The sequence below is a fragment of the Methanogenium cariaci JCM 10550 genome (genome assembly GCF_001315945.1).
Taxonomy (GTDB): domain Archaea; phylum Halobacteriota; class Methanomicrobia; order Methanomicrobiales; family Methanomicrobiaceae; genus Methanogenium; species Methanogenium cariaci.
Map to the genome: position 1 here is coordinate 1 of NZ_BBBG01000015.1, position 51,539 is coordinate 51,539.

75 protein-coding genes, 2 tRNA genes and 8 pseudogenes (1 of these 85 running past the window's edge) are annotated in these 51,539 nt (G+C 52.8%); 49 read left to right on the plus strand and 36 right to left on the minus strand.

What is annotated here, in order from left to right:
- Positions 1 to 358: 358 nt before the first annotated feature.
- Positions 359 to 931 carry a Yip1 family protein gene (locus JCM10550_RS11520; protein WP_062399314.1) on the minus strand — a complete coding sequence of 191 codons (573 nt, stop codon included), beginning with the start codon at positions 929 to 931 and terminating at the stop codon, positions 359 to 361.
- 113 nt (positions 932 to 1,044) lie between these two features.
- Here JCM10550_RS11520 and JCM10550_RS11525 point away from each other — a divergent pair, with 113 nt between their 5' ends.
- Positions 1,045 to 1,686 carry an NAD(P)H-dependent oxidoreductase gene (locus tag JCM10550_RS11525; protein ID WP_062399316.1) on the plus strand — a complete coding sequence of 214 codons (642 nt, stop codon included), beginning with the start codon at positions 1,045 to 1,047 and terminating at the stop codon, positions 1,684 to 1,686.
- Between the two features lie 37 nt (positions 1,687 to 1,723).
- Here the strand turns inward: JCM10550_RS11525 and JCM10550_RS11530 are convergent, their stop codons facing one another.
- From JCM10550_RS11530 to JCM10550_RS11545, 4 genes and pseudogenes are all read right to left on the minus strand, one after another.
- Positions 1,724 to 1,996 (minus strand): hypothetical protein, encoded by a 273-nt coding sequence (locus JCM10550_RS11530; protein ID WP_062399318.1) that lies wholly within the window; start codon positions 1,994 to 1,996, stop codon positions 1,724 to 1,726.
- Positions 1,962 to 2,582: an MFS transporter gene (locus JCM10550_RS11535; protein ID WP_083475477.1), complete on the minus strand. Its 621-nt coding sequence runs from the start codon at positions 2,580 to 2,582 to the stop codon at positions 1,962 to 1,964. The genes JCM10550_RS11530 and JCM10550_RS11535 overlap by 35 nt, the downstream gene beginning before the upstream one ends.
- A gap of 151 nt (positions 2,583 to 2,733) precedes the next feature.
- Positions 2,734 to 3,282, minus strand: a pseudogene (locus tag JCM10550_RS25130) (MFS transporter); the annotation flags it as partial.
- Positions 3,283 to 3,386: 104 nt separating this feature from the next.
- Entirely contained in the window at positions 3,387 to 3,839 is a 453-nt protein-coding gene (locus tag JCM10550_RS11545) for a GNAT family N-acetyltransferase (RefSeq protein ID WP_245619111.1), read from the minus strand.
- A 2-nt stretch (positions 3,840 to 3,841) separates the two neighbouring features.
- Here JCM10550_RS11545 and JCM10550_RS23140 point away from each other — a divergent pair, with 2 nt between their 5' ends.
- Positions 3,842 to 4,063, plus strand: coding sequence for a hypothetical protein (locus JCM10550_RS23140; protein WP_245619112.1), 222 nt, complete (start codon positions 3,842 to 3,844; stop codon positions 4,061 to 4,063).
- Positions 4,064 to 4,121: 58 nt separating this feature from the next.
- Positions 4,122 to 5,012: a hypothetical protein gene (locus JCM10550_RS11550; protein WP_062399324.1), complete on the plus strand. Its 891-nt coding sequence runs from the start codon at positions 4,122 to 4,124 to the stop codon at positions 5,010 to 5,012.
- 138 nt (positions 5,013 to 5,150) lie between these two features.
- Here JCM10550_RS11550 and JCM10550_RS11555 read toward each other — a convergent pair whose 3' ends face one another.
- Together JCM10550_RS11555 and JCM10550_RS11560 are read right to left on the minus strand one after the other, a co-directional pair.
- Positions 5,151 to 5,576: a hypothetical protein gene (locus JCM10550_RS11555; protein ID WP_062399326.1), complete on the minus strand. Its 426-nt coding sequence runs from the start codon at positions 5,574 to 5,576 to the stop codon at positions 5,151 to 5,153.
- Positions 5,567 to 6,148, minus strand: coding sequence for a bile acid:sodium symporter family protein (locus JCM10550_RS11560; RefSeq protein ID WP_062399327.1), 582 nt, complete (start codon positions 6,146 to 6,148; stop codon positions 5,567 to 5,569). Before JCM10550_RS11560 ends, JCM10550_RS11555 begins: the two co-directional genes overlap by 10 nt.
- 148 nt (positions 6,149 to 6,296) lie before the next feature.
- On the opposite strand from JCM10550_RS11560, the gene JCM10550_RS18920 reads away from it, so the two are divergent.
- The 4 genes from JCM10550_RS18920 (at position 6,297) to JCM10550_RS11580 (ending at position 8,037) form a co-directional block, all read left to right on the plus strand.
- The gene (locus JCM10550_RS18920) at positions 6,297 to 6,815 is read left to right on the plus strand and encodes a hypothetical protein (protein ID WP_157200208.1); all 519 of its coding nucleotides are present in this window, start codon (positions 6,297 to 6,299) and stop codon (positions 6,813 to 6,815) included.
- The gene (locus JCM10550_RS11570; RefSeq protein ID WP_157200209.1) at positions 6,779 to 6,952 is read left to right on the plus strand and encodes a hypothetical protein; all 174 of its coding nucleotides are present in this window, start codon (positions 6,779 to 6,781) and stop codon (positions 6,950 to 6,952) included. The genes JCM10550_RS18920 and JCM10550_RS11570 overlap by 37 nt, the downstream gene beginning before the upstream one ends.
- A gap of 208 nt (positions 6,953 to 7,160) precedes the next feature.
- Positions 7,161 to 7,634: a DMT family transporter gene (locus JCM10550_RS11575; protein WP_062399332.1), complete on the plus strand. Its 474-nt coding sequence runs from the start codon at positions 7,161 to 7,163 to the stop codon at positions 7,632 to 7,634.
- Between the two features lie 70 nt (positions 7,635 to 7,704).
- Positions 7,705 to 8,037: an EamA family transporter gene (locus tag JCM10550_RS11580; RefSeq protein ID WP_062399334.1), complete on the plus strand. Its 333-nt coding sequence runs from the start codon at positions 7,705 to 7,707 to the stop codon at positions 8,035 to 8,037.
- 178 nt (positions 8,038 to 8,215) lie between these two features.
- Here the strand turns inward: JCM10550_RS11580 and JCM10550_RS11585 are convergent.
- A tRNA-Ile gene (locus JCM10550_RS11585) sits at positions 8,216 to 8,287 on the minus strand.
- Positions 8,288 to 8,423: 136 nt separating this feature from the next.
- Positions 8,424 to 9,371, minus strand: coding sequence for a phosphate uptake regulator PhoU (locus tag JCM10550_RS11590; protein WP_245619114.1), 948 nt, complete (start codon positions 9,369 to 9,371; stop codon positions 8,424 to 8,426).
- A gap of 235 nt (positions 9,372 to 9,606) precedes the next feature.
- Between JCM10550_RS11590 and JCM10550_RS25135 the strand changes: the two genes are divergently transcribed.
- From JCM10550_RS25135 to JCM10550_RS11670, 16 genes and pseudogenes are all read left to right on the plus strand, one after another.
- Entirely contained in the window at positions 9,607 to 10,131 is a 525-nt protein-coding gene (locus JCM10550_RS25135) for a substrate-binding domain-containing protein (RefSeq protein ID WP_281175380.1), read from the plus strand.
- Complete coding sequence (locus JCM10550_RS25140; protein WP_281175381.1) at positions 10,068 to 10,466, plus strand: substrate-binding domain-containing protein; 399 nt, start codon at positions 10,068 to 10,070, stop codon at positions 10,464 to 10,466. The genes JCM10550_RS25135 and JCM10550_RS25140 overlap by 64 nt, the downstream gene beginning before the upstream one ends.
- A gap of 139 nt (positions 10,467 to 10,605) precedes the next feature.
- Positions 10,606 to 12,484: pseudogene (gene pstA, locus JCM10550_RS11600) on the plus strand (phosphate ABC transporter permease PstA).
- A gap of 2 nt (positions 12,485 to 12,486) precedes the next feature.
- Positions 12,487 to 13,254: pseudogene (pstB, locus tag JCM10550_RS11605) on the plus strand (phosphate ABC transporter ATP-binding protein PstB).
- Position 13,255: 1 nt separating this feature from the next.
- The gene (locus tag JCM10550_RS11610; protein WP_062399336.1) at positions 13,256 to 13,918 is read left to right on the plus strand and encodes a phosphate uptake regulator PhoU; all 663 of its coding nucleotides are present in this window, start codon (positions 13,256 to 13,258) and stop codon (positions 13,916 to 13,918) included.
- A gap of 178 nt (positions 13,919 to 14,096) precedes the next feature.
- Positions 14,097 to 14,837, plus strand: coding sequence for a hypothetical protein (locus tag JCM10550_RS11620; RefSeq protein WP_062399340.1), 741 nt, complete (start codon positions 14,097 to 14,099; stop codon positions 14,835 to 14,837).
- Positions 14,838 to 15,376: 539 nt separating this feature from the next.
- The gene (locus JCM10550_RS11630) at positions 15,377 to 15,592 is read left to right on the plus strand and encodes a hypothetical protein (protein WP_062399344.1); all 216 of its coding nucleotides are present in this window, start codon (positions 15,377 to 15,379) and stop codon (positions 15,590 to 15,592) included.
- Positions 15,589 to 16,377 (plus strand): PAS domain S-box protein, encoded by a 789-nt coding sequence (locus tag JCM10550_RS11635; RefSeq protein ID WP_281175382.1) that lies wholly within the window; start codon positions 15,589 to 15,591, stop codon positions 16,375 to 16,377. Before JCM10550_RS11630 ends, JCM10550_RS11635 begins: the two co-directional genes overlap by 4 nt.
- Positions 16,378 to 16,468: 91 nt before the next feature.
- Positions 16,469 to 16,684 (plus strand): hypothetical protein, encoded by a 216-nt coding sequence (locus JCM10550_RS11640; protein ID WP_062399348.1) that lies wholly within the window; start codon positions 16,469 to 16,471, stop codon positions 16,682 to 16,684.
- Positions 16,685 to 16,716: 32 nt separating this feature from the next.
- Complete coding sequence (locus tag JCM10550_RS11645) at positions 16,717 to 16,962, plus strand: PAS domain-containing protein (RefSeq protein WP_062399351.1); 246 nt, start codon at positions 16,717 to 16,719, stop codon at positions 16,960 to 16,962.
- Between the two features lie 53 nt (positions 16,963 to 17,015).
- Positions 17,016 to 17,765, plus strand: coding sequence for a PAS domain-containing protein (locus JCM10550_RS11650; RefSeq protein ID WP_062399353.1), 750 nt, complete (start codon positions 17,016 to 17,018; stop codon positions 17,763 to 17,765).
- Complete coding sequence (locus JCM10550_RS18925) at positions 17,716 to 18,075, plus strand: hypothetical protein (RefSeq protein ID WP_157200211.1); 360 nt, start codon at positions 17,716 to 17,718, stop codon at positions 18,073 to 18,075. The genes JCM10550_RS11650 and JCM10550_RS18925 overlap by 50 nt, the downstream gene beginning before the upstream one ends.
- Entirely contained in the window at positions 18,039 to 19,856 is a 1,818-nt protein-coding gene (locus tag JCM10550_RS11655) for a PAS domain S-box protein (RefSeq protein ID WP_245619115.1), read from the plus strand. The genes JCM10550_RS18925 and JCM10550_RS11655 overlap by 37 nt, the downstream gene beginning before the upstream one ends.
- The gene (locus tag JCM10550_RS11660; RefSeq protein WP_172673879.1) at positions 19,787 to 20,233 is read left to right on the plus strand and encodes a sensor histidine kinase; all 447 of its coding nucleotides are present in this window, start codon (positions 19,787 to 19,789) and stop codon (positions 20,231 to 20,233) included. The genes JCM10550_RS11655 and JCM10550_RS11660 overlap by 70 nt, the downstream gene beginning before the upstream one ends.
- On the plus strand, positions 20,223 to 20,420 hold the full coding sequence (locus tag JCM10550_RS11665) for an ATP-binding protein (protein WP_062399359.1): 198 nt from the start codon (positions 20,223 to 20,225) through the stop codon (positions 20,418 to 20,420). Before JCM10550_RS11660 ends, JCM10550_RS11665 begins: the two co-directional genes overlap by 11 nt.
- A 176-nt stretch (positions 20,421 to 20,596) precedes the next feature.
- Entirely contained in the window at positions 20,597 to 20,905 is a 309-nt protein-coding gene (locus tag JCM10550_RS11670; RefSeq protein ID WP_245619117.1) for a pyridoxamine 5'-phosphate oxidase family protein, read from the plus strand.
- A 125-nt stretch (positions 20,906 to 21,030) separates the two neighbouring features.
- Here the strand turns inward: JCM10550_RS11670 and JCM10550_RS11675 are convergent, their stop codons facing one another.
- Positions 21,031 to 21,249 (minus strand): hypothetical protein, encoded by a 219-nt coding sequence (locus JCM10550_RS11675; RefSeq protein WP_062399361.1) that lies wholly within the window; start codon positions 21,247 to 21,249, stop codon positions 21,031 to 21,033.
- 180 nt (positions 21,250 to 21,429) lie between these two features.
- Here JCM10550_RS11675 and JCM10550_RS11680 point away from each other — a divergent pair, with 180 nt between their 5' ends.
- Positions 21,430 to 21,957: a TetR/AcrR family transcriptional regulator gene (locus tag JCM10550_RS11680; protein WP_157200212.1), complete on the plus strand. Its 528-nt coding sequence runs from the start codon at positions 21,430 to 21,432 to the stop codon at positions 21,955 to 21,957.
- Between the two features lie 145 nt (positions 21,958 to 22,102).
- On the opposite strand, the gene JCM10550_RS11685 is transcribed toward JCM10550_RS11680, so the two are convergent.
- Complete coding sequence (locus JCM10550_RS11685) at positions 22,103 to 22,630, minus strand: hypothetical protein (RefSeq protein ID WP_218185197.1); 528 nt, start codon at positions 22,628 to 22,630, stop codon at positions 22,103 to 22,105.
- Positions 22,572 to 22,901 carry a hypothetical protein gene (locus JCM10550_RS11690; RefSeq protein WP_157200213.1) on the minus strand — a complete coding sequence of 110 codons (330 nt, stop codon included), beginning with the start codon at positions 22,899 to 22,901 and terminating at the stop codon, positions 22,572 to 22,574. The genes JCM10550_RS11685 and JCM10550_RS11690 overlap by 59 nt, the downstream gene beginning before the upstream one ends.
- Positions 22,902 to 23,198: 297 nt before the next feature.
- Here JCM10550_RS11690 and wtpA point away from each other — a divergent pair, with 297 nt between their 5' ends.
- Genes wtpA through JCM10550_RS23160 form a run of 7 tightly spaced genes read left to right on the plus strand, consistent with a single transcriptional unit; the run spans position 23,199 to position 26,217 of the window.
- Positions 23,199 to 23,909 (plus strand): tungstate ABC transporter substrate-binding protein WtpA, encoded by a 711-nt coding sequence (gene wtpA / locus JCM10550_RS25145; RefSeq protein WP_062399369.1) that lies wholly within the window; start codon positions 23,199 to 23,201, stop codon positions 23,907 to 23,909.
- The gene (locus tag JCM10550_RS25150) at positions 23,900 to 24,280 is read left to right on the plus strand and encodes a substrate-binding domain-containing protein (protein WP_062399370.1); all 381 of its coding nucleotides are present in this window, start codon (positions 23,900 to 23,902) and stop codon (positions 24,278 to 24,280) included. The genes wtpA and JCM10550_RS25150 overlap by 10 nt, the downstream gene beginning before the upstream one ends.
- Positions 24,281 to 24,319: 39 nt before the next feature.
- On the plus strand, positions 24,320 to 24,613 hold the full coding sequence (locus JCM10550_RS23145; protein ID WP_245619119.1) for a hypothetical protein: 294 nt from the start codon (positions 24,320 to 24,322) through the stop codon (positions 24,611 to 24,613).
- Positions 24,597 to 25,139, plus strand: a complete 543-nt coding sequence (locus JCM10550_RS11705) for an ABC transporter permease (RefSeq protein ID WP_245619121.1) — start codon at positions 24,597 to 24,599, stop codon at positions 25,137 to 25,139. Before JCM10550_RS23145 ends, JCM10550_RS11705 begins: the two co-directional genes overlap by 17 nt.
- Complete coding sequence (locus JCM10550_RS23150) at positions 25,126 to 25,566, plus strand: ATP-binding cassette domain-containing protein (RefSeq protein WP_062399372.1); 441 nt, start codon at positions 25,126 to 25,128, stop codon at positions 25,564 to 25,566. The genes JCM10550_RS11705 and JCM10550_RS23150 overlap by 14 nt, the downstream gene beginning before the upstream one ends.
- A complete protein-coding gene (locus JCM10550_RS23155) occupies positions 25,542 to 25,829 on the plus strand; it encodes a hypothetical protein (RefSeq protein WP_245619123.1) in 288 nt (95 codons plus the stop codon). Before JCM10550_RS23150 ends, JCM10550_RS23155 begins: the two co-directional genes overlap by 25 nt.
- Complete coding sequence (locus JCM10550_RS23160; protein ID WP_062399376.1) at positions 25,816 to 26,217, plus strand: hypothetical protein; 402 nt, start codon at positions 25,816 to 25,818, stop codon at positions 26,215 to 26,217. Before JCM10550_RS23155 ends, JCM10550_RS23160 begins: the two co-directional genes overlap by 14 nt.
- 173 nt (positions 26,218 to 26,390) lie before the next feature.
- Here the strand turns inward: JCM10550_RS23160 and JCM10550_RS11725 are convergent, their stop codons facing one another.
- From JCM10550_RS11725 to JCM10550_RS11740, 4 genes and pseudogenes are all read right to left on the minus strand, one after another.
- Positions 26,391 to 26,813, minus strand: a complete 423-nt coding sequence (locus JCM10550_RS11725; protein ID WP_083475484.1) for a putative zinc-binding protein — start codon at positions 26,811 to 26,813, stop codon at positions 26,391 to 26,393.
- A gap of 8 nt (positions 26,814 to 26,821) precedes the next feature.
- Positions 26,822 to 27,058 carry a thioredoxin family protein gene (locus JCM10550_RS11730; protein ID WP_062399378.1) on the minus strand — a complete coding sequence of 79 codons (237 nt, stop codon included), beginning with the start codon at positions 27,056 to 27,058 and terminating at the stop codon, positions 26,822 to 26,824.
- Positions 27,059 to 27,064: 6 nt separating this feature from the next.
- Positions 27,065 to 27,325, minus strand: a complete 261-nt coding sequence (locus JCM10550_RS11735; RefSeq protein ID WP_062399380.1) for a hypothetical protein — start codon at positions 27,323 to 27,325, stop codon at positions 27,065 to 27,067.
- A gap of 21 nt (positions 27,326 to 27,346) precedes the next feature.
- Positions 27,347 to 28,422: pseudogene (locus JCM10550_RS11740) on the minus strand (permease).
- A 155-nt stretch (positions 28,423 to 28,577) separates the two neighbouring features.
- Between JCM10550_RS11740 and JCM10550_RS11745 the strand changes: the two are divergent.
- Complete coding sequence (locus JCM10550_RS11745; protein WP_157200214.1) at positions 28,578 to 28,850, plus strand: ArsR family transcriptional regulator; 273 nt, start codon at positions 28,578 to 28,580, stop codon at positions 28,848 to 28,850.
- 335 nt (positions 28,851 to 29,185) lie between these two features.
- Here the strand turns inward: JCM10550_RS11745 and JCM10550_RS11750 are convergent, their stop codons facing one another.
- On the minus strand, positions 29,186 to 29,752 hold the full coding sequence (locus tag JCM10550_RS11750) for a trimeric intracellular cation channel family protein (RefSeq protein WP_062399382.1): 567 nt from the start codon (positions 29,750 to 29,752) through the stop codon (positions 29,186 to 29,188).
- Positions 29,753 to 29,876: 124 nt separating this feature from the next.
- Here JCM10550_RS11750 and JCM10550_RS11755 point away from each other — a divergent pair, with 124 nt between their 5' ends.
- The 3 genes from JCM10550_RS11755 (at position 29,877) to JCM10550_RS11765 (ending at position 31,633) form a co-directional block, all read left to right on the plus strand.
- Complete coding sequence (locus tag JCM10550_RS11755) at positions 29,877 to 30,563, plus strand: SIMPL domain-containing protein (RefSeq protein WP_172673880.1); 687 nt, start codon at positions 29,877 to 29,879, stop codon at positions 30,561 to 30,563.
- A gap of 247 nt (positions 30,564 to 30,810) precedes the next feature.
- Positions 30,811 to 31,179 (plus strand): hypothetical protein, encoded by a 369-nt coding sequence (locus JCM10550_RS11760; protein WP_062399386.1) that lies wholly within the window; start codon positions 30,811 to 30,813, stop codon positions 31,177 to 31,179.
- Between the two features lie 7 nt (positions 31,180 to 31,186).
- Entirely contained in the window at positions 31,187 to 31,633 is a 447-nt protein-coding gene (locus JCM10550_RS11765; protein ID WP_062399388.1) for a hypothetical protein, read from the plus strand.
- A gap of 134 nt (positions 31,634 to 31,767) precedes the next feature.
- On the opposite strand, the gene JCM10550_RS11770 is transcribed toward JCM10550_RS11765, so the two are convergent.
- Complete coding sequence (locus tag JCM10550_RS11770; protein ID WP_157200215.1) at positions 31,768 to 32,127, minus strand: hypothetical protein; 360 nt, start codon at positions 32,125 to 32,127, stop codon at positions 31,768 to 31,770.
- A 41-nt stretch (positions 32,128 to 32,168) separates the two neighbouring features.
- Between JCM10550_RS11770 and JCM10550_RS18930 the strand changes: the two genes are divergently transcribed.
- Entirely contained in the window at positions 32,169 to 32,387 is a 219-nt protein-coding gene (locus tag JCM10550_RS18930; RefSeq protein ID WP_157200216.1) for a hypothetical protein, read from the plus strand.
- Here the strand turns inward: JCM10550_RS18930 and JCM10550_RS11775 are convergent.
- The 3 genes from JCM10550_RS11775 to JCM10550_RS11785 are packed head-to-tail and all read right to left on the minus strand — an operon-like array spanning position 32,371 to position 35,158.
- Complete coding sequence (locus JCM10550_RS11775) at positions 32,371 to 33,132, minus strand: hypothetical protein (RefSeq protein ID WP_062399392.1); 762 nt, start codon at positions 33,130 to 33,132, stop codon at positions 32,371 to 32,373. The two genes, JCM10550_RS18930 and JCM10550_RS11775, sit on opposite strands and share 17 nt — an antisense overlap.
- Positions 33,129 to 34,040: a hypothetical protein gene (locus JCM10550_RS11780; RefSeq protein WP_062399394.1), complete on the minus strand. Its 912-nt coding sequence runs from the start codon at positions 34,038 to 34,040 to the stop codon at positions 33,129 to 33,131. Before JCM10550_RS11780 ends, JCM10550_RS11775 begins: the two co-directional genes overlap by 4 nt.
- Complete coding sequence (locus JCM10550_RS11785; protein ID WP_157200217.1) at positions 34,037 to 35,158, minus strand: hypothetical protein; 1,122 nt, start codon at positions 35,156 to 35,158, stop codon at positions 34,037 to 34,039. Before JCM10550_RS11785 ends, JCM10550_RS11780 begins: the two co-directional genes overlap by 4 nt.
- 1,185 nt (positions 35,159 to 36,343) lie before the next feature.
- Between JCM10550_RS11785 and JCM10550_RS11800 the strand changes: the two are divergent.
- The 5 genes and pseudogenes from JCM10550_RS11800 (at position 36,344) to JCM10550_RS11815 (ending at position 38,368) form a co-directional block, all read left to right on the plus strand.
- Positions 36,344 to 36,798: pseudogene (locus tag JCM10550_RS11800) on the plus strand (hypothetical protein).
- A gap of 28 nt (positions 36,799 to 36,826) precedes the next feature.
- Positions 36,827 to 37,423 (plus strand): hypothetical protein, encoded by a 597-nt coding sequence (locus JCM10550_RS11805; RefSeq protein WP_157200219.1) that lies wholly within the window; start codon positions 36,827 to 36,829, stop codon positions 37,421 to 37,423.
- A gap of 142 nt (positions 37,424 to 37,565) precedes the next feature.
- Positions 37,566 to 37,766: a hypothetical protein gene (locus JCM10550_RS11810; protein WP_157200220.1), complete on the plus strand. Its 201-nt coding sequence runs from the start codon at positions 37,566 to 37,568 to the stop codon at positions 37,764 to 37,766.
- Positions 37,747 to 37,899: a hypothetical protein gene (locus JCM10550_RS18940; protein WP_157200221.1), complete on the plus strand. Its 153-nt coding sequence runs from the start codon at positions 37,747 to 37,749 to the stop codon at positions 37,897 to 37,899. The genes JCM10550_RS11810 and JCM10550_RS18940 overlap by 20 nt, the downstream gene beginning before the upstream one ends.
- Positions 37,900 to 38,002: 103 nt before the next feature.
- Positions 38,003 to 38,368, plus strand: a complete 366-nt coding sequence (locus JCM10550_RS11815; RefSeq protein ID WP_218185198.1) for a DUF1673 domain-containing protein — start codon at positions 38,003 to 38,005, stop codon at positions 38,366 to 38,368.
- Between the two features lie 607 nt (positions 38,369 to 38,975).
- On the opposite strand, the gene JCM10550_RS11820 is transcribed toward JCM10550_RS11815, so the two are convergent.
- From JCM10550_RS11820 to JCM10550_RS11840, 4 genes are all read right to left on the minus strand, one after another.
- The gene (locus JCM10550_RS11820; protein ID WP_157200223.1) at positions 38,976 to 39,500 is read right to left on the minus strand and encodes a hypothetical protein; all 525 of its coding nucleotides are present in this window, start codon (positions 39,498 to 39,500) and stop codon (positions 38,976 to 38,978) included.
- Positions 39,501 to 39,514: 14 nt separating this feature from the next.
- Positions 39,515 to 40,579, minus strand: coding sequence for a DUF2298 domain-containing protein (locus JCM10550_RS11825; protein WP_245619138.1), 1,065 nt, complete (start codon positions 40,577 to 40,579; stop codon positions 39,515 to 39,517).
- The gene (locus JCM10550_RS11830; RefSeq protein WP_083475482.1) at positions 40,576 to 41,139 is read right to left on the minus strand and encodes a DUF2298 domain-containing protein; all 564 of its coding nucleotides are present in this window, start codon (positions 41,137 to 41,139) and stop codon (positions 40,576 to 40,578) included. The genes JCM10550_RS11825 and JCM10550_RS11830 overlap by 4 nt, the downstream gene beginning before the upstream one ends.
- 168 nt (positions 41,140 to 41,307) lie before the next feature.
- A complete protein-coding gene (locus JCM10550_RS11840; protein WP_062399416.1) occupies positions 41,308 to 41,505 on the minus strand; it encodes a hypothetical protein in 198 nt (65 codons plus the stop codon).
- A 166-nt stretch (positions 41,506 to 41,671) separates the two neighbouring features.
- On the opposite strand from JCM10550_RS11840, the gene JCM10550_RS19755 reads away from it, so the two are divergent.
- Positions 41,672 to 41,989 carry a hypothetical protein gene (locus tag JCM10550_RS19755; RefSeq protein ID WP_218185199.1) on the plus strand — a complete coding sequence of 106 codons (318 nt, stop codon included), beginning with the start codon at positions 41,672 to 41,674 and terminating at the stop codon, positions 41,987 to 41,989.
- On the opposite strand, the gene JCM10550_RS11845 is transcribed toward JCM10550_RS19755, so the two are convergent.
- From JCM10550_RS11845 to JCM10550_RS11875, 7 genes are all read right to left on the minus strand, one after another.
- Complete coding sequence (locus tag JCM10550_RS11845; protein WP_062399418.1) at positions 41,978 to 42,568, minus strand: TIM barrel protein; 591 nt, start codon at positions 42,566 to 42,568, stop codon at positions 41,978 to 41,980. The genes JCM10550_RS19755 and JCM10550_RS11845 overlap by 12 nt on opposite strands.
- Entirely contained in the window at positions 42,565 to 42,750 is a 186-nt protein-coding gene (locus JCM10550_RS19760) for a hypothetical protein (RefSeq protein ID WP_062399420.1), read from the minus strand. The genes JCM10550_RS11845 and JCM10550_RS19760 overlap by 4 nt, the downstream gene beginning before the upstream one ends.
- A 98-nt stretch (positions 42,751 to 42,848) precedes the next feature.
- Positions 42,849 to 43,700, minus strand: a complete 852-nt coding sequence (locus JCM10550_RS18950; protein WP_245619125.1) for a hypothetical protein — start codon at positions 43,698 to 43,700, stop codon at positions 42,849 to 42,851.
- 328 nt (positions 43,701 to 44,028) lie between these two features.
- Positions 44,029 to 44,556: a hypothetical protein gene (locus JCM10550_RS11865; protein WP_172673877.1), complete on the minus strand. Its 528-nt coding sequence runs from the start codon at positions 44,554 to 44,556 to the stop codon at positions 44,029 to 44,031.
- Positions 44,519 to 45,148, minus strand: coding sequence for a right-handed parallel beta-helix repeat-containing protein (locus tag JCM10550_RS11870; protein ID WP_062399428.1), 630 nt, complete (start codon positions 45,146 to 45,148; stop codon positions 44,519 to 44,521). Before JCM10550_RS11870 ends, JCM10550_RS11865 begins: the two co-directional genes overlap by 38 nt.
- The gene (locus tag JCM10550_RS19765) at positions 45,049 to 45,300 is read right to left on the minus strand and encodes a hypothetical protein (protein ID WP_172673884.1); all 252 of its coding nucleotides are present in this window, start codon (positions 45,298 to 45,300) and stop codon (positions 45,049 to 45,051) included. Before JCM10550_RS19765 ends, JCM10550_RS11870 begins: the two co-directional genes overlap by 100 nt.
- Positions 45,297 to 45,674 carry a hypothetical protein gene (locus JCM10550_RS11875; protein ID WP_157200229.1) on the minus strand — a complete coding sequence of 126 codons (378 nt, stop codon included), beginning with the start codon at positions 45,672 to 45,674 and terminating at the stop codon, positions 45,297 to 45,299. The genes JCM10550_RS19765 and JCM10550_RS11875 overlap by 4 nt, the downstream gene beginning before the upstream one ends.
- A gap of 566 nt (positions 45,675 to 46,240) precedes the next feature.
- Between JCM10550_RS11875 and JCM10550_RS11885 the strand changes: the two genes are divergently transcribed.
- Positions 46,241 to 47,482: a PAS domain S-box protein gene (locus tag JCM10550_RS11885; RefSeq protein ID WP_062399433.1), complete on the plus strand. Its 1,242-nt coding sequence runs from the start codon at positions 46,241 to 46,243 to the stop codon at positions 47,480 to 47,482.
- A gap of 17 nt (positions 47,483 to 47,499) precedes the next feature.
- On the opposite strand, the gene JCM10550_RS11890 is transcribed toward JCM10550_RS11885, so the two are convergent.
- From JCM10550_RS11890 to JCM10550_RS20080, 4 genes and pseudogenes are all read right to left on the minus strand, one after another.
- A complete protein-coding gene (locus tag JCM10550_RS11890) occupies positions 47,500 to 47,760 on the minus strand; it encodes a hypothetical protein (RefSeq protein WP_062399435.1) in 261 nt (86 codons plus the stop codon).
- Positions 47,761 to 48,208: 448 nt separating this feature from the next.
- A tRNA-Asn gene (locus JCM10550_RS11895) sits at positions 48,209 to 48,282 on the minus strand.
- 47 nt (positions 48,283 to 48,329) lie between these two features.
- Positions 48,330 to 48,595, minus strand: a pseudogene (locus tag JCM10550_RS11900) (hypothetical protein).
- Complete coding sequence (locus JCM10550_RS20080; protein WP_175020536.1) at positions 48,559 to 48,750, minus strand: hypothetical protein; 192 nt, start codon at positions 48,748 to 48,750, stop codon at positions 48,559 to 48,561. The pseudogene JCM10550_RS11900 and the gene JCM10550_RS20080 overlap by 37 nt, the downstream one beginning before the upstream one ends.
- A 56-nt stretch (positions 48,751 to 48,806) precedes the next feature.
- Between JCM10550_RS20080 and JCM10550_RS23165 the strand changes: the two genes are divergently transcribed.
- From JCM10550_RS23165 to JCM10550_RS11925, 6 genes and pseudogenes are all read left to right on the plus strand, one after another.
- On the plus strand, positions 48,807 to 49,517 hold the full coding sequence (locus tag JCM10550_RS23165) for a hypothetical protein (protein ID WP_062399437.1): 711 nt from the start codon (positions 48,807 to 48,809) through the stop codon (positions 49,515 to 49,517).
- 16 nt (positions 49,518 to 49,533) lie between these two features.
- On the plus strand, positions 49,534 to 49,704 hold the full coding sequence (locus JCM10550_RS23170) for a hypothetical protein (RefSeq protein ID WP_245619127.1): 171 nt from the start codon (positions 49,534 to 49,536) through the stop codon (positions 49,702 to 49,704).
- On the plus strand, positions 49,701 to 49,985 hold the full coding sequence (locus tag JCM10550_RS23175) for a M24 family metallopeptidase (protein ID WP_062399440.1): 285 nt from the start codon (positions 49,701 to 49,703) through the stop codon (positions 49,983 to 49,985). The genes JCM10550_RS23170 and JCM10550_RS23175 overlap by 4 nt, the downstream gene beginning before the upstream one ends.
- Entirely contained in the window at positions 49,925 to 50,110 is a 186-nt protein-coding gene (locus JCM10550_RS25155; protein ID WP_281175383.1) for a Xaa-Pro peptidase family protein, read from the plus strand. Before JCM10550_RS23175 ends, JCM10550_RS25155 begins: the two co-directional genes overlap by 61 nt.
- A pseudogene (gene map / locus JCM10550_RS11920) lies at positions 50,107 to 50,999 on the plus strand (type II methionyl aminopeptidase). Before JCM10550_RS25155 ends, map begins: the two are co-directional and overlap by 4 nt.
- Positions 51,000 to 51,041: 42 nt before the next feature.
- Positions 51,042 to 51,539 (plus strand): annotated as a pseudogene (locus tag JCM10550_RS11925) (ATP-binding protein); it runs 791 nt beyond the window's last position.

The window sequence follows — 51,539 nt, forward strand, 5'->3', positions numbered from 1 at the left end:
CCCCCCCCTAATCCAACCAAAAGTGGGAACAAAACAATGAGTAAATTGAGGGTTTTTTTGTAACAGAGGTAGTAGTATAGATATATGTACAGATAGTACAGGCATTTCCCGCCCATCGGGGGGGGTATCATTCCACGATCCGGTTTCCTGTGTGGATGGCAGGGGGGGGCATGGGTGATACTGCGGAAAGTGGAAATGGAATGCTCAAACACCTGAATGTCGGCAGATTTTCAGTTTAGGTGGCGGAAACTGCCTGAAAAAAATGAGGGCCAAGTGGAATGAACCGGAAAGGAGTGGGAATGTGGAAACAAAACCGACGGGAACGGTTCGCCCCTCCCCCCCTGGCAGACCGGGGGGGTTACATCGCGTTGACCATTATTGTGCCGAATACCATCGCGATGATGAACAGATAGTAGAGTGCCACAAAGACTGCAACCGGGATGAATGTGGCCAGAACGGCATGCAGTTTTGATATGCCGTGGAATTCGTGGAGGGCAAAGACCTGTATGGCCATTCCCCAGTAGGGGGGGGTGATGAACGCCCCGATAATGGTCCAGCCGATGAGGAGTGTCGGAACCATGGAGTAGCATGCCGCCCGGACCGTCTCCGGGTAGCCGCCGGTGCCTTTGAAGAGGAGGACGAAGAGATGGGTGATGGCAGCTCCGATGAACAGGGAGATGATCCCTCCTACCAGAGAGGAGAGAAAGACTGCCGGGACGATGAAGAGCAGGGCAGCAGCGGGTATCTCCAACGCGGGCCCGAAGACCACAAGACCGGCGGCAATGACGATGGTTATGAGAAGTGAAAAGGCAAAGAGCAGCGTCAGGTAGAGGACAAAGGCATCTTTGAATGATTCGTCCCGGTACTCGCCAAATCCCTGGTCAAAGGAAAAAAGACAGGTCCGGATGCGGTCACTGAACGACAGAGTCATGCCCTATCGTTGCATTGAATACGACAATACTTTTTGGTTGGTATCGTTCCGTGCGAAACCTTCATCACCTTGGATTTCGTTAATGGAGCATATCAAACGTTGAGGTGTTGTGAATGAATGTTCTCATAATCTATGCCCATCCCTATCCTGCCTCACTGAATGCGGCGCTCAAGGACCGGGCCGTCTCCGTTCTGCAGGATATGGATCATACCGTGAAGGTCTCTGACCTCTATGCAATGAAGTTCAAGGCGGTTCTTGATCAGGATGACTTTCCCCGACCCTGTAACCGGGAATACTTCTCGATTCCCGGAGAACAGGTCGCGGGAGTGCGAAATGGCATACTGGTTCCAGACATCCAGACCGAGATGAAGAAGGTCGAGTGGGCCGATCTCCTCATCTTCCAGTTTCCCATCTGGTGGAGCTCAATGCCTGCGATTCTGAAGGGCTGGATTGACCGGGTCTTTGCACAGGGGTTTGTGGTAAATCTGGCGGAAGGGAGAGTCTACCGTGATGGTCTTTTGTCCGGTAAGAAGGCCCTGATCTCAACAACAGCCGGTTCTCCGCCGGAATACTATAGTGAAGGAGGGCCGCATGGCGACATCAATCACCACCTGATGAGTCTCTGGCACAATACCTTTGAGTTCTGTGGGATGGAGGTGGTGCCGACGTTTTATGTGTTTAATGCAAGTGTGATGGATGATCTGCAGTTCAATGCCGAACTGGAACGCTACGAGGAGTATCTGCGTCTGCTGTGATGGTCTGGCCGCGTTGAACACGGGGGGGGAATCCGGTTCATTTCTCTTTTTTCTCTTCTTTTCTGCGGGGGGGTTTTGGGCTGCCGGGCAGGGCAAGGGCTGCCAGAAGTCCGATCACCAAAAGAATCGCCATGGCGTCAAAACAACGGTACATCCCGGCAGAGATCGCCTGATCTGCGATACGGGTTGCCGTCTCCTGCGTCTCTTCCGGTAGCATACTGATATCTGTTGTCTGCATCTTCTCCACCCAGGTCTGCAGGATGGTTGCGAGTTCTTCATCTGTGGCATCCCCCGAGTTCGGGATACTCATGTGCAATGCCGGAGAGCAGGCCGGAGAAGATGAAAATCAGGAGAATGGCACCGATGAATGCGGTGCCCAGAGACGTGCCGAGCTGACGGAGGGTGTTGAGCACACCGGCCGCGTCAGTGGAATGCTTTTCGTCCACGGCAGAGAGGGTGAGGTTGGTGATCTGGGAGAGGATGACACCAATCCCGATGCCAAAGAGCATGCTGCCGGGATGATGTCCGGTATCGTGGTTGAAAGCGAGAAGACATCCCGCATCGCCGCCGCACCCCCCCCGATGGCCAGCAAAAGTCCGCTTACCAGCAGCCATTTTTGGGACACAAACGCCGAAAGACGTGCCCCCCCCGATGGAGAAGAGAAAGATCATCACCGACATGGGCAGAAGGGCGAGGCCGGTCTCAAAGGCGCTTGCACCGGTTACTGACTGGAGAAACACCGGGATGATGAAGAGAAAGCCTGCGATGACGATGTTCTGTATGGTTCCGATGCCGTTTCCCAGCGTAAATGTCCGGTTTTTGAATACATTCACATCGACGAGCGGATTTTTTCCGGTCTGCAACCGGTGTTTCTGCCAGAACCAGAAGACGGCCATCAAAAGCAGGCCTGTTCCGATAATAAGGGAGATGGAGCCCCCATGCCTCTACGTTCTTCATCAAAAGAATGCCCATCACGATGGCACCGAGGCCGAAGAAGGAGAGCGTGGTGCCGATGACGTCGAGTTCTCTCCATTTTAGGGTCGGGGGGGAGGATTCGCTGAGGAGATAGGAGAAGATGAGGACGATGACCACGACCAGAAGTTCCAGTCGGAAGGCCCAGCGCCAGCTGTAGTAGGTGGTCAGGTATCCGCCGATGATCGGCCCGAATGCGGCACCGGCGGCCCCGATGCCGCCCCCCCACATGCCAAAGGCGAAGGCCCGATCCCGGCCTGCATAGGTGGAGGTCAGAAAGGTGGTGGTGGCGGGCATCATGAGGATGGCGCCGATGCCCTCCAGAATGGACCAGCCGATAAGGAGCATCATCGCGTTTGTGCTCATCGAGGCGGTGAAGGTTCCCACACCGTAGATGGCCACACCTGCAAGAAATGCCTTTTTTCTCCCGACAACGTCCTGCAGTTTTCCACCGATGAGCATGAAGGATGCCATGACGAGGGCATAGATGGCAATGATTGCTGGATGGTCGGGACATCGGTGTTCAGGTCGCTCACCAGTGCGGTGATCGAGACGTTCATGATGGTCGTGTCGATGACCATGATGAAGACTGCCAGGCAGATGATGGTGAGTACGCCCCCCCATCTGGATCCCCCCCTCCCGAATTGCATTGGTTCTGCTCCTGCGGAGTAATGCCCGTTGTTTCATTTATAGGTGTTGCCGGAAATGGCGGAGAAGTATCCCGTCACTCAAGAAAACAGCCGGTCGAGAGTGGCAAGCAGATCCTCTTCAATCTCTCCCGTGAGCAGGCCGAAGAGGAGACGGTCATGATACTCTCCCCCCCGGACATGCCAGTATTTCCGCTGCCGCCCTTCGGAAACAAACCCACTATTTTCCAGCACCCGCACCGAGCCTGTGTTTCCGGCTGCTGTGTCGGCGTTCAGCCGATAGGCGCCTGCGATGCGGGTAGCAAACCAGACGAGAAAGGTGCCCGCTTCAGACCCGACGCCTTTGTTCCAGAAGGGCTCGTCGATCTGGTAGCCGACAAGGTATGCTCCGGGAGAGAACTCCTCTGCGATGAGCGCACTGGCCGATGAAGACTCCCGTCTTCCGATCCCGGATGGTGAATACAAAGTGGCAGGGCATTCTCTCTTCAGCGAGGGCCAGGGTGTTTTCGTCCACAAAAGGGAGAAAATAGGCATGGGTGACTTCCGGGGTGTTCGGGCCAAAGAAGAGCCAGCGGCAGACACTCTCCTTTGCCAGCATCTCTGATATGGGTATGAGGTCTTCGAGCGTGACGTATGAGAAACTGAGGCCGGGAGAAGTCCAGGTGGTCTGCATCGGGGTAGTGGTGTATGCAGGAATGGGGGGGGAAAAGGGTTTGGTGGTTTATTGTGTTTATTCGAGAGGCATGAATCTTAAGTAAAATTCAACTAGAAAATTTAATAATATATCTGATATAGGTATTGTTCAGATGATGAAATATGATTGATTTTAATCCATTGGTGGATTCAATTACAATAGTTGTCTGGGTTTTTCTCATTATTATTCCGACTGCAAAGATTTATGAGGAATTTAGGAGCGTTCCGATTGCGGGAGTATTTTCAATATTCTGGGTTTCCTTAATTACATTTATGCCCCCCCATTCTCCATTTGCCTTTATTGTTGATGGGGCTGTTAATGGAATTACTTCGAGTCTGGTCTGGGCTGTTGATGGTATTGTTAACGTCCTGATTTCGAATCAGGTCTGGATTGCAGTTGTTGCAGTAGTAATTTTAGTAGTAATGGGAGTGGCCTTTAATTCTCGTGGCATTGCACCATCCATCTCTCACTATGAAACCTCTGATAGAAGAGTGAAACAGTCTGTTCCGAATGTCCTTTCTTGTAATTTGAATAATACTGAAAATGGACCACTTCTTTCAGATAAAATCAACAATGATTCGGATCAATTTAATGAAATCGTAGAAAAAATCCTTCAGTTTAGATATAATCAAAACAGGAGACGAAAATTTAGTGATAATCATGAATTGGAAGAGGATTATCACAATCAGTTGCATCAATGGCTCAAAAGTGTCTATCCAAATGCGATAAATGATACCAATCAGAGGGGCTCTTCACGACCGGATATTGTTATCGATGATATTTGCATTGAAATCAAGGGTCCAACCCGAAAAAATGACGTTCGTGATATCGGTCAAAAACTTTTTAGATATCGTAACCATTACGATCCCAGGATAATTGTTGTGTTTTTTTATCCTGAAATCAATCTGGAATCACAATACTTCTGTGAATTTATCACAGGTGTCAACCGTGACCTGCCGGAGGTTGTGATTATTGCGGAGAATCCTGATGGAGTTTTAGAAATTGTTTGTTAAGGTTAAATCAAAATATTTATATTCTACTGTTTCTTTTTTTAACATATGTTTGGAAAGGGGGGGCCAAAAACTGTTAAAGGTATGATACGGAAGTCTGAAACTGGTGATGGGAGGAAAAAAACGTATCTTGAAAAGCTTTCAGGTGGGGAAATTGATATTCTTACTGGCAAACCAGTTAAGAAAAGAAAATAATTTATTATGTAATCTCATCCCCCCCCGGCCAGCTCTTTTCGTTTCTGTTTCTCTTCCCGTCTCACCTTCTGCCCCCCCCACTTCACGGCGATCAGACCGGATACCAGCGTCTGGACGATTGCATAAACGATGATGATAAGAAACGCCTCCCCCGTGACCCGTCAGGGCACTTGCGCCCACCAAGAGGGAGACGCCGAGGTTTCTGTTGGCCGAACTGGTGGCCAGCACCTGCCGGTTGTGTTTCTCCGGGCCGCCCAGAAGATACCCGGCAAGCATCGAGAATGCCACCAGAATGAAGACCGCTGCCGTCGCGCCGATGCCGACACTGAAGAACGAATCGATGAACCTGACCTCCCCCCCGGTCAGCTGCACCCAGATAAAAAGAATGCCGAAGATGACGATCGTGAGATCGGAGAAGAGATATGCCCACCTCCGGATCCGTCGGCACCTGCCGGAAAACGGGAATTGATCGCAAGTCCCGCGACCATGGGCAGGAATATGAGGATGACAAGGGTGGTCATCACCGAGAAAAAGTCAATCTGCTCGGTGATGGTACCCGGCAGGATGAGTGTCAGTGTAACGGGAGTAGTGAATATCGCGAGCACACTCAGGTAGAACATGATGCGGATGGCAAGTGATATGTCGCCCTTCGAGAACTCCGCGAGTTTCGGGCCGATGGTCGAACCCGGTGCACAGGCGACGATCAGAAGGCCTGCCGCAACATCCATATCCATCGGGAGCAGCCGTACCACGACGATGCCTGCCAGAGGAATGAGAATGAGATTGATGACAAACGCAAGCCCTATCAGCCGGTGATGCCGAAGGGGGGGTGCTTCAATCCTGCGGGCGGTAAGGCCAAGCCCCCCCATGGAAAACATCGTTGCCACTAAAAAGAGATAGATGGAAAGTTCAAGCGGCAGGGTGAGACCTATGGCCGGAAGCATGTGCACAGAGATGGTCTGTCATTCATATAATCCCTGTTGTTAACCCGCCTGTCTGCAGGATCCAGGGAATCGGACTGTATCTGAAAAAAACCGGAAAAAACTCCCCTGACGAAATGCATTTATAGCCATTGGTGGTGATAAGAGTGCCATGGAAACGCAGTACGGTATGTACCTGGCATACTTCTTTCAGACCCTTATCGGCCTGAACTGCATCTATGCCTTCGTAACCGGAAACCTCGCGGGGGGGTTCTTCTCGGCCCTGATCATGTTTCTGGCGACCCTGGTGCCCTTCATCATTGCCCACCGGATGAACATCCATTTCCCGTGGTTTGTCTTCTTTCTGATCGCCCTTGCCCTCTGGTTTCATACGGCCGGGTATATTCAGGGCTACTATGAGATGTTCTACCCCCCCTACTATGACAAAATAGCTCATCTCGTCTCCGGCACTACCGTTGCTCTGCTCGGCTTTTTAGGCGTCATCTTCCTTGACCGCTACTGGAATATGAACCTCACCGCCCCCCCTTCATTATCGGGTTTACCATCATGTTCGGGGGGGTGGCCCTTGGTGCGTTCTGGGAGATATATGAATTTCTGGTGGACAATATCTTCGGCGGATCCCTTGCCGGCCCAATGCAGAACGGTCTGGAAGACACCATGCTTGACATGATGTTTGTCCTCGCCGGTTCCATCATCGTCGCCATTATAGGTGTCTTCTACTTCCGCCACCACCGGAAAGAGGACATCGTCGGGTCGCTGAACGGGGACAACGCACTCCGGTCACTGACCAATACCGGAGAAAAGTAACCTTCGGTGGTGAATGCCCTGATTTTCTCTCTTTTTTTATTGATCTCAGATATTTCGCCGCCGTTGCCTGTTGTGTTGAGGCAGTCATGGGGGGGATAGTGGGCGTCCGGGGGGGTGCACCAATCTCTCAACAGGTAAACCCCGTCTTCATCCATCCGGCAGTTTTCAAAAGACGTATCTGTCTGATCCCCAAACCTTTGTGGGTTCTATGGATCAGAGGACGCTTGCGTATGTTGCCGCCATCTTGTTTGCCTCATTTATCGGACTGAGTTTTCTCTTCGTCAAGGAGTCCCTGGATGCTGCTGCACCGTTCACAATGCTTGCCTTCCGGTTTACCCTTTCCTTTCTGGTGATGTTGGCTTTAGTCGCCGCCAGTGTCATCAGAGTGCGTCTCCCCCAGAGTGGATTCAGGGATCTCATGATCCTCCTTATTGCCCAACCTGTTCTCTTTTTCTCTCTCCAGGCCTTTGGTCTCCTCTATATTTCTTCATCGGAGGCTGGGATCATCGAGGCCATCACGCCGGTCTGTGTAGGTATACTTGGCATCGTGATTCTGAGTGAGCGTGTCAATGCAAAGCAGTTCCTCTGCTTTTTCGTGTCAATTGCAGGAATTGTCTGCCTTTTCCTGATGGAGGGGGGGCCGGTATTTCCGGGGGGGTCAGTACTCCGGGCCTGGTCCTGACGGTTCTCTCGGTCTTTGCTACCTCCCTCTATATCGTGATGGGCCGCCGTGTCTCACGCACCATTGACCCGTGAGCCTCACCTTTCTCATGATGCTCTTCGGGTGCCTGGTCTTTTGCACTCTCGCGGTGGGGGGGTGCGAAGGCCTGGATGTTGATGGCACGCTCGTTCTGCTTGGAAACACAGATTTTCTCATCGAGACCCTGTACCTCGCCCTCTTCACTTCGATTGCGACCTCATTTCTTGCGATGTACAGTCTGAAAGAACTGGAGGCGGCGCGGGTAGGGATCATCCAGACTCTCTCGGTCGTGGTCGCAGTTGCCGCCGGGGGGGTGCTCGTCCTGCAGGAGACGTTCCTCATCTATCATGCTGTAGCGACTGTCCTGATTGTTGCGGGGGGGTGATACTTGCAAACTACGTTGCCGACCCGCCAACGGCGTAAGTACATTCCATCCACCGGTGCCGGTAGCCCCCCCTCCTCTTCGTATGGGTGAGCGGACATCGTGTGTAATATATCAATGAAGAGAGGAGCTGAAGAGATCTCGTGTGATCGGAGGTTTAGGAGATATCAAAAAACAGAAATGGGCCTGATGCGATTCGAACGCATGACCGTCCGGTTATGAGCCGGACGCTCCACCACTAAGCTACAGGCCCTCAGTGAAATGTGCATATTCTCTATGTCATGCATGGCTAAAAATGTATTGAGATGTCGGCCCCCCCTTCCGGCACCCTGTGGAAATAATGAACGAGGTCCTCGTTGGTATATCCGGGTATCCGGTTTTGCCAGGCGCTATGCGTCTGATCCTACGATCTTGTTGATCGTGTGCTCACAGATATCCGTGGAATAGTCTCCCATCCTCCGGAGGGAGTCGGTGATGTATACAAAGTGCATCGCATCCGCCGCCTCGAACGAGAGGGCCATGTGGTTTATCTCCCGGCAGTGTTCCTCCAGATCTTTCGTATGGCCGATGGTGGTGTTTGCCTGTTCCAGATCGCCGGAATGGAACGCCTCAATTGCGGCCCGGAAGATGGCCATCGCGTCACGTTCTGCCTGTTGGATGGATTCCCCCCCGATGACGTTGTCAAGGGGGGGATAATCCGCGAGTTCGATGGCATTTCGGGCAATCTTTGTGGCGTGGTCTGCAATACGCTCAATGATCTTTGCGATCTGGATATACCCGGAGGCCGTCGCAGCCGGAATGTCCATCCGCCGGGAGAGGTTCACGTCAGAGAAGATGAGATTCGCCTGACGGGCCACCAGCCACTGGAGGCGGTCCACATCGCCGTCGCGTTCAATGACCGAGGTGGCAAGGGAAGAATCCCGGTCCCGCAGGGCGGTGACTGCATCCCCACTCATCTTGGTCGCAATGACTGCCATCCTGCGCAGGGAGTTTTCCATCGGCATCTCCGTCGGGTTGAGCAGATCCTTCACCGTGATATCGGTATCCGTCTCCTCCACAATCTCCTGCCCGATGGACATCGTGGTGAAATTCCGCACCTGTTCGATGATATCCGCAGGCAGACGGTATCGGGAACGAACCACGATCTCGGTGTAGCCGGATATGTAGGCTCCTACCAGTTCCCGGAGCAGGAGCGTGTGATCCGTTCCTGCATCCACCGGAAAAACCTTTTTTCTCTGCATCTGCACGCCGGTGGTATTCGGGGTCACCAGTAGAGTGCCGTCACTCTGGATGATCAGGCCCACCGGGTCATTCTTCTGAATGTTGGTCGCATCCACCCATTTTTCGGGAGGGAGACGATCATTGAGGAACCGCCACTCCGCTGGACCTTACGGATCTCCATGTCAGCCATTCTGTCAGTATTTGCCCGCATATGGTATATGGTATTTCCGCCAACTGATATGTTCAGTATGTTTTGTATATTTGGGTAAGTACTCAAATATGCTGAGTATGTTGAATGTCGGTCATGAATATATATTGGTCTCTGCCTTTCTGATATGGAGAAAACCCATCATGAATCTGCGTTCAAAATCCTCTATTACATCTGCACTGGCAGTCATTCTGCTTGTCACCGCGTTTGTCTGCGGATGTACTGACTCCGGTCCTGCCCCGGCCGGGACAAAGACCATCTCGGTGACCGGTTCAACTACGGTCCTTCCGCTTGCACAGATTGCCGCTGAAGCCTACATGGACACACACCCGGACGCTGACATACAGGTATCCGGCGGCGGGTCTTCCGTGGGCGTGAAGGCGGTCGGTGAAGGCACCGCAGAGATTGGCATGGCCTCCCGTGACCTGAAATCATCAGAATCTGAGACCTACCCTGATCTGGTGGAGCACGTCGTTGCAAAGGACGCCATTGCCATCATCGTCCATCCGTCCAACAGCGTCACCGACCTCAGCATTCAGCAGATCAAATCCATCTACCTCGTGAGACCACCAGCTGGAATGCCGTCGGCGGCCCGGATGAGACCATCGTCGTTGTCGGCCGGGACAGTGCCTCCGGTACCCGTGAATATTTCCACGATGCGGTCATGAACAAGGAAGACTTCACCACAAAGCAGCTTGAGAAGAACTCGAACGGTGCGGTCCGGCAGACCGTATTCCAGACTCCGGGTGCCATCGGCTATGTGGGACTTGGCTACGTGGACGGGGGGGCCGTGAAGGCAGTGCCCGTCAACACCGGCAGTGCAACGGTTGACGCAAGTGTTGCAACCGTCCTCTCCGGTGAATACCCGATTGCCCGTGGTCTGAACATGTTCACCGTGGGGGGGCAGCCCGAAGGTCTTGCCGCAGCATACCTCTCTTTCATCATGAGCCTGACGGACAGGCACTGGTTGCTGAAGAAGGATTTGTTCCGATTGCCTGAATAGACCTGCACCATTCTTCCCTCTTTTTGTGTATATTATGGAACAGAAACAACCGGCTATCGCTGCTCCTCCGGTATCCGCAGAACTCTCTGCGGGTCGGAATGCATACCTGAAAGAACGGATCATCCGGTCCGTCTGGTTCATGGCAGCCGCCTTCGGCGCACTCAGTGTATTCTTCATTCTTGCCTTTCTGGTCAAAGACGGCCTGCCTATCTTTGCCACGGTCACTCCGGGGGGGGAGTTTCTCTTCGGTGCAGTCTGGAACCCGACCGGTGCGCTACCGGCATATGGCACGCTCCCGTTGTGGGTCGGCACCATCCTTGTGACCATCGGTGCGATGGTCATCGCAGCCCCCCCCTGGGTATTGCCTGTGCGATTGTCATTGCAGAACTTGCCTCACCCCCCCGTGTGAAGGCAATTGTCAAACCTGCAATTGAACTGTTGGCAGGTATTCCATCTGTTGTATACGGATTTTTTGGTTTGATCGTGCTCACCGATCTGATCCGGGTGAATTTCTCTATTCCTACCGGTGAAACCTGGCTTGCAGGCTCTGTCCTGTTGGGCATCATGCCCTTCCCACGATCATCAGTGTCTCGGAAGATGCCATATCAGCGGTGCCAAAGGAATACCGGGAGGGATCCCTCGGCCTTGGTGCCACCCGGTGGCAGACGATCTCACAGGTCGTTGTTCCCGCCGCTCTCTCCGGCATCACCGCAGCACTCATCCTTGGTATCGGAAGGGCGGTCGGCGAGACGATGGCGGTTTTGATGGTCACCGGCAATGCCCCCCCCATCATCCCGGATCCGTTGTATGATGTCCTCTCTCCCATACGGACCCTGACCGGCACGCTGGGCATTGAGATGGGAGAGACGGCCATCGGCAGCACCCACTACCATGCCCTCTTTGGGGTTGCCCTGCTTCTGCTTCTCATCACGCTTGTTGTCAATCTCTCGGCCATGCAGGTTCTCCGTCGCATCCGTGCACAACAGACCGGCACCGGCAACGGGCCCGGCAGGCTTGCAGCACTCTTCTCCCGCTACCGGCGGGAGATCAGCATATCTGTCGCGGCAGTCCTTCTCCTTGGAGTGGCCGTGGCTATCTCCCCCCCTCCGGCGGCCGGTGTGTTCGCTCTTGTCGGTGCCTTCTGGTGGTATATTTCGTCCCGCATTCAGCCACGGCACCAGCAGACAATGGCCTTTTCCCTGCTCTATGTGGCCCTCGCCGTGGTGCTTGCGGCACTTGCCGTCATCCTCGGCTATATTGTCATCAACGGCCTGCCCGCCATCAGTTGGGAATTTTTGACCACGGCCCCCGCGGGCGCTCGGACGGGAAGGGGGGGGCATATTCCCGGCGATTGTCGGCACCCTGTACCTGGTCGCCGGAGCGATTGCGATTGCGTTGCCGGTGGGGGGGGTCGGTGCGGCCATCTATCTCGTCGAGTACACCCGCGAGAATGTCGTCACCAGAATCATCCGGTCGGGTGTGGACCTCTTAAACGGCACCCCCGTCCATCGTATTCGGCCTCTTCGGCTTCTCTTTCCTCGTCATATACCTCAACTTCGGCGTCAGCCTCGTTGCCGGGCAGATCACACTTGCCCTGATGGTCCTCCCGACCATCATCCGGACGACCGAAGAGGCGCTCCGGGGGGGAGTACCCGCCTCCCTCCGGGAAGGCAGCCTTGCTCTGGGTGCCACCCCCATGGCAGACCATATCACGGGTGGTGCTCCCCCCCGCGATGCCGGGTATCATCACCGGTGCAATCCTTTCTATCGGGCGTGCCGCAGGTGAAACGGCTCCCATCATGTTCACCGCAGTGGTCTTCTCATCCCGGTTCCTGCCGTCATCTCTCTCGGACCCGGTCATGGCCCTGCCATATCATCTCTACATCCTCGCGACCAACGTCCCCGGTGCAGAGACCAACCAGTACGGGACCGCACTGGTGCTCGTCGCACTGGTGGCCGCCATCTACCTTGTGGCAATCGCCGTCAGAACACACTATCAGAGACGTATCCGGTGGTAACAATGGACACTTCAGCAGTAATTGAAACACAGCACGTAAACCTCTGCTACGGGGGGGACACTCCGGCATTGAAAGATGTCTCGGTCAGTTTCCCCGAACAGACGATCACCGCCCTCATCGGCCCTTCCGGATGTGGGAAATCAACCCTCCTGCGGTGCTTTAACCGTATGAATGACCTCATCCCGTCCTGCCGAATCGAAGGCGGGATCATGTATCACGGAACGGATATCTGCGCCCCTTCCGTCGACCCGGTACAGCTCCGAAAAAAGATTGGTATGGTATTCCAGCGGCCCAACCCGTTCCCCAAGTCAATCTATGACAACATCACCTACGGCCCGCGAATGCATGGCATTCGTGACTGGAGAACCCTTGAGGAAATTGTCGAGGAGAGCCTGAAGCAGGCCGCCCTCTGGGACGAGGTCAAAGACCGCCTCAATGCCTCTGCGATGGGTCTTTCCGGGGGGGACAACAGCAGCGTCTCTGCATCGCCCGCACGCTTGCCGTGAACCCGGACGTCATCTTAATGGACGAACCCTGTTCCGCCCTCGACCCGATTGCGACCGCAAAAATTGAAACGCTGATGGAGGAGCTCAAGAGCCAGTATACCGTGATCATCGTGACCCATTCCATGCAGCAGGCGGCACGGGTGAGTGACTATACCGGATTTATGTACATGGGGGGAACTCATCGAGTTTGGAAAGACCACCAAAATTTTTGAGAACCCGGACTGCGAACTGACGAATAATTATATCACCGGGAGGTTTGGATAAGATGACATTTGAAACATTTCATGAGGAACTGGATGCCATTCAGGTACGTCTCCTGACCCTGGCAGAGCATTCCGTGGGGATGCTCACCGACGGCATGCAATGCCTGAACTCAACGGATGAGGAACTGGCCAATGATGTCATGGACCGTAAAATCCGTCTTTCAGCACTGCATGAGGAGATTGAAGATCGCATTATGCATATCTTTGTGCTCTACCACCCGGTGGCAGCAGACCTCCGGCGGGTCGTCTGTTACACGGTGATGAATTATTCCCTGTACCGGGTGGGGGGGAGGGCAGGGAAGGGTCTTGCAAAGAACGTACTGACGGTGAAGAACGGGACGCAGCATGTGCCGATGGACAATCTCATGGTGATGGCTGACATGGTGGTTGCAATGCTTGCGGATGTCATCACCGCCTTTGAGACGTCATCGGTGATCGATCCGGTCTCCCTGGGACGGCGTGACGATCGGGTGGATGCGATGCAGAGCGGCATCCTCCGGGAATGTCTTACCTATATGATGGAAGATCCCCCCCGCATGATACCCGGCGGCATCGAGTGCATCACCGCCTCACGCCATCTGGAACGCTGTGGGGGGGATCATGCCTGCATTATGGCAGAGAAAATTACTTTCATGGTGGAAGGCACGCGTGTGGAGATCCGGTAGGGATGGGGGGGGTAACCTGCGCAAAACAGCAGAATCGACTGACGGGGAATGGACCCCCCCCGTCTGCTCTTCCTCCTGTCTCTTCTCTCCGCTCTTTTTTGGGTTTGATTTATTACCGCCCTGAATCAGAACAGGAAGGAGTGAAGGAACCCGCTACCCGGGTTGGTGAACACATATTATGAAGGATAAAAACTGGTTGATCAGCATTGCCGTCACCCTCATCATCGCCTCGGCCCTGCTCTACTTCTTGCATTACCTGCTGTTTCATGACCTGCATCACATTGGTGTCTTCGGTCTGCATGAACTGGCATTTCTCCCCGTTGAGGTGTTGATTGTCACCTTGGTCATACACCGTCTGCTTGAGGAACGGGAACGAAAGCAGAGACTGGAGAAGATGAATATGGTTATCGGCACGTTTTTTTCACGGGTGGGGACGACACTCATCACCTGTTTTGCGAGCCATGACCCGAACCTCGAATCCATCCGGTCCGAACTGGTGATGACCGATGCATGGAATGAAGAGAACTTCAGCGCCGTGGCGGTCCGGATGAAATCATATCAGTTCGATATCGATACCTGCACCCTTGACCTCGAACGCCTCCGCGGATTCCTTCTGGACCGCGAGGACTTCCTTGTCCGGATGCTGGAAAATCCAGTACTGCTGGAGCATGAGGACTTCACCGAACTGCTGCGGGCCACCTTCCATCTCACCGAAGAGCTCAGCCGCCGTGGTCCTATTATTGAATGTCCGGCCTCAGATATATCCCATCTCGGCGGGGATGTCAAACGGGTCTACGGGCTCCTGATCCATGAGTGGATTGCATACATGCACTACCTGAAGAGAGACTACCCCTATCTCTTTTCTCTTGCGATGCGGACCAATCCCTTTGACCCGGAGTCATCCGTGATGGTCACCTGACCATTCTCTGTTCTCTCGCTTTTTTCGTATTGCTCTCCTGTTAGATCCGGGTGTTTGGATAATCCTGCAATTACATATGCTGTCAATCCCTTTTCTTTCTGTGCAGATACCTGCCGGTCTTTGGCCTGTATATCAATGATGAACGGATGCCGGAATGGCATGCCCTGGTACGTAAAATCCCGATATGTTCTCTAATATTAAATAAATGTTCAATATGCCGTTTTTTGCCGATCCAAAGGGATAATATATCCCTGATATAAAATACCAATTATCGGCTGTTTGTACCTACCCTCCGGCCCTCTGTGCATACTGGGTGCCTGATGTGTGATCTTATGGGACAGCCGGAGGAATTTCATGGCGTTCGCCCGATTACAAATCCCGAAAGACTCTCCCTCCCGGAATATCCTTATTATTGCCGGTTCACTGGTAGTCGGATTCATCATCACAGTGGCACTTTCCGCAGGGCATGAATCAGATCTCCCCCCCATATGTTATGCGTCCTTATTATCGGCTATTCGTATTGCTATCCACGCCGGGGGATGTGGTTTGCGGCGTTTGTATCTGCACTGTATCTGGTATCGTATGCGATTGTTATTTCCCCCCCGGTTCCGGCAGGTATGTTTGTGGCATTCAAGCATGTACTGGTATTCCTGTTGATTGGGGTGGCTGTATCTGCCCTCTCTGCTCGTCTCAAAAACACCGAGAATACCTATCGCAACCTCTTTGAAAATCTTTCAACGCCGCATTCACGATAGAACTAAACCCTGACGCTACTCCCGGACGGTTTATGGATGTCAATGACCGGATGTGTGCGGCGGTCGGGTATACCCGGGATGAACTGCTCTCAATGACCCCCCCTGCTGACATCGTGCCTGAAGACTATATGCAGGAACTGCACGCGAGGCTCAAAAAGCAGAATATGGATGCATATGGGGAGTTTGAGTTATTGAATATCACAAAAGACGGCAGGGAGATGCCGGTGGAGGTGAAGGTACATCTCTTAGAGATTGAGTCCGGGCCGATTATTCTTGCAACCGCAACTGATGTGACCGAGAGATCTCACCGGGACAGGATACTGAAGGCCCAGCGTGATGTGGCCGTCTCCCTGAATCATGCCGGAGACAGTGAAGAGGCGGTCCGGATGGTTATTGGGTTTGCCCTGGAGATCAGTAGCCTTGATGCAGGGGCATTTTATGTTGCCGGAGAGGATGACACCTCATTTTCCCTTCTCTACAGCGCCGGTTTTTCCGACGGATTCCTGAGTAAAAATGAAACAATACGAATTGCATCCGATGGGATTACGGCAATGCCGGAATGGAAGCCTGTCTACGGGTCTGCACAAGAGCTTGTCCGTGCAGGCATGATCCGCAGTTCGGGAAAAATCCGAAGATGTTCGGGATTTTGCCTGTGCGGGGGGGCAACGATGCGCTACTGGGCATCTTTCTGCTTTCATCCTATGGAACTTCCGATATCCCCGATACCGAACGCCGTCTTATCGAAGCACTGGTCGCACAGGCGGGTGCGGCCATCGACCGACTGAATGCGGTTCGTGCCCTGCGCCGGAGCAGACAGGACCTCCGTTCACTCGTGGATTCCCTGGACGCATATCAGGCACTTGCCGGGCCGGATGGATGATTATAACGGCAAACCATTCGTTTGCCGCTGCATCCGGGATGGATACTGATGATCTCTCCGGAAAGAATATCATTGAGGTCTCCGGAAGAACGGATGAATTTAAGATGTTTTTGTGCGACAGGTTTGCCACAGTACTGAAGAGCGGTTTGCCCGTGCGTTTTGAGGATCGGGGGGGGATGATCACTTCTATGACACCATTCTGTATCCGGTAAAGAGCTCGGGAGGCAGTGTCCGGGCGGTCGGGATGCTTTCCACTGACATATCCCCCCCTCTAAAAGAGGCGGAGATGGCATTGCTGGAGGCGGAACGAAGATACCGGCTGGTGATTGAGGCACTGAACCTCGGTGTCTTTGACCTTTATCTTCCGGAGCGGTTCATGACCGTTTCAGCAGAATGGTACACGATGCTGGGGTATGAGGGTGACCTGCCGGATGATCCCTATGCCTTCTGGATCGCACATCTTCATCCCGATGAGAGGAGGATGTACTGAAGAAGACCGGTGAATGCCTTGAATCCGGTGAGGAATACTTCAGTGATTACCGGATGCGGGCGGCCGACGGGACCTGGCGGTGGATCCGGAGCCGGGGGGGAAAGGTGATCAGCTGGCAGCCGGATGGCAGGAGCGGCCGGTTTATTGGCACCCATTCTGATATCACTCTCCAGAAACGTGCCGAGACGGAGTTCCGGAGAACCGCCCGTCTTCTCCGGGATGCCCAGAAGGTCGCCCGCCTTGGTTACTATGAATTTGATCGGAAAAATGATCTCCTCCTCCCGGATGCCGGCATCTACGAGATTCTGAATATTTACGATGAGGAACCTGTCTACACATTTCATGAATTCTGTGGGTTTATTCACCCGGATGAACGTGAGCAGGTGGAGGCGGAATTCGCGGCTGCTGTACAGGAAAACTATGCATACAACAATATCTTTCGGGTTATTGCGCGTGGGGGGGGTTCTGAAGTCTGGGTTAAGGCATGGGTCGAGCCGGGGATTGATAACGAAGGGGGGGATATCTCACCGATATTTGGCACGATACAGGACATTACCGATGTGCGGCAGACGGAGGAGGAACTTCTTCAGACTCAGATTGCTGTTGAAACCTTCCGTGATGAGGTACTCTACATCGACCCGGACGGAAAGGTTCTCTACGCCAACCAGCAGGCAGTAAATGCCCATGGAACGGAAGGGACACTCACGGGGCTCACGATAGGTGATATCGATCCGGCATATCCCCCCCGGAGAAGTGGCAGCGCCACTGGGCATATCTCAGGGAAAAAAATACCACATCCATGAATCCCTGCACCGAAAACGTGATGGTTCTGTTTACCCCCCCGTTGAAGTCGTGGAAAACTATGTGAAGGTGGGTTCACGTGCTTTCTCCTGTGTTTCCTGTCGTGACATTACCGACCGGAGGGCCGTGGAGGATGCCCTCCGCGAGAGTGAACAGCGTCTATCCCTTGCGGTTGCGGGGGGGCGGATCTGGGCATATGGGACTGGGATATGGTATCTGATCACATGGTATGTGATGCACGGTTTGCAGAAATTCTGGGAACCGGGCCGGAGGAGATGGAGGTCGGAACCTTCAGTGAACTGGTGGCACTGATCCATCCGCATGATCATGCTGTATTACGACAGGTACTGGAGGATTACGTTGCCCACAAGAGAGCACCGCTCTTCTGTGAGTGCAGGCTCCGCCACAGAGACACTACCTGGAGATGGGTGAGGGGACGCGGTGTCATTGTTTCAGAGGATCCCTCCGGAAGTGGCCAGCGGATGATTGGTACCATTATGGATATCAATGAACAGCGTGAGGCGATGGAGGCTCTGGCAGAGCGTGAGGAGCAGCTGCGGGAGACACAGGATATCGCCCAGGTGGGCGGATGGACCTATGATATCACTGAAGATCGCTATGCCTTTGACTGTGATAACCTGCATACCGTTGGGTTTGAGGGGGGGATGGTCGTACCGACTACATCAGAAGAATTCCTTCGTGATTTTGTATATCAGGAAGATATCGCAATGGTGGAAGAGGCATATACCCGCCACCTGGAGGAATATGTGCCATTTGATATCGTCCTCCGTGTTCAGCTGCTGGGAGGGAGAATACGCTATCTTCACAGCCGGTGCCAGACAATCTTTGATAACCAGGGTGTGCCCCGGAAGAGCGTGGGGGGGATTGTCCTGGATGTCACCGAAATCAAGGAGGCAGAGAACGAACTGCTTGAACGCGAGTGGAAAGTGAATGAGGCACAGCGTATTGCCCGTATCCGCTACTGGGAATGCGACAGTCAGTGCATGGCTGCTACACGGACTGAAAATATGTGCACACCCCTCTGCTGGTTCACCTTTCTTGAACAGGACGGCCTGCAGATCGATCCGGATGAGTGCGACCGGCTGGCTGCAAAGTTCCATGAGTCTGTAGACCGTCAGAGTGAATTTTCCGAAGAGTTCCAGGCTGTTCTGGAAGAAAGTGGTGAGACTCTGCACCTCTACTGCCGGGGCAGCCATTACTATCGGACCGACGGCAGTCATCTGCGTTCCCTCGGAACGATCATCGATATCACCGAGCGGGTCTGCACCATGAATGCCCTGCGGGAAAGTGAGACTAAGTTCCGGCTGGTGGCAGAGAATCCCAGCATTGGCACCTATATCATCCAGGACGGAGTGTTTGTCTATGTCAATGATACCAGTTCCCGGTTCTTTGGATATTCGATTAAAGAGATGATCGGGATGGAGGCAGTGAAGGTCATCGCACCTGATATACGCCGTGAGATGTTTCTGAAATTCAGGGAATGCACTACGGGTGAACGTGATGAGATTCATCTTGAGATGCAGGGGGGGATCACCCAAAAAGGAGTTATCTTCCCGGTTGAGATATTCGGTTCATCCGGTGAATATGGCGGGCGACCAGCTCTCATCGGCACTGTCATTAACATCACGAAGCGCAAGGCGTATGAAGAGATGCTCACCATCACCCGACTGACGGTGGATCAGGCGACAATTGGCATCGGCTGGATCAGCCGCACCGGGGGGGACGTGATCTATATCAATGCCCAGGCGGTGGAGATGCTGCGCATCCCGGAGGAGACCATCCTCGGGATGAATATCATGGAGATACGTCCGTCTTTAACTCCCACCCGATGGCAGGAGTTCTGGGATGATATCCGTGTCAGTCAAAATCACCAGTTTGAGATTGTACAGGGACGGGGGGGGATGATACCTTTTTCCCGGCAGATGTTATGGTCGATTATGTGCATCTCGGTGATATGGAGTTTGCCTGCATATTTGTCACTGACATCTCCCGGCGCAGGGAGGTGGAGGGTGCCCTCCAGCAGTCGCTTGCAGATAAGACGATGCTCCTGCAGGAAGTGCATCACCGGGTAAAAAACAACCTCGCTCTCATATCGTCAATGATCCAGATGCAGATGCGAACCCTTGACGATGAACAGGCCGTTGCATCGCTGACGGAGACGGCAAACCGCATTATCTCCATGGCGATGGTCCATGAGAGTATCTATCGTTCACGGCATATTGCCACCATCGATGCTCACGATCACCTGACGGCACTGGTGAACGAGATCATACCGAACTTCTCTGTCGGAAAAACAATCGAGGTGGATGTCGATGCGTATGGCTGCACCCTTGACCTGAATTCCGGGATTCTCTATTCCCTCATTGTTAATGAACTCATCACCAATTCTATCAAATATGCGTTTGAAGGACGGGATGCGGGGGAAAATATCCATTTCAATGGAATGTAATGATGAAAAGAAGGTGCTCTCCGTCACTGATAACGGGGTGGGAATACCGGAGGATGTGGATCCCTTCCGGCGGCCGTCTCTGGGAATGAATATTGTCTATAGTGTCGTCACCGCCCAGATGGGGGGGACGATTGAACTGGTCCGTGGTGAAGGTACGACCTGGGTGATGACGTTTCCGGTACCATGAGGGTAGCGGTCTGAAGATCATTCCCGCATCTTTTTTCTTTTCCAGTTACCAATATTCAGTCGGAGTTATACGATGGTACAACTAAGTGATGACCTGATTGAAGCGTTCAACGCATTAAGAGTAATCCCCCCCTTGCAACAGCAGATAAAGACGGTGTCCCCCCCAATGTAGCACCCATGGGTGCAAAGGCACTTGCGGACTCGGAGACGATTCTTGTGATGGACAACTTCATGCAGAAGACGGTCGCAAACATCCGGGAAAACCCGAAGGCTGCGATTTATGTCTGGGGGGGAGAGGGTGTGAAGGGCTGTTTCCAGGTTCACGGGGATGTCACGTATGTGAATGAGGGAGAGCAGTTTGAGGCATTCCGCAAAGAGACCCTCGCCCGAATGCCAAATGTACCGGCAAAGGGGATGCTGGTCATTAAAATAACCGATGTCTACACCTGCGCTGCAGGACCGGGTGCCGGCGATAAGATCGTCTGAAACCGGTTGAAAATCAGAATAAATCCTATTTTTTGCAGCACGGTACGCATTTGTATGAATGGTGCCCGGTTCCCGTCAGGACCGGCGGGGGGGATGAGGGAAGGTGAAAGAAATGTTGTTGTGTATCAGGTGCCTGCATGAATGCGGTGCAGAATTTCGATGAGCATCTTCACGTCATGGGGGGGCGGTTCATATCCGGCTTCATCCCAGAGTGCTGCTGTTTCCAGGGACTGATCGGATGTATTCAGGAGGGTGTCTGCGTTATCACCTGCATATTCGCGGATGATCTCTGTTGTCAGACGAACTGCGGTTATCTCATCCGGTTCGTCAGAGAGGGGGGGCATTTCGATGCACGGGCTGTTGTGCGGAACCGTTCGGGGGGGTCGGTGATCCGGTATCCGGTGGGGGGGTGTCTGCCATCCATAACTGACGTTTGTGTCATTATACTGACATTAGTGTCACCAGTATTTATTCATTACTGACAGGTGTGTCATTTATTGGGTGAGACCGCATATCTGTTCACTATGCCACGTGTTGCACCCGGATACAAAGAGGACGTACGGCGCCGTATTATGGAGGCAGCCCTGGAAGAAGTCAATGAACATGGTCTGCAGGCCCTCCGAATGGAGGATGTGGCGGCGCGGGTTGGTATCTCCCGTGCTACGCTCTATAACTATTTCAGTGACAAGGAAACCCTTCTCAAAGAACTTCTCCATGAAATGCAAGCGGAAGGGAAGGCCGTTCTTGAAGATATCTGTCTGGAGAAATCCTTTAAAGACAGTCTTTCCGTAATTTTTGAACTGATGGTGCTCTCGGTAAAAAAGATGCCGGGGGGGTTGAAGCCGAACTCTTCAGCATCGCCTCCCGGACACCGGAGATTCAGCAGTCAATGCATACGGCATATGATGATGCCCGTGCGCAGCTCTCTGAACGTATTAAAGAAGGACAGGACACCGGAGAGATCACTTCCCGCGGTGATCCTCTCCGCCTCGCAGATATTGTCATGTATGCTTTCGGGGGGGGCTGAAGCAGGCGACCATCTTAGGATCTGATACGGCTGTCCTGAAAGAACGCTGGAGTGCCATGACAGACATGATCTTTTTTGGTGAAGAACCGAAGGGCGACTGAAACAGACGGACATTTTTTTGCTCGCTGATACCCCGGTGATCATTTCCCCCCCACGGGAATATCCTGTCTTTAGTCCATACTGCCACTCGTAAACCCGTCCAGGTCGAGGGTCACGTGCCGGAACCCCAGCGTATGAAGCGCCCTGCTGATGGCATCACGGCGTGCAAAGATCTCTTCTGAGGATTCAGGATCTGTCTCAATGCGTGCCACATCCCCGTGGACACGCACCCGTACCTGCTGTGCCCCGGCAGCGAAGATGACCTCCTCGGCCCGTGCGATACGGACAAGGAGCTGCGGGTCCAGACACTCATCATAGGGAATTCGTGTTGCAAGGCAGGATGCGGAGGGCTTTGCGTATTCCGGTATCGAATGCATCCGTGCGATGGCCCGGATGTCATCCTTGGTGATGCCCGCCTCGACAAAGGGGGGGTGGGTGATGCCTGCTGCACGGCCGGTCTCGTAGCCGGGCCGGTATCCGGTGATGTCATCAGCGTTTGTCCCGTCTGCAATGGATACCAGGCCGTGTTCATCTGCCACCTCACGGAGAATCCGGGCACTCTGTTGTTTGCAGATGGCACACCGGTTCTTCGGGTTCATCCTGAATGCCGGGTTCTCCAGTATATGTGACTCCCGGACAAAGAGCCGGAGGTTTTCCCGTGCGGCAATGCTGCGTGCAGTGTTTTCTTCGCATGGGGGGGAGGAGAGGGCCTGTTATCAGGCAGCAGGCGGAGTCATCGCCCAGCACATCACGTGCAACAACGGCAAGGACGATACTGTCAATGCCGCCGGAGTATGATACCAGCAGTGATTTTTTGTTTCTGATTACTGTTCGCAAGTGAGTGTAGCGTTCCGGTATTTGTTCTGGCATAATCTTATCCGCCCTCCGTGGATCTATCCGGATGATTTGATCCTTTTTGCTTTTTTTCCGGTAAAACCTGCCGCAGTATATTTTCTGGTGATCTGGCAGATGTTGTTCTGAACCGGATACATCCGTGAGGAATTATCTCCCATTTTCTCCTTTAAAATCTCATTTTGCCGAATTAAATCAACATTTTATGAACAAATCAATGTATCGGACTGATTAAGTATAATTGATTGATAAATCTTCGTTTTTTTCGCTTTTGAGTATAAAGACTTAAACAATTCGGGAAATAATATTTCTCTGATGAAAAAGAACCTGGTACTTCTTATGGCAGTCGCGGTGGTATGCGCGACTGTGTTCATCTGTGGCTGTACAGGGAGTGGTGAAACTCCTGTCGCCAATCAGACACCGGAACAAACCCCCCCTGAACAGACCGCAGCAGCGGAAGAAAAAATCACTCTGACAGTCTATCAGGCTGGCAGCCTTACCAGCCCAATGGAGGCAATGGAAAAAGCATTCGAGGCAGAACACCAGAATGTGGATGTCCAGCTCCACCCGGCAGGCAGCACCAAACTGGCAAAGGAAATCACCGAGCTGGACGCAGTTGCTGACGTGTATGCATCCGCGGACTACTCTTTGATTCCCAACATGATGATCCCTGACTATGCATCATGGTATGTGACCTTTGCAAAGAACCGCATGGTACTCTGCTACACCAACAAGAGTAACTTTGCTGATGAAGTCACCGCAGACAACTGGTATGAGATCCTCGCTCGTGACGGTGTGACCTGGGGCTTTTCCGACCCGAACCTTGACCCCCCCTGTGGCTACCGGTCCCTTATGGTTATCATGCTCGCTGAGTTCAACTACAATGACGCTATGATCTTTGACAACCTTGTGGGCGAATACTCACAGATCTACCCGACCGTTGCAGACGGTGTTGTCACCATTCATGCAAACGAGACTGCACCTGTTCACCCGATCACCATTGCCCCCCCAAGAGTGTGGAGTTAATTGCAGGCCTTGAGTCCGGAAACCTTGACTATGCATGGGAATACCGCAGTGTGGCAGAACAGAATGCCGACTCCGGTGTGCGCTATATCGAACTGCCTGAGGCTATCGATCTCTCATCCATCGCTTACAAGGATATCTATGCAAAGGTGCAGGTTGAATCCCTGGGCGGCATGAAGAAAGGCAAACCGATTGTCTACGGTGTCACCGTTCCAAAGACCGCAGACAACCCTGAAACAGGTGCTGAGTTTGTCGCAATGCTTGTCGGTCCAACCGGCCAGCAGATCATGGCAGATGCAGGTCAGCCACCAATCAATCCTCCGGTCGGGTTTGTTGACATCCCCCCGCAGCACTGGAGAGCCTGGTTGAGATGAACGCCTAATTTCTCTCCTTTTTTTAACCGGAGCAGATGAATGAAGAAACTATCGAAGGTTCCCGATTCCTGTCTGCTGTCGTTTGCCCTGATAGGCAGTATGATTGTTATTCTGACCGTTCTCGCCCTGCTCACGATTACCCTGAAACAGGTCACCGATCTTCCCTACTTCATCTCTGTTGCAACAGAATCAAAGGTCGTGGATGCCATCCTGCTGACAATGGTGGCGGGTCTGAACGCGGTCGTTTTGCTCCTGATCTTCGGTATCCCTCTCGCCTATATTCTGGCACGCACGGAGTTCAGGGGGGAAGGGTCTGGTGGAGAGCATCGTTGATATCCCCCCCGTGATGCTGCCGCATACCATTGCAGGTATCATGGTCTATATTCTCTTTATGCGCCGCGGTATCATCGGTGAACCCTTCTCCCAGATAGGCATCATATTTGAGGGTGCATATCCGGGTATCGTTGCGGCGATGTTCTTTGTCTCCTCTCCGTATTTTGTAAACGCGGTGCGTGACGGGTTTGAGAAGGTTCCGGTACATCTGGAGAATGCGGCCCGGACTCTGGGGGCATCGCGGTTTCAGGCATTCCGTCTGGTTGTTTTGCCGCTTTCCCTGCGGCATATCTTCAATGGCAGCATCCTCGCGTGGGGGGGACGTGGTATCGGTGAATTTGCGGCGATCATCATGATCGCGTATTATCCGATGGTCATATCGACCCTGATCTATTACAAGTTCACAACCGCAGGTCTCAGGGAGAGTACCGCCGTGGCGTTTGCCATGATTCTGGTCTGTCTGGTGGTCTTTGCCATCCTGCGAAGTCTGATGAAGAGAGTGGGGAAATACGATGATAGAGTTTGAAAATGTCTCGGTGACGCTGGGTGAGTTCCGGCTGAATGAACTGAGTATCCGGATAGAGAAAGGTGATTATTACTTTATAATCGGTCCGTCGGGTGCAGGAAAGACCATTATCCTTGAGGCAATCGCAGGCCTTCACCACCCGGATTCCGGGAGGGTGCTTATTGATGGAGAGGATGTAAGTGGGATTCCGCCGGAAAAACGAAAGATTGCGCTGGTCTATCAGGACTACTCGCTCTTCCCCCCCACATGTCAGTCTTCAATAATGTCGCATTCGGCTGAAGCTGCAGAAACTGCCGAAAGCGGATATCGTGAAACGGGTGGATGCGGTTCTTGGCCGGTTTGGCATTGCCCATCTCCGGGACCGTGCTCCCTATACGATGAGCGGGGGGGGAACAGCAGCGGGTGGCGCTCGCCCGTGCTCTGGTGACAGAACCGGATATCCTGCTGCTTGATGAACCGCTCTCCGCGATGGACCAGGTGAACCGGGACCGATTTGTTGCTGATCTGCGTGCCATCCACAAGGAAAACAATCTTACGATTGTGCATGTCACCCATTCCCGTGAGGAGGCGCTCTCGCTTGCCACTCGTGTGGCGGTCATCATTGATGGCAGCCTTGAGCAGGAGGGTGAGCGTGACGAGGTCTTCCGCAAACCACCGAACCGGAAGGTCGGCAGGTTTGTGGGGCATTGAAAATGTCTTTGAAGGAACGGTGACAGGCAGCGAGGGTTCGGTGGTCACGGTTGAAGGATGCAGCATCCGGACGGGTGATGCGATGCCTGAGGGCTGCCGGGTCTGCGTCTTTATCCGTGCCGCCGATGTCTCCGTGCGGCGTGCCGGTATGGTCGCGGATGCAGAATACAACTGTTTCCCTGCAACAATTACGGAACTGATTCCCCGTGAATCGTATTATCTGCTGGAGATTTCATGCGGCATCCGCCTGCACGCTCTTGCCACCGAACAGGAGATCAAAGAGAAGGGCCTTGCACTGGGTCAGGTAGTCTCAGTCTCGTTTTGTCCGGCAGCGGTGCATGTTACGCGGGAGGAGGAACACATTCCTTCTTTATCTCCATCTTTCTGAAAAATCGTTCGTGCCGGTCAGATTTGACCGGCGAAATATTCTTTTTGTGAAACGGGTATTTTCTCTTTCTGACTCTGAGGTTTCCTGAATCAGGGGGCTGGTGTCTTTTATCGAGGAATGTACTGCGATGTGAGAGAGTAATGTATCGCCTGATTGATAAGAAAAAAAATTGATTACTCTGTCCGTCCCTTACCTTCCCAGACGGCGGAGACCACGGTTTCAATGTTATCTTCGGTGTATTCTCGTGACCCTTTCTTCTCAATGCCCAGTTCAGTGACCACAATTGTCTGTGTGACATGGATTCCCAGTGACTCGGCAATCTTCCCGCCACACCGGACGGGACATCCGTCAAGGATGATTACCTCGTCTGCATTCTCTGCAGCTGATACGATTCCTTTTGCGCCGGTAGCAAGAAGGGCAATGCATGATGTCCCGCCGTAGCCTTCTTCTGTGAGCTGTATCGCAGCACAGTTGGTGAGCTGTCCGGTGTTTGCCACACCCGCACAGGGGGGGAAGATGAGGCGATTTACCGTTCCTTCTGCTGACTCTGCATCACTGCATGAGCACCCGCAGGAGCAGACCGGTTTTTCTGTCATATATTCACTCACTCCTTAAGATAGCCGGAAATTTCCTTCACATCTGCCACACGACCGGAGACCTTCAGTTCACCGTCAATGATGAGTCCCGGTGTGAGCATCACGCCCTTGTCCATGATCGCGTTGATATCCTCAACTTTGACGATCTCTGCTTCTGTTCCGGTCTCTTTCACTGCTTTTTCCACATTTTTCAGGAGGCGTTTGCATTTCATGCATCCGGTTCCCAGCACTTCAATTGTTACCATTTTTCTTCATCTCCGTTTGATATCCTTCTTATATTCTTCAAATACTGCATCTGCATAGGCTTCTTCGGCAGGTTTCGGCACATAGTTGTAGATTTTTACCTGCCTAAGAAGTTCGCTGCGGATTTTTGTGTCCTGTGACAGATCTGCATCTGCCACATCTTCAATGACCTGTTCCAGCATAGAGAGGCCGACAACGGTGTCTCCGACAGATATCTGCCGGATTCTTCGCATCGCTTCAGCCGCACAGCATGGTATATCTTTGTTCATTTTTTCACTGGTTTTCTCCTTCTATCCTAAAATTGTTCCATAAATGAGACCCGCTGCTGTTGAGAATGCTATCACCAGTGCAACATAGGCTGCCGTCTTCTTTGCACCCATAATCCGGGTGAGCACAAGAATGGAGGGCAGACTGATCGTCGGGCCTGCGAGCAGCAGGGCAAGCGCCGGGCCGCCTGCCATCAACCTTGAGTGTAGCCGAATGTCCCGCCGATGATCGGCACCTCAAGCAGGGTCGGCATGTAGAGTATCGCTCCTATGACTGCGCCCAAAAAGACCGAGCCGATGGAATTGGTTCCGAAGAAGGGCTGGAAGGTCTCAGGAGGCAGGAAGAATGCGATCACTCCGACAACGAATGTTCCCCCAACAAGAATCGGGAAGATCTTCTTTACCAGATCCCAGACTTCATATCCCCATTCGGTCACTTCATCGCGTTCATAGAAGTAGATGAGGAGAACAGCAATCACGAGTGTAAGGAGGTATACGACTGCAAGGCGCAGCACAATGTCCAGCGGTGAAGCACCGATGACGAGGACAAGGACCAGCATCACAAAGAATGCGGGGGGGTTCACCCAGCGCGGGCGCTCTTCTCCCCCGGTCGCCATCCCCCCCACCATCTGTGCTGCGGCAGCTCTGGCCTCTTTGTCGTGGTTGCGGAAGAGGGTTGCCATAATGAGACCGATGGCAATGGCCATCACAATGGCAAAGACCGCACGCGCAATGCCAATATCCACTCCCAGCACGGTTGCGGTGTAGATGATGGCAAGAATGTTGATCGCGGGGCCGGCATAGAGAAAGGCGATTGCAGGCCCGATACCGCTGCCTTTCTTCATGATACCTGCAAACATCGGGAGAATCGTACAGGAACAGACGGCAAGTACAATGCCTGATATCGATGCGATACCGTATGATACCGATTTCTTTGCATCTGGACTGAAATACTTCAGTATGGCGTCCTTTTTAACAAATGCGGCAATTGCACCTGCAATGAAGAATGCCGGTACCAGGCAGGTTACCGTGTGTGCGGCAAGATACTCGATGACGGCGTCCAGTCCGGAGATGAGTGCTCCGGTGATAATGTCTGTCATGGTTGGTCACTACTTGTTCAAATTTTGTTGAACTAATCTGGGCGATGATAATATATAAAAGTAATTCAAAAATTCTTGAACAATGGGTGGGGGGGCGGATGTGGCGGGGGGGTACTGCGCATACATTTACTGGCTGACATACTGAGGTAATAATAATGAAATTTTCATGCTGTAGTGAAATGCCCGCTGAGGCGCTGGAGACAATTGCCGGACAGGGAGGGTTGGAGGGCCTCCTTGCAGCCCTGCCGGACGATGCGACGATTGCACGGCTACGGACATTTCACCATGCCTGTGCGGATATATACCGGATAAAAATCCTTGAAATGCTCACGGTTCAGCCCCTCTGTGCCTGTATCATCCGGGAAGGACTGGGAATAACCAAGTCAAAACTCTCCTATCACCTGAAGATTCTCCAGGAGGCGGGATGATCACCGGTACTGCGAAAGGAACGTGGATTGTCTATGGACTGACTGAATACGGTGAATTCTGTTCTTCCCTGAATGCGAAGGTTGCTGAAGATCCAGCGAATGGTGATCGGGATGAATGAGTCGGAGTTTCGTGATATTGACGTCGTCTGCCGTGCAGCTGAAAACGAGCTGCGCCGCTGAAGTCCGCCCTCTGCAGGTGGGACGCCGGACGACAGCTTGGGATTATGTCTTCTCTCTTTTTTCCGTTCGATGTTATTCCGCCCGTTTTCCGGGTCGCATCCGCAGCCACCTGGGGAACTGAAGCCCGGTCTCAATGGCAATGCCCCCCCGGAATATCACGATGAAGCAGATGGCAACGACCGGCCAGTGGACCGCATACCGGGGGGGACGAGGTCAAGCAGGAGCACATAGAGGATTCCTCCAATGAGTACCGGGGTGACAAAGAGCTCTTCTGACGCAATCACCAGGGGTGACCTGCCGGTGAGGAGGTCCCGGATAATACCTCCCATGCAGGCCGTGACAAACCCCATAATGACCGCCACTTCCCCCCCCGTGTGGCCGAGTGCCAGTGTCTTGTCGATGGCAGCGACCGAGAAGAAGGCAACACCGATGGTATCCGCATAGAGAAGTGCTTTCCCCAGCCTCTCCCGGAAGAGTGGTGCAAAGAGGAATGCCACCAGCGATGCAAGAATGGCAAGCCAGACGATGGCAAAGTCCCCCCCGACCCAGAATACCGGTATGTTCAGAATGATATCGCGTACCGTCCCTCCGCCGATGGCCGTCACCACACCGAGTACGAGAACGGTGAAGATGTTTGCATCCTGCCGGGCACCTGCAATGACACCGGAGATGGCAAAGGCGGCGACACCGATAACAATAAGGACGACGGTTGGATCGATCATTCTGCTACGAGATAGGATGTATGGGATAATAAGACGTGTGCGGTCAGCCGTATGTGCGAATTATTTCGAAGTCAAAGGCAGCGTTATATCTGAATCCTGCCTATTAGTTGATATGAAAATGAAGATGAAATGGTTTGGCCTCTGCCTGCTGATGGTATGCTGCCTCGTAGTCCCGGTGGCCGCCGCGGACAGCAGTGACATACCGGCAATTACGGTCTCGGGCACCGGGTCTGTTACCACCGCCCCCCCGGATGAGGTAATCATCTCTGTTGGCGTTGAGACGACCAATACCGACCCGGTCACCGCCCAGCAGGAGAATGCAAAGAAGAGCGCTGCGGTCATCAGTGCCCTGAAAGGACTGGGTATTGCATCAGAGGATATTAAGACGTCCGGCTACCGGATGTACTCCCATACTCCCGATGAAGACAGTGTATTTTCCGGGGAAAAAGAGGTGTACGTGGTCTCAAATACCGTGACCGTCACCGATAACGACGTCAGCCGTGCCGGTAAGATCATCGATACTGCGGTGATGAGCGGTGCCAACAACGTGAATTCCGTCCGGTTTACCATCAGTGATGAGAAGGCACAGTCCCTGCGTGCACAGGCACTGATTGCAGCGGTTGCCCAGGCCCGTGGCGATGCAGATACCCTTGCAGGCGCTCTTGGTGTGAGCATCACCGGCGTGCATGACGTCACGACCTACGGCAGTTCAACCCCCCCGATAGCCTATGCGGATAACATGGCTGGCGGCAGGTGGAGTCGGCAAAGTTCTACGCACCCACACCCATTGAGGCGGGCACCCTTGATGTGACCGCAACCGTAAACATCGTCTACGCGATACAGAACTAAATTGAAAACCCCTCCAGGTTCTTTTTCCCTTTCCTTTTTTTCCTGCGGCAGGTATCCGGTGATCTGCATGATCCGAACGTGATCTGCAAACCATCTGCGCTGGTGGTAGCGAATATCTGTTGCCCTGTTGTAGCAATTTATACCTGACGAATGCAATTTTGGTTTCCTCCTCCGATAGGAAGATATGTACACGGGATAACAGATGCATAATGAACAGCAGACATTCCGGATATTTTTCACTGCAGGATTTCGATGTGTTCTGCCATCTTCCAGAGACAAATGAGTATGAGAAACAAATGCTCACCGAGCGTTCTGAGCAGTTTGTGGACGAGAAAGTAAAACCCCTCTACAAGGAACTGCGGGACGAACTGGGATTTCGCACGTCAAGAATCGGGTTTGACGACCGGAACTTCAGTTATGTGCACCTTGCGTTCTTTGATACACCGGCAGAGGAGAAGGATACCTTCCTGAATATCTTTATCGGAAAACGCAATATCCAGATTGTCACCAATACCGAATACCCGTCCAGTATCGGATCATTTTACGAGAATCTGAAGAAAGACCCCCCGAAGGTTTGACGCACTGGTGGCAGCCCTTCCCCCCCCGGACCGGCGGTTCACCTCCCGTCTCTATACCAAAATTCCCCCCCTTGGCCCGGTTGGATGGGATGAATATTACTTCCAGCTGGTGGTCAAGTTCAGTCAGAGCCAGACGTCTGCTGCCTCCATCATGAAACGTATTGACGGGGGGGTGCGGACCGGCTTTGATAAGGCGATGCGCAAAGGGCTGACGACAATGGAGATTGATCCCCCCCGCTACGGTGAGGAGGCGACTGCCTATTACAAATCATTCTATCAGGGCAGGGATGCGAAGAAGGTGCCGGAACCGGATGCCTTTATGACACTCAGGTTTGAGTACCTGATCCCGTTATCCGACATCCTGTCACTGGACCGGGATGCGGTTATCGCAGAACTGATGCAGTGTGCCGACCAGCTCCGTCCGTTCATCTCGTATGGGAATCGACGAAAATAGTTTTATTAATTTCTTTACTTTTATTTCAGAGATTTCCGATTTGGGTCAGTAGGCAGCCTATGATATCACATGCCTTTGGCATCATGGAGCGACACGATCTGAGATTTTCCCCCCCTTGTGGTATAGCACGGGACTTATTCCTTTTGCACTTGGTATTCGTACCAGATAAGCGAATAACAGACATTTTTTCGGATTGATTCTCCTGATATGGCGCAATACCATCTGCCGGGGGGGATGATTCCCGCATGAGAAGTGACTGAGATTCTCACTCTGGCATCCATTACTTCATCGTCACTGTCAGTGAAACGGAAGATTGTGCCCCCAGGGCCAATTAATGTACAGGAGAGTGAGTCATTTACCTCTTCCCACGAAAAGTCCAGAGAGGCCTGGGTTGTGCCGGCGGAAATATCCAGTGCATACCATGCACATTCCCCCCCCTCCCGCAACTGGCCACTTTGTTCTCCTCTTGTCGGGGGGGCATGATGGTGGCACATGGTACGACCTGCAGGCCTGCTTTTGGAAGGGGTGAAAATGGTTGGTACAGGATCGAGGACAGTGCAGACTGGTCGTATTCAATCCATACGATACCTTCATCCAGAATTGCCGGCTTCATGGAGGCGTGCCACTTTCCAATCCGTGTTGTTTGCGTCTCCAGGAGGTCACTGCAGAAAATCCGCCCGTCTTCAGACCATGCAACAATGGTATCGCTGATGATTGCGCCGGAACGACAGGCAGGCTCATCCGTGAGGATTGACCCCCCCCTCTTCGTTCGATGCGAGGTGAATCAATCCCTCATCCTCCCATATGGCCTTCCCTCCGTCGATGCGGGGGAAGGTCGCTGCTGACGTGGTGCCAAGGACAAACTGCCTCCCGGACACCAGATCCCGCGAGACTATTGAATACCCATCCTGGTCGGTTTTTTCAACCCAGATTACCGTGTTTCCCTCAATGTCGGGAGAGAAACAATCGGTTTTTCCGGTGGAAAGACCATACAAATTACCACTTTTTGTATTGTACATCCAGATTTCGCGTTCACCAACGAATCCCTCCTCCCAGACGATGCAGTATTCACTTAGGCGTGGATTTTGCTGGAATTTGTTCGTATGGAGCGCTGAGACCGTTCCTGTGGTAAAATTGTAGAGGATAATATCAGTTGAGGACCCACGTTCCTCCTCCCAGACTGCGAGATCGCCGTCGATATCAGGGGAGCGGGCATTGTTCGCACGGGGACGGATGAGGGTTTTTGTCTGTGATGTGATGTTGTATGAATAAACTGCACAGGGAACCCACGGGTAATATCCGGGGGGGTCAGGAAAAGAGAGTGGGGGGGTGCTTTCTATCCATAGAATGCGGTCTCCCCCGGCCGCCGGAGCGGATATGATATTATATGGGTGTGCAATCGGGAACGGGCCTTCTTCTCCAAAGGATATTGCTGTTCCAATTCCTGGTATGATGGCAGAGGCAACTACAAGGATTGCAAAGATTCTTGCAGTCTTCACTTGTTCCCCCTCTTCCAGAGCACCGCTGTTGCTGCGATGCCGGCACCCATCACTCCATACCCGATTATCGAGGCAGGGAGTACGCCCGCTCTGCTCTCTGCTGTCGTTTTCCCGGGCGAGGAGTGTTCTTCGCCGGTGAGTGTGGTGAGCCAGATACTGCTGCCTCCACGTAATTCGTCAATATCGGTGGAGATGAGATGATTGCTGTCGATATCCAGGTTTCCGCCGGATCGCGCAATGGTTCCGATAATTGTGCCGGTTTTTATGTCATACACCATGACCCGGCTGGAAGAGTCTGTATAACGTTCTGACCAGAAAATCCAATCACCGTTGGAATGCGGAGGTGAGCGGTGGGGGGGTGTTTCCGGGAGAGCGAGGGTTGTTTTCTCCATACCAGGAAGTGTCGTCGCCACGATCTCTACCTTGTACGGTCCGGATGTTTGGGCGTCTTTATAATACAGCGAAGCTACCACCATTCCACCGCCCACAGAGGGGGGGTGAGCGTATGATGCGCCGTCAGGAGGAGTGAGGGTGACCTGGCTGTGGTCGGCCAGCGAGTAGATGGTGATGGTATCGCAGTATCCTTCACCTGTAGTTCGCCATGCAACATACCCTTCGCCGATTACCGGTTCGATCTGGTAAACGGATTGTTTGCAGAGAACCTGCTGTGTCCTGTTCACGATGGAATAGAGAAAAATAGTATTTTTCACACTTTGTTTGTAATCGGATCCCGAAAACGCGATTAGGTCCCCCCCATCCATTACAATCTGGCCGATAGTACCACCATCAACAGGAAGTTCCTCGATACTTCCCGTCGAGATGGTATAGAGCCCAATAACAAATGGTGCCGTGTGCTCATCAGGACGTAATATCTTCCAGGCGATATGGTCTCCCGAGATGTCCATCATAAGGGTGAGGTAACGGCCCCCCCCTCGACGATCGTGCGCGTGGTCCCGGTCGGGATGTGGTACAGGAAGATGTTCGTCTCGTCATCCTCTGTTCTCTCGGCCCAAGTGACGTACTCGCCGTCAATGGCCGAACACCATATCACCGCGTCGTCGGTCGTATAGATGAGTTCGTCAGTTGTGGCAATCGTTCCATAATCTGTGGTATCAGCGTTAACCAGCTCCGGTTCGGTCGGCTGGCTGGATATCACCTTTGTTTCCTCCTGGAGCGTCTCCACGGTGATCACCGGGGGGGTCGCCGGCAGGGTAACACCTGTCTCGTAGAGGGTAAACGTTGTGGTGGCGGTGGTGGATCCGGAATTAAGGGTGAGGGCATATGTTTCGCTATCAAGTCCGCCTGTGTCGATATCGACATACCAGTAGTTGTGGGACCCTCCCTTCACGACTTCGACGGTTCCCGATTCCGCAACTTCATCTCCCTCACGGGGATTGGCAGAGGCCAGGTAAATTACGTAGGATATTTCGTGACCCGGCGGCAGATCGGTGGACCCCCCCGCGAACCGCAGGAGGTCGCCCGGGTGGCCGGTGGGTGTTTGATCGATCGTTATCCACGGTTCTTCCACGAGAAAAACCATCTTCGTTGCTCCATCGTCAACCTCAGGGCGGTCCAGAACTTCGGAGAGTGCCATGGCAGTGTCCGAATAGACCGTCTCGGGATCGTCGAGAGCAAAAAGGGGCATATCCTGGTAGTACACCATTGTATGATCATCATCGGTGACGGTATCGAGGGCAAATTTCCCATCGGGGCCTGTATCCTCAATGATCAGGAAGTACTGGCCTCTTGGAAGCCCAGACGTTGTTTCCGGTGGGAATAATTCTTCTGTAAATGTGCCGTCTGTTGTGGTGATGACCCGGCGGTCCTGATAGGTTCGGCCGATGATCCACACGGCGACCTCACCCGGATTGTCCGTCTGACCAGAGATTGATAGGGGGGGCAGCCCTTTTGGGAGAATCGGTGGGGGGGTTACTTGCGCTGTAAGGGCTGCAGCAGGAGTCACAGCCATGCACAGGATCAGGATGACAGCTGCACAGCATATTAAATTCAGGTGTTTTTTCTTCATTATCATCACATTCTATCAACCTTCCGGCAGTTTCAGCTTTCCAGGTCTTGTTGATAGGTATTTCTCATTGGGATATACCCTTTCTGTGAGAATCATCAACTCCCCGATATGTAGGTAGAAATGACGCCTGCTGTGATGAATGGGGGGGATCGTTCAAAGGGAGATGATTGTCACATATTGTTTATATGGTTCTCCGTTCATATCCTCTGTTGGGAGGTGTTGGGGATACCTGGTTATGTTCGGATCACACTGTTGATTCTGTTTCTTGTCGTCATTTTTCTTACCGCACCTGTGATGGCAGCCGGAATATATTCGGTGGAGGCATGGGATACTCTCCCTCCCGGGGGGGAATGAGATAGAATCCCTTCCCATATCGTGGTGGGAGGTTCCTCCTTTGGCATTTCTTTGTGTTATGGTCTGCCTGATGTGTCCCCCCCTGTTTTACCAACCTGTAATACTTCTCTACGCGGCGGGTGTATGGTGCACCCTTGGATTTCGCCGGGCGACACGCCAGGATGTACTGGCCCAGCCTGTCCGTGCGCAAGTATATGACTATATTAAGGTACACCCCCCCGGAACCCCCCCTTTTTCAGTTATTGCAGAAAAAAATGAAATCAACCGGGGAACTCTGCACTACCATCTGTATATACTTCTCCGGGAGGGCCGGGTCTCGGAGTGGAGGGAAGGGGGGGTCGTACAACCTATTTTGAAAACAATGGTACATATTCAATGGATGAAATGCGAATTTTATCACGTCTCCATTCGGGCACGGCGGGTGAAATTTGCAGGTTCCTTGCCCGGCGTAATGGTGCAACACGAACGGAGATTGCCCGTTGGATTGGTATTGCTCCCTCATCTGTCTCATGGCACCTGTCCCGCCTGAACAGCGGTGGAATAGTTGTTTCAGAAAAATGTGGCAGAAAGACGACGTACTGCCTCACGTCCGGTGCTCTCACTCTCCTTTGCACATGTCTGCCTGACAAAATGTATCCTATTGAATAGAATGTCAGGAAGTTCACACTGCGCATTCTATGGATTTCAGTATGAAGTCTGCATTGAATGCCCGGCAGATCAGAAGATGGTGAGGTAGGCATAATGTCTGCCCTCGCAGGATGTTCCGGCACATAAACCAATGACCTGATGATCGCCGAAATGGTTATAGTGTCAACATGCACATGTTGACATATGTCATTCCTGATGACCGACCGGCAGTTTGCGTTCTGGAGACTTCGTCGTGACGGCATTACCAACATCCGCATTGCAGAACAATTCCATATCTCCCGGCAGGCCGTCTCCAAAGCGCTCCTCACCATGGAGGGGGGGAAGATTGAAAAAACACTGCTTGAGATGGCCCATTCAAACCAGATCGAGGTGGAGAGATATAATGCTGAGAAGGGTGTTCTCTTTGGGCGTTCTGTTCCGTTCAATGCGAATGCCATCGTTTTCGTATCGGCCAGACACGGGGGGGTGCAGGTCTGGTACGAACATGAGGGGGGGACTGTGGTTCCTGTGCCCGCTACACGCAGTGTATTGAACTGCTCTGGGATTTTGCAGACGAGCTGAAACTCTCCCTCACAACGACGGATGATCCGACACGGATGGCCGACGAATTGTTTGCGAAGCTCAGGGAGATGGTCTGACGATGCCGTTTGACGATACACAGCAGGAATGCATGGATGGTGCCCGTGTGAACAGCAGGTGAGCGGAAGATGCCGGCAAAGACCGATTGTTGGAATGGATGATGGATCCGGCGGGGGGAACCGCACCAATTCCGCTGAGTTCAGGGGGTGGGAGCGTTATCACAACCAACTCCTCGTTGCAGCACTCATGGCGTCAGCGGTTGCAGTGACACTTGTTTATCTGACGGGAAGTATGCCTGGTTCTGTTTGGACCGCCGTTGCCATCAGTGCGGGGGCCGCTATCGGTCTCCTGGCGAATTATTCAAAGCGGTATGCAGAGATTTCCGCTGGTAAATGGCGAAGAGGGAATGTCCCCCCCGCAGGAAAACATCTCCGCTGGGGTCTGGTGCAGCTGTCGCTCTTCATCGTTTCCATCGTCTGCATGGCATGGTTTGTCCATGAGGGGGGGAGGGTTGATACCCTTGGGATGATTGCCCTTGGCGCTGCTCTCATCTACTGGGCTTCGCTTGTGATCACGGTTATCTGGGAACGGCGGCACAGTGCAGTCCTGATCAAAGAGTGGGGATCGTGGTATGCTGTGAATCCGTCAATGGCGGATGATTCGGTAATTGTTGAGACATTGTAGAATGGGAGGGATTTAATGACGAAATTTACTGATACAGTCCGTAGAAGTCTGGGATGGTGCCCCAATGCGGATGCCATCCGGCAATCCGGGTGTACAAAAACCGAACCGGGGTTTGAGAATGCATGGAAGAGGAATGGTCCTGATGCAGGACCGGTCCCGGAGCCTGCCCCCCCCAGCAGCAGAACACTCGGGATACCAGGAAAACATGCTGTTGATTCTTATTGCTCTGGGCTGGATCTTCCCGTTTTACTCCCATCATGAGTTCCTCCCGTTCCTCGTTGTTCTGAGCGCCGTCGCCGTCTATTATGATGCGCAGAACATTCATGCCGGGGGACAAGTTTGAGAAAGAGACGCTGTTTGGTGACGTCGTCGCCTGGCGGCCGCTGACCTGGGGGGCAGCAACGCTCGTCGGCGGGATCATCATCATGGTGATCTACCTCTTCCAGCGAAAAGAGATTTTTGTTGCGAATAACTGAAATGGAGAAATATCGATGATTGGATCAAAACTGAAAAAATATATGGGCTGGTGCCCGAACGACTGCCCCCGTGGTGGGTGCCGGGATGAGAATGGATAGTTTCATGGACACCGTACCATCCGGCCGTGGTGAATTGCGGGGCATCGATCTCAGCTGGTGGAACCGGTACCGCAATCAGGTGATGGGGATGGCAGTAATTCTGACACTTGTCGCCACGGTGTTTTCTCTCCTGTCAGCTGATTCATCGGGTGATATCCAGAAGGGAGTAACCCTTGGTATTATCGTTGGAATCTCAGTAAGTCTTGTTACTCTTTGGCATTCCTGGAAGAGGTATGACAGAATTGATGCCGGGGGGGAATTCATTGAAGTGCGTGAGACAAAAAACAGTGTATGCTTCGTCGTGTGGCAATGGTCATCATCTCAATCGTTTATATTGGTTGGATGGCATTCAATGCTGGCACCCATCTGATTCTTGCCACTTTGGTGGGTCTGAACATTCTCATGTGGGTAATATATTTCACGGTTTTTGTCTGGGAGGTACGCCATCATAAGGCAGTGATTGCAAAAAAATGTCTATGTACACGATTGATATGGAATAAGGATGCTGGTTGTATTTTTATCCGGAAAAAAACCCACTGATTCAATTTCTCTTCGAAACAGAGACTCCTACATCACCCTTTTATGTCACCCAATTCTCCCCCTCTTTGACCCTCTCTATGGGGGGGGAATCGGAAGGTAATCCGGACATATTTCCTGCTCTTTTTTCCTGCCGGAAAAATATGCATGTAATACCTTTTATTTGCTCAAATAGTGATTTATTGCAGACTATTTTGGGGTCGCTACTGACGGACATTTGGGGGGAGGATGTATGGGGGTGTCCCGGCTGAGATCCGCCCTCTCCGGGCTTCTGTGCGGATGTTTTTTTCCGGGGGCACAGATCCATTAAATGCTTATATATGCGTTGCTTTACCAGATTCCGGGATTTATGTCCCCCCCGGTAACCAAAATCGCAGACTTCAGCCTGAAGGGGCGAACAAACAGCCGATCGGGGCAGCCCGAGGGATGTTCACCGCTGCTCAGATAACCCGGTATACACAGGTCTTTCCTGACCGGTAGGCGAGTTCTATTCCCTCACACCCTGCAAGCGTCTCCAGAGCTGACCCGTACCTCTCTTGCTCTGTCTCTCCAACGAAGATGTAGCGCACATGATACTTTGCAAGTGGTTCCTGTGCACCCTCCGTATACATGCCGTCGCTGTCCGCACACCGCTGGTCAATATCCACCCCCCCTTTCCGCCCCCCCCACATCATCTCGTGGGTGCGCCAGCCAATAACCGTGGGCAGGCCGGTGAAGGCGGATACCCGTGACGAGTAGGAATACGCGTCTCCCGGTGCTTCCAGTACCACCTCCCCCCCGTTCTTCGCCGTCTCCCGGAGCCAGCACAGTGCGTTGTATTCGTCCGGTTTCTGTTCTTTGAGCCATGCACTGCCGTCAAGCGTCAGCGTTCCGGTCTCGCCCATGTAATTCGTATTGGGCATCGATACCAGCGTTCCCAGCGGATGAATCACTGCGATGACGATCAAAACGACTGCCCCTGCCACCAGTACCCGGTTCTTTATCCGGAAGAGAAAATATGCAGACGCAACCCCCCCCAGAACACCCATGCCTGCAGATAGAATTTCATCACCGTGTTCATACGCTCATACGGGGGGGAGCCGTAGGGGGGGTCGTTGATGAAGAATACTTCACAGAACAGAATCATCATCAGGGCGATGCCTGCAAGAAGAGCGGGGTATTCTTCATGAAACCATGCCCGGTAAAAGAACGGAATGGCAAGGAGCGCTGCTATCGCCAGCGGGAAGTTCAGGAGAAAAGCGATTGCCACGACGACGATGGCCGATATCGCGATGAGACCATCCTTCCGGGAAAAGGTATGTGCGTCTATGAGGTATGCTACCGATATGAAGGTGAATACCCCCCCGAAGATGAGCAGAAACCCGGATACATCCGTTCTTTGCAGGGGGGGATCAACAATGCCCACCAGCCCCCCCACAAGAAGCGATGCTGCAAAGATGCAGCCTGCCAGTCCGATGACATACAAAAATGCCTTCTTCTTTGTTGCAGCATAGGCAGTCCAGGCAAGCAGGAACAAAGATACCGGAAGGTTCCAGGCGTTCAGGCCGACAAGGAAGCCGGTGACGACGAGAGCTGCTGAAAATGTTGTCCATGAAAACTGTTTTGACAACGCGAGACACAGCCCGATAAGGGTCAACAGAAAAGGAATCGATATGAAATGGGCATGCAGGTCTCCCTGAAGAAAGACAAAGAACGGGTAGAAGTCGATCGTATGAGGAATAATTCCTGTTGCGTTCGTGAAGTCGAACGCTGAAAACCATTCGATCAGCGATCCCGGAAAGTTCTGGAACCATGGGTTATCAGGTTCACTCAGGTATGACACGAGCTGCATGAACCCGGCCGGAAATCCGGAGACCATGGTCAGAAACGCTGCCGCAAAACCGTAGAGCCGTCTCTCTGTCAGGTTGAGGCCGAGGCCGAACGCTGTCTGCACGCCGATGGCAAAGAAGGCGGCGACGGCAAGGTTGTAGCCGACTGCCGCCTGCACACCGGAAAGCACGACAAGGACAGCGGTGGCCAGGTGTCCGAGGTAATAGTAGGTCAGACCCGTACCGGCAAACCAGGGGGGGTCCAGGAGGGGGGGAGGGAGTCGGTTTGCACGATCGTCTGGAGAAATGCGGCGTTCATGAAATCTTCTGAATACCCGAAGAAGATCTCCGGTTTATGCATGAGAAAGAGTGTCGCGAGAAGAAATGTTCCGACAAATACTCCTTCCTGCATCAGCATATCCCGGTCTATCTTTTGGTAGCAGCAGCGGAGGTCTGCGATGAAACGATGCCCTGCGTCGCTTCTCAAAGACAAATCCTGCCGGTCATGGCGGTGCAGATATATGATGAATGCGGCCAGAGAAGCGAGACCGAGCAGACCGATATATATGCCTGCAATGAACGGCACCAGTCGGACAAGCGAGAGCAGCCCGGCAACAAGGGTGATGACGATGATCCCCACCGGCCGGGCAAGCGAGTAACCACGGTCCCGGAGGTTTCCGGTTAGAGACAAAGCTAACGGGAACGCGAGCAGACCGATTGCTTCGAGAACGATCAGAAAAACCAGGACGTCCATTTTTTCACTCTGTTTATGGGGGGGATGGACACCGGATGGCATCCGTGACTTCCCGTCTCAGGAGCTGAAAGGGGGGGAGAATAATGATCTGGGGAAATTTTTCACGGCGCATTCGCTGAACGATTTGCATGCATATCTTGTGGTTGGAACCCTGCCGCTCAGTGCAGGGATCATATCTGCCTGAAAAACAGGTGGCGATTGCCATCGGGTTCAGGAGTATTCATCTGCCCGTTTTTTGATCTTCTGGTTGACGTTGGGGCTGTTCTCCATCCGGTGCCAGTCGTCCTTGCTCATGCCCATGAAAAAATCGCATGAGCGGCACTTGAGCCAGATCTCGTACTGATCCGGTTCTTCCGCATGCAGTTCCGGTTTCCCGCACTTTGGACAGGTATATACTGCTTCCTTCATTGCAACACCCTATAATATATTATAGGGTAATTGCGGCGGTTAATAAATCTCCCGTTTTTATTTGTCATATCGAACTATCCTTTTGTTCAGGACTATTTCATCGGCTCAACCTGAAGAATGATGATAGTGTTCAATGAAGTGGTGCTCCGGTGATAATGGTATCTCGGTGGGGGGGAACCTGTGCACTTTTTATTCCTGTTTCAGTGCAGCACGCTGTGTCAAAAGAAATGCCTGCAGGTCATCCAGTGTCTTTGGGATGCACTCGTGGACAACCATCGAAGGAGCTGCTGTTTCCAGCATGTTCCGGGCCTGTGTGAGGGATAACGGCCGGTGCTGGTCGGTGAGTACGGCGTGCTGGAAGCGAACGCCTCCTGATCGTGGCGCTGCATGGTGTGAAATCCGTTCGGGATGCCCCGGCGGATGCGTTCCTGCCGAAGAGAGTGTGAGCCGCTCCAGTGGAGGTGGACGACATCTATTCTGTTGAGTATCTCCGGGGGGGCAGGGTTTCGATGCAGTCACAGACGGCGGTGATGCACTTGTCCTCTCTGTCAGAGGAGGCGATGCAGTTCATAAGATGGCCGGTGTCGAGCACAAATCCGTAGTTGGAAAACTCTAAGAGATCCATGAAACGCAGACAGGCATCCGGGTCGGTGTAGGTGAGACCCGGATACCAGAGGTTCTCAAACTGCAGGCGGACCGGTGACTCCTTGCCGGGGGGGAAGGCGGAAACCAGTTCGTTCAGAAACTCTGCGGCACGCTCCAGTACATACCAATCGTCCTTCGCATAGGTTTGGGTGAGCATCTCTGCGGTGTGGTAATACCCGAGGTGGTACACCGCATAGCCTGCGTGAAGCCGGGCGGCCCGTTCGAGCTGAAGTTGCAGGGCCGTATACAGGTCGGGGGGGAGTGTGCTGCAGGCAAAGAACGGCGGTTCAAACCGGATGGGGGGGATCTCACCGGGGGGGTTGGCTTTGCCGTTCCCACCGTTTTCTTTTGTCTCTTTCTTCTCCTCCAGCATCTCCAGCCAGCCGGAGTGAAACGGGAGGTGGACCCCCCCTTTCACCAACCCCGGGGGGGGAATATCCGACGGGGGGGCACGTCCTCGTAGCCGGTGTAGAGTTCCACACCATTCAGACTGTTTTTCTGACAGAATGCTGCCACATCTGTCCATTCTCCCCCGAAGAGGCTGCGGCCCCCCCACGGGTAGGCGGTGAGGCTGATGAGTTCGGTGTAGGGCGTTCGCATGAAAGATTCCTGTGCAGGAGAGGTTGGCGGTCACAGGGAAAAATGGGGGGGTGGTTTTGGCGGTGGTGCGGGAATGTGATTCGATTTTCAAGCCGCGTTCAGTTCTCCTGCAGCAGACAGCAGTATTCAACTCCTGCCCAGTAGCCTTCTCCCGGCAGCAGTATCTCGGTGAGTACGATCACTTCGTATTGGCCTGTTGCCGGATTATAGCTATAGAAAGAGACGGGTGTCTCGGGTGTGGTGGAGATGTTTGCGATGGGGGGGACCGGATGACAGCGGCAGCCGATCATGTTCCATCCCGCTGAGAGGTTCTGCTGATAGCAGGTCAGGGGGGGGATACCGGTCATATTCATGGTGCAGGGTTTGTTTGCCGCGATCCAGTAGCCCTTGCAGGTGCAGGGCGAAGCGGGGGGGTCCGTACGTACGTAGGTGCCGTTCTTGGTATCATAGCCGTACATCCCCAGCACCGCATCCGGGACGGTGATGGCGGTGATGGTTTCAAAGGGTGATGAGATCATGTTCCAGCCGGGGGGGACAAGGCCGAGCGAGAGGGTCTCTTCAGCGGATGGGGGGGGTCCTGCCGGGACGAGACTCGTCCAGTTCTGGTTGTATATCCGGGAATCCGAGAGACCAATGATCGATTCCGGAAGGTCTGCTTCTGTCAGAATAACCGAGATCTCCTTTTCAGCAGTATCAACAGTGGTGTTGGGGATTATGTCCCAGTATGTGCCGTTTGTAAAAAAGAGCATGAGCAGTGATTCATTCACTGATCCAAGATCCGCGTCGTCATATTCCATCTTGAGATCACAGGATGAGTTGTAGAATGATGGCACTCCTGAAATTGTCATATTAACGCCGGTCACCGAGAGGGCATGATGGATTGTCTGGTTGCCTTCCGGTCCGGGTGAAGGAACCGGTGCCGTAGCCAGTCCGAGATTCCACCGGTGCATGAGATGGCCGTTGTATTCCCATCGAGTGCGTCGAAGGTGACATTTTCTACATGAAGGGTTGTTTCGGCAAAAAGGGTGTCCCCCCCCTGAGCCTGCAATCCGGGAATCAGTTATGTTTACCCCCCCGCTGCTTGCCATAGCCAAAATAGCACTTCCGCATTTTTTTCCGGAATTTTGTAAGAATGTGGCGTTTGTATATGAGGCATCTGTATTCTGGCAATAGACTGCACCACCTCTCGACAATGCGTTATTCGATGAGAAGATGGTGTCTCTGAATGTTGTTTCTGAACCGATGCAATATAGCCCCCCTCCTTCTATCGCCCAGTCGTTATCGGATACGGTGGTGTTTGTCATTGTCAGATTTGATCCACCGATGAATGCCCCCTCCTCCCCAGTCAAACGCTCTGTTGCCGGACAGTGATGAATCACTGATGGAGATATTTGAACCCGAAATGTATGCTCCTCCACCGTATGTTCCGGTATTTTTCTCAACTACGGTGTCCATCATTGTGATGTCAGAATCCCAGGCCAATAGCCCTGCACCATAGAAGTCCACAACATTACCCAGAATCGCCGTATTTATCGTCCTGACGGTGGAAAATCCGAATGCTGCCCCCCCACCGCTCCCATATCCTGCTCCGTTGCCTTCAATAGATGTATTAACGAGTGCGACATCAGATCCGTAGAAGGCCGCTCCTCCACAAAATCCGGGAAGAATATCATTTCCGGAAATCATGGTATCGGTGATTGAGACCCTGCATCCGAAGAAATATGCCCCCCCTGCACCCTCATTGCTATTGTCTATGCCGCTCATTCTGTTAGACCAGATACCGGAGTCTGTGATCTCTGCATCCACACTCTGGAAACAGGCCCCCTCCTCCAAAGGATCCCCCTATGTTTTCGGAAATGGTGGTGTTCGTAAGGTTTGTATCACCATTACAGAATGTCACTCCCCCGCCGTCTCCGTACATAATACTGTTTTCAGTAAACAGAGTGTTTGTGATAACCGAATCTGTTGCATCAAAGTATGCTCCTCCGCCATGCAGGTCAGCGGAATTTTCTGAAAATGTGCAGTCCTGCATCTCAACGCCGGATTCCTGAATGTAAGCCCCCCCGCCGCCGGATGCGCCTGCATAATTGTCGGAGAAGGCACATCCGGTGATGCGTATGTCACTGACATAGGCGGCAAACAGGCCACCGCCATATCCGGGAATCTGATAATTGTCACCCACGGTGTTTCCCGAGAAGGTGCACCCGTCAATCGTCAGCCGTTCCAGCGGCGTTTCGTTTGTCCCCATCGCAGAGACACCGGCACCGTTCCCTTCCGTAACCGAGGTGCCGGAGATATTCAGTCTGGAGAGCGTTGCATTATCCCCCCCGGTGATCGTAATCGCAGGGTGGTGTTGACCGGTGACGTCAGAACCGGCTGCACCGGTGATCCCTCCCACCGTTGGATGGTGACATCGGCCGCGGTGATGGAAAACCCGCCTTCATAGGTGTGCCCCCCCGGTATGCCCCCCCAGACGTGGATCATGTCCCCCCCCGTCCCGATCTCGGGAATCATGCCGATCTCGGAGTAATTCCCGGTCCCGTTGTTCACTGGGTTGATGGCTGATACCCACCATTCCGTAGGTGGGGAACTGCATCGATGCTGCTGTCGGCACGCATCTCCGGCACAAATGTGATTGCCGGGGGTGCGTGCACTGGCCATTCCCGCGTCTCCAGAGTGACCCGCATCGCTTCAATCCGTTGTCTGAGTTCTTCCTCCGGCAGGGCCCGGAGTTCCTCGTACAGAGGTGAAAGACTTCCCGAGGCATTGCGTGCCGCTTCCCATGCCGCCCGTGTGTCCGGGTATTCGTATCCATTCGCATCCGGGCCGACTGCGATGGTTCCTACCGGCAGGAGCATGGCTCCCGCGATACCTATGCAGAGCACAATGCGGATTGTCTGCAGTGTGCTGACTGTGAATTTCATTAACTCTTCCCCCATAAGCAGAATGGTACGGAAAAACGCAGGTTTTCCCTGAATTCTGCAACGTCTCTTCCGGTCATGTTGCCGGGAATGCACCGGATACAACTGCGGGAGCTCTCACTGTTTCAGAGGATAATGGTTTGGGGTGCCAAAAATAATTCAGCCATCTATTGTGGCTTGTATTCCGAAAATATAGATAATTATTGTACATCTGGTCATCAGGAATGGTTCAGCCGGCAAATGCAATTTTTCTGTAACAAATGATCGTTCTGTTGTATTTCGGGTAATAAACCCGCGTCTGCGGATGCGTGTCAGTCCGTGTCGATACGATCTGATTTGAGATCTCATTTTCCATAGCCGCGGACCGGTCCTGCCGGTCAGTTCCCCCCCGGTGGTGCCATACTCCGGATCCGGGCTCATGATGGTGTTTTGAAAAACTATTCACCGATGATTCTGATTACCGGAATTGACGGTTTATCTCCTCATATCCTTTAAAAACGAGGAAAATTTCAAAAAACCGAATTAGATTCGGATTGATTTCATACCGACCGATATGCCAATATATTTCTATGAAACATGTTCTCCTCGTTGAAGATGACCCCCCCGTTCTTTTGAAGGCCACAGAACTTACCCTGGAAAAGATGGGTGGGTTTGAGGTCACCGGGGTAGTAAACGCAGAACTGGCTATTGATGAGATCATGAAGAGAGATTACTCAGCCATCGTCTCTGATTATGACATGCCGGGGATGGACGGACTGGAATTCCTGAAAACGGTACGAGATTCAGATAATGACACGCCCTTTATCATATTTACCGGGAAGGGAAGAGAGGAGATTGCAATTAAAGCCTATGAACAGGGTGCCGATCATTATCTGCAAAAGGGAGGGGATACAAAATCACTCTTTTACGAGATTATTCAGAAGATCAATACCTCTGTTGAAAAAAAGCAGATCAAAAGAGAACTGGAAATCTCCCGGAAACTCTATGCAAATATTTTCAATCACCTCCCGGACCCCCCCACCTTTGTTATAGACAATAATGGGCAGGTCATCGGATGGAACACGGCGATAGAAGCACTGACTGGTGTCAGGAGGGAAGATATTGCAGGCAAAGGAAATTATGCCTACTCTGAGGCTATTTATGGAGAAAAACGGCCCATCCTGATTGATCTGGTACTGGATCCTACTCTCTGCATTGAGGATGATTACCGAATTATTCGCTGTGATGATGGATATTTCACCGCAGAGAAAAAAGTGGCCTTATCGAACGGAAGGAAGTATGATATCTGGGTCAAGGTGAGTCCCATGCTGGGCGAAAATAATGAATTTTCGGGAGCTATCGCCTCACTGCGGGATATCACCAGCAAGAAAAAAGCAGAAGATAAGATTCGCCGGGCAAACGACTACAACCGCTCTCTTATTGAGGCACATATTGATCCACTGGTGACCATAGACGGGAACGGGACGATCACCGATATTAATGAGGCAATGGAGAAACTGACCGGATACCATCATGACTCCCTTGCAGGCATGTATTTCTTTGATCTCTTCACCGATCCGGGAAAAGCCAGGGGGGGAGTCCACAAGCGGGTTATGGAGGGCACCCGTCTCATGGATGTCCCGCTTCAGGTGCGGACCGCAACCGGGAAGGAGTCGGGGATTCTGTTCTTTGGTTCGCCATACATTAACGGGGACGGGGAGGTACTGGGCGTGTTTGCTGAACTGCACGATGTTCTGAGCCTGCCCGGAGCTGAACGGGAAATGCTTTGTCACGGGAAGGTATTGCAGAAGTGTGTTTCAGACGGGTGGTAGTTTACACCACGCCACTATTACTGTGAACGGTGACCGCACTGTAATGGCAGGAGCCTGCAGCATTGTTTCTGCATGGCATGCCTATCAGTCTGTTTTACCAGAACGTTTACCGGTTCCTGTGTCAGGCAGGATTTCCCCCCCTCTTCGGCATGAATCTGGTCATAGACCTTTTCGAGCAGGTGCCCGCCCAAGGTGTTCTGAAAATCATTTTCATTCATGAAGCGGGTTTTCATCTCAACGTTGTGTTCCATCCGGTCGATGAAGATGTTCTCCAGCACAGAGAGGAACGATATCCGAAATTCTCAGTTCTTTTCGGCATCTGATTTTGCAGCTTTCCATCCATTTTGCAGCATGAAACTGCAAACGAATCGGCTCTTGAAAACGTCCGTATTGTTGCGTATTCTTCTAAAGTAGTACAATATAGAGATATATGTACAGGTACTCTGGGTATTTTGCGTACATTTTGGAGAACATTCAGTAATCCCTGTACAGACAGGGGGGGGAGGTATGTGTTTCTCTGATTCCGGAATGTACGCAAACATCGGAGCTGTCCGGAGAAAAAACAAAAATGCAGGCGGGAATCGTCAGATCAATGCCGAATAGTGAATATTTTTTCGGACAAATCCCCCTGTAAAGTGGATAAAACGTACGCAAAGCTGCAAAGATGGCGAATGAATAATGCCAGACAGATTTCACTCCGGATCAAAGAAATGATAAAACAAGAAGCGCCCCCCAACAGGACTCGAACCTGTGACATTCTGGTTAACAGCCAGACACTCTACCAACTGAGTTATGGAGGCATGCACAACCTGTGTGCCATACAAGGTCGTATTGAAGGCTATTAATATTATTGATTTGTGTTGCTCTCTTCACGCATGGTGTTGAGGAGGGTGATGATCGCATCAATCTCAGAATCAAGCGATTTCATTCCTTCTTTTGCCACATCTGTCACCATTGCGCCTGCCGGTGACGCCTGAATATATCCCTGCCCCTCAAGCACCTTCAGGGAGTAGCGCACACGATGCAGGCAGGCCGGTGAGTTCCGCGAGTTTCATGATGCCGATGCTGATGCTCCGCTACGATACGCACCAACCCGAGATGTCGTCCCACCAGTCTACTTCAGACCGGATCTTCTCAAGCATTATTGTCGCCTTTCTGTTCTCCGGCACTGCCGGGTTTTTCAGGTTCGTCACCTGGGCCATCAGCCATTCTTTGTCACTCTGGTAGGCACTCCTGAAATACAGTGCCAGCACAATCGCCCCCTGCACCGCAGATACCTGCGATCAGGTAACTGTAGACAGGTATTACCCTGAATGCAGCGAGGATGGCAAGTGCCGCGAGAAGAAAAATTCCGTTCAGGACCATGGTGAGTTTTGCAAACTTCATCTTGAAGACCTGCTTTGCTGACTCGTCCATTATCCATACATCAACCCGTCAGGATAAAATTACTTGTGCTTTGGTCGGCAATATTCAGGCATGGACACACTCGATGAGGCCATGGAGAAGGCAGGGGGCGGCAGCTTATGTCATCTATGCCTCCTCCCAGGATCCTGATATGCGGTACCTGACACAGTTTGTCACCTCGGACCCCCCCATCTTCTTTATTAAGAAGCGGGGGGAGGATGGAATCGTGATTGTCCCTCAGATGGAGATCGGGCGGGCAGAGGACGAAGCTCCTGTGATGCCATTACCCGGGGGGATGCCGGGTTCTTTACCTACCTCGAAGAGGAGGTCAGTCCCCCCCGACGCCGCCGCACGCATGGCATATGAATATGCAGGCGGAGATATCATCGTACCCGGTACCTTTCCCCCCCTTGCAATGGCTGAAGATATCCGGTTATTCTGCCGGGTTACCGTCGATACCAACACGGTTGAAAACATGCGGGAGGTGAAGAATCCCCCCCGTGAATGTGATGCTATCCGTACAGCCCAGGAACAAACAAACGAGGTGATGGCGCTTGCCGAGTCTATCATCCGGCATGCAACAGAGAAAGACGGAGCCCTCTGGCATGAGGCTCCCCCCCCTCACCTCTGATATCCTCCGGCGAGAGATGCACTGCTGGCTGCTCCGGCACGGCTACACCGCACGCGACACCATCGTCTCGTGCGGGAAAGAAACCGCCCAGCCGCATAACGCCGGGTCAGGCACCCTCTTGGCAAACGAACCCATTCTTATCGATATTTTTCCCCAGAACGAGAAGACTGGATACTATGCGATATGACCCGGACATTTGTAAAAGGGGAACCGTCCCCCCCGGAGATTCAGGAAATATATGACACCGTCGCGGGCGGCCAGACACTTGCAGAAGAGATGCTCAGACCCGGCATCACCGGTGCTGAGGTGCACAATGCCGTAGTTGATCATTTTACGGAAAGGGGGGGGTATACGACCGGGGGGATGAAGGGTTTATCCACAGCCTTGGCCACGGTGTCGGTCTGGAGATCCACGAAGGGCCGTCCCTCTCTCCACGGGCTGATACCCCGCTTGTGGAGGGAAATGTGATCACCGTTGAGCCGGGCCTCTATTACCGGAAGATCGGCGGGGGGGTGCGGTTGGAGAACCTTGGTGTTATAACCAAAGATGGTTTCGTCTGCTACACGAAATACAACAGAAGACTGATCGTATGAACGATGATATTTATTCTGCATATATGGAAGCAGGGGGGGCACTTGCAAAGCGATTCCGTGAGGAAGCTGCCGCAATGGTTGTCCCGGGTGCTTCAATCCTGGAACTGGTGGACACCATTGAACAGGCAATACTCGATGAAGGTGCCGGGATTGCCTTTCCCCCCCTCAATATATCGATAAACGAGGATGCGGCCCACGATACCGCAGGTCCGGGGGATGAACGCCTCTTTGCTGAGGGCGACGTAGTAAAAGTCGATCTTGGGGGGGTGCATATCGACGGGTATGTTGCGGATACCGCACAGACCGTTGATCTGGGCGACAACGCCCTCCTCGTCGAGGCGTCACGGGAAGCCCTCAACGCGGCCATTGCCATGGTTCGTCCGGGTGTCACCTCGGGGGAACTGGGCACCGTCATCCAGCATGAAATCGAGGCACGGGGGTTTTCGCCCGGTGGCAAACCTCACCGGTCACGGTCTCTCCCAATACTATCTCCATGGTGATCCAATGATCCCCCCCAACGTCGCCATGGCAGGCGGGGGCGGTCTTCGAAGAGGGCATGGTCTTTGCGGTTGAACCCTTTGCCTCCAGCGGGACAGGGGTGGTCTCAGATGGCACCCGAACCCTGATCTACAGCCAGACGGCAAACCGGGGGGGAGTACGGCTGGCATCCGCAAAACGGGTCATGAACCAGATCCGTGATCGGCGCTCCCTGCCATTCTCCCGGCGCTGGCTGACGGGTGACAAGATTGATCTCGCCCTCTCCACCCTGAAGAGAAGCGGCGTGGTACGGGGTTATCCTGTCCTTCACGACATTCCCGGGTCACTGGTCTCCCAGGCAGAACACACCCTCATTGTCACCGAAGATGGCTGTGTGGCAACGACTCTTTAACCAACCTTTTTTGCTCTCTGTGTAGTATATCTCCTGTTACGCATGTCTGATGATGCTGATTCAATGGTTCTTGATCTCATGGAGATTCTTCTGACGGCCTCAGTTGCCAATGAAATCCCTGAGATCACGAAGAGTGATCTGCCGCAGAAATTATGGAAAATAACCGGGATCTCCGGAACAGCGTCAGAATTCAAACGGCCGCTGGTGATCAGCGAAGGTCTGCTTGAACGCGAGATGGGGGGGGTGGCTGGTGCCTATGGATATCTGCGCGCAAACCCTTTCGTCGATTATGACGAATTTGGGCAGCGCCTCTCCATCACCGCGCTTGCACCAGCGATGCAGTGGTTTGTAAAGAAAGGGGGGGAAAAGGTTCGATAGAAAAGAATCCTGCACTTGCATTATATGCAGAAAAAAATAATCTTGGCACATTTTCGTATCAGGATGCGCTGAAGAATACCGGGCGGTTTGAAGACTCGGTTGAGTATATCGAGGCAAAGATTGCTCCTATCGTTGCCGAGTCCGAGGAGATGCGCAATGCCC

What these genes read in the sequence shown, in the direction of transcription:
- JCM10550_RS19760 (WP_062399420.1), bottom strand. Translation starts at nt 42,750, where the DNA reads ATGCGAACGCCCTACACCGAACTCATCAGCCTCACCGCCTACCCGTGG.
- JCM10550_RS11530 (WP_062399318.1), bottom strand. Translation starts at nt 1,996, where the DNA reads ATGAGTATCCCGAACTCGGGGGATGCCACAGATGAAGAACTCGCAACC.
- JCM10550_RS23150 (WP_062399372.1), top strand. Translation starts at nt 25,126, where the DNA reads ATGATAGAGTTTGAAAATGTCTCGGTGACGCTGGGTGAGTTCCGGCTG.
- JCM10550_RS11770 (WP_157200215.1), bottom strand. Translation starts at nt 32,127, where the DNA reads ATGTGCCACCATCATGCCCCCCCGACAAGAGGAGAACAAAGTGGCCAG.
- JCM10550_RS25135 (WP_281175380.1), top strand. Translation starts at nt 9,607, where the DNA reads ATGAATCTGCGTTCAAAATCCTCTATTACATCTGCACTGGCAGTCATT.
- JCM10550_RS11745 (WP_157200214.1), top strand. Translation starts at nt 28,578, where the DNA reads ATGAAATTTTCATGCTGTAGTGAAATGCCCGCTGAGGCGCTGGAGACA.
- JCM10550_RS11690 (WP_157200213.1), bottom strand. Translation starts at nt 22,901, where the DNA reads ATGCCAGAACAAATACCGGAACGCTACACTCACTTGCGAACAGTAATC.
- JCM10550_RS11610 (WP_062399336.1), top strand. Translation starts at nt 13,256, where the DNA reads ATGACATTTGAAACATTTCATGAGGAACTGGATGCCATTCAGGTACGT.
- JCM10550_RS11545 (WP_245619111.1), bottom strand. Translation starts at nt 3,839, where the DNA reads ATGCCTATTTTCTCCCTTTTGTGGACGAAAACACCCTGGCCCTCGCTG.
- JCM10550_RS11875 (WP_157200229.1), bottom strand. Translation starts at nt 45,674, where the DNA reads ATGAAATTCACAGTCAGCACACTGCAGACAATCCGCATTGTGCTCTGC.
- JCM10550_RS11520 (WP_062399314.1), bottom strand. Translation starts at nt 931, where the DNA reads ATGACTCTGTCGTTCAGTGACCGCATCCGGACCTGTCTTTTTTCCTTT.
- JCM10550_RS11780 (WP_062399394.1), bottom strand. Translation starts at nt 34,040, where the DNA reads ATGATGGACATCTCGGGAGACCATATCGCCTGGAAGATATTACGTCCT.
- JCM10550_RS18940 (WP_157200221.1), top strand. Translation starts at nt 37,747, where the DNA reads ATGCCGGGGGACAAGTTTGAGAAAGAGACGCTGTTTGGTGACGTCGTC.
- JCM10550_RS11815 (WP_218185198.1), top strand. Translation starts at nt 38,003, where the DNA reads ATGGACACCGTACCATCCGGCCGTGGTGAATTGCGGGGCATCGATCTC.
- JCM10550_RS11665 (WP_062399359.1), top strand. Translation starts at nt 20,223, where the DNA reads ATGGAATGTAATGATGAAAAGAAGGTGCTCTCCGTCACTGATAACGGG.
- JCM10550_RS11755 (WP_172673880.1), top strand. Translation starts at nt 29,877, where the DNA reads ATGAAATGGTTTGGCCTCTGCCTGCTGATGGTATGCTGCCTCGTAGTC.
- JCM10550_RS18920 (WP_157200208.1), top strand. Translation starts at nt 6,297, where the DNA reads ATGGAAACGCAGTACGGTATGTACCTGGCATACTTCTTTCAGACCCTT.
- JCM10550_RS11810 (WP_157200220.1), top strand. Translation starts at nt 37,566, where the DNA reads ATGCAGGACCGGTCCCGGAGCCTGCCCCCCCCAGCAGCAGAACACTCG.
- JCM10550_RS11670 (WP_245619117.1), top strand. Translation starts at nt 20,597, where the DNA reads ATGGGTGCAAAGGCACTTGCGGACTCGGAGACGATTCTTGTGATGGAC.
- JCM10550_RS11735 (WP_062399380.1), bottom strand. Translation starts at nt 27,325, where the DNA reads ATGAACAAAGATATACCATGCTGTGCGGCTGAAGCGATGCGAAGAATC.
- JCM10550_RS11750 (WP_062399382.1), bottom strand. Translation starts at nt 29,752, where the DNA reads ATGATCGATCCAACCGTCGTCCTTATTGTTATCGGTGTCGCCGCCTTT.
- JCM10550_RS11805 (WP_157200219.1), top strand. Translation starts at nt 36,827, where the DNA reads ATGCATGGATGGTGCCCGTGTGAACAGCAGGTGAGCGGAAGATGCCGG.
- JCM10550_RS11840 (WP_062399416.1), bottom strand. Translation starts at nt 41,505, where the DNA reads ATGAAGGAAGCAGTATATACCTGTCCAAAGTGCGGGAAACCGGAACTG.
- JCM10550_RS11550 (WP_062399324.1), top strand. Translation starts at nt 4,122, where the DNA reads ATGATTGATTTTAATCCATTGGTGGATTCAATTACAATAGTTGTCTGG.
- JCM10550_RS11685 (WP_218185197.1), bottom strand. Translation starts at nt 22,630, where the DNA reads ATGAACCCGAAGAACCGGTGTGCCATCTGCAAACAACAGAGTGCCCGG.
- JCM10550_RS23165 (WP_062399437.1), top strand. Translation starts at nt 48,807, where the DNA reads ATGGCAAGTGCCGCGAGAAGAAAAATTCCGTTCAGGACCATGGTGAGT.
- wtpA (WP_062399369.1), top strand. Translation starts at nt 23,199, where the DNA reads ATGAAAAAGAACCTGGTACTTCTTATGGCAGTCGCGGTGGTATGCGCG.
- JCM10550_RS11650 (WP_062399353.1), top strand. Translation starts at nt 17,016, where the DNA reads ATGCGGGCGGCCGACGGGACCTGGCGGTGGATCCGGAGCCGGGGGGGA.
- JCM10550_RS11620 (WP_062399340.1), top strand. Translation starts at nt 14,097, where the DNA reads ATGAAGGATAAAAACTGGTTGATCAGCATTGCCGTCACCCTCATCATC.
- JCM10550_RS23170 (WP_245619127.1), top strand. Translation starts at nt 49,534, where the DNA reads ATGCACTGCTGGCTGCTCCGGCACGGCTACACCGCACGCGACACCATC.
- JCM10550_RS11525 (WP_062399316.1), top strand. Translation starts at nt 1,045, where the DNA reads ATGAATGTTCTCATAATCTATGCCCATCCCTATCCTGCCTCACTGAAT.
- JCM10550_RS11560 (WP_062399327.1), bottom strand. Translation starts at nt 6,148, where the DNA reads ATGCTTCCGGCCATAGGTCTCACCCTGCCGCTTGAACTTTCCATCTAT.
- JCM10550_RS11630 (WP_062399344.1), top strand. Translation starts at nt 15,377, where the DNA reads ATGTGGTTTGCGGCGTTTGTATCTGCACTGTATCTGGTATCGTATGCG.
- JCM10550_RS23175 (WP_062399440.1), top strand. Translation starts at nt 49,701, where the DNA reads ATGACCCGGACATTTGTAAAAGGGGAACCGTCCCCCCCGGAGATTCAG.
- JCM10550_RS11645 (WP_062399351.1), top strand. Translation starts at nt 16,717, where the DNA reads ATGCTTTCCACTGACATATCCCCCCCTCTAAAAGAGGCGGAGATGGCA.
- JCM10550_RS11640 (WP_062399348.1), top strand. Translation starts at nt 16,469, where the DNA reads ATGATTATAACGGCAAACCATTCGTTTGCCGCTGCATCCGGGATGGAT.
- JCM10550_RS11655 (WP_245619115.1), top strand. Translation starts at nt 18,039, where the DNA reads ATGGAGGTCGGAACCTTCAGTGAACTGGTGGCACTGATCCATCCGCAT.
- JCM10550_RS11725 (WP_083475484.1), bottom strand. Translation starts at nt 26,813, where the DNA reads ATGACAGAAAAACCGGTCTGCTCCTGCGGGTGCTCATGCAGTGATGCA.
- JCM10550_RS11570 (WP_157200209.1), top strand. Translation starts at nt 6,779, where the DNA reads ATGCAGAACGGTCTGGAAGACACCATGCTTGACATGATGTTTGTCCTC.
- JCM10550_RS11535 (WP_083475477.1), bottom strand. Translation starts at nt 2,582, where the DNA reads ATGGCCGTCTTCTGGTTCTGGCAGAAACACCGGTTGCAGACCGGAAAA.
- JCM10550_RS23145 (WP_245619119.1), top strand. Translation starts at nt 24,320, where the DNA reads ATGAAGAAACTATCGAAGGTTCCCGATTCCTGTCTGCTGTCGTTTGCC.
- JCM10550_RS18950 (WP_245619125.1), bottom strand. Translation starts at nt 43,700, where the DNA reads ATGCACCGGTGGAATCTCGGACTGGCTACGGCACCGGTTCCTTCACCC.
- JCM10550_RS11680 (WP_157200212.1), top strand. Translation starts at nt 21,430, where the DNA reads ATGCCACGTGTTGCACCCGGATACAAAGAGGACGTACGGCGCCGTATT.
- JCM10550_RS11675 (WP_062399361.1), bottom strand. Translation starts at nt 21,249, where the DNA reads ATGCCCCCCCTCTCTGACGAACCGGATGAGATAACCGCAGTTCGTCTG.
- JCM10550_RS11785 (WP_157200217.1), bottom strand. Translation starts at nt 35,158, where the DNA reads ATGAAGAAAAAACACCTGAATTTAATATGCTGTGCAGCTGTCATCCTG.
- JCM10550_RS11575 (WP_062399332.1), top strand. Translation starts at nt 7,161, where the DNA reads ATGGATCAGAGGACGCTTGCGTATGTTGCCGCCATCTTGTTTGCCTCA.
- JCM10550_RS11830 (WP_083475482.1), bottom strand. Translation starts at nt 41,139, where the DNA reads ATGCCATCCGGTGTCCATCCCCCCCATAAACAGAGTGAAAAAATGGAC.
- JCM10550_RS11885 (WP_062399433.1), top strand. Translation starts at nt 46,241, where the DNA reads ATGAAACATGTTCTCCTCGTTGAAGATGACCCCCCCGTTCTTTTGAAG.
- JCM10550_RS11760 (WP_062399386.1), top strand. Translation starts at nt 30,811, where the DNA reads ATGAACAGCAGACATTCCGGATATTTTTCACTGCAGGATTTCGATGTG.
- JCM10550_RS11730 (WP_062399378.1), bottom strand. Translation starts at nt 27,058, where the DNA reads ATGGTAACAATTGAAGTGCTGGGAACCGGATGCATGAAATGCAAACGC.